The following is a 57671-nucleotide window of genomic DNA, read 5'->3' on the forward strand; positions in this document are numbered from 1 at the left end:
AGTCCGAACTTGTATTCCGGGCTCGCCCGGAATACAAAATCTTATATTCACTTGTCAATGAGCAGCAGAATGAACTGGAAATTGACATCCACTTTGGATTTAAACTTATTATACGAGGAGGATGAACTTGTGATGTCAAGCATTAAAAATCTGGATCCGCAAGAAGCCGACCAAATCCTGCGCCTGCCAAATTCCTTTTACGACAAAGGGTACAAAAAAGGGAAGGAAGAAGGAAAAGAAGAAGGAAAAGAAGAAGGAAAAGAAGAAGGATTGAAAGAGGGGTTGAAAGAAGGGGAAAGGAGAGCGGCATTAAGGATTGCCAAAAGAATGCTGGAAGAGAACCAGGATCTGGCATCAATCGCAAAATACACCGGGATGGCAGAGGAAGAATTGAAAAAGCTGAAACAGAGCGGAGCAACCAGACTTAAGTGTGATCAATAAATACACTGGGTTGCCGGAAGAAGAAATTCAAAATTTTAAAATAGAACCGAGCAATCGGCTGCAATCGCATAAATTGTGAGCATCCGTGGAAAACTAGCCGCATCACTTCAATAAGGATGTGGAGAGAGTGGAAAAAGAGAACGGACGTGTTGAGCCGACACTTGCGACTGGCCTTGACGACCAGGAAGAGCTCGACCAAAAAGCAACGCCGGAAGAAATAGCAAAAGGTGAATATACGAAAGTGGTCAGATTGTCTCTGGATGAAGCAGATCCAAGTAAGGGTGAAGATTAATATGGCATCGAATTTTTTGGCAGGCCTAATTGCCTCCATAACTGCATTTTAAATCGCGATCCCGTATGAAAGTTCGCTATGGCGGCCATTTCTATTGCAAGTGATGCAAACAGAAAAGGCGGAAACTTTGAAAAAATGGTGCAACAAACGGATTGCATTTAAGCAGGGTGAAGGCGGCCTTGTTCCGGGGCCGCCCGTGCCAATCATTTGATATCAGCCTTTTCAGTCGTGAGCTGTTCGATTGTTTCCATTGCTTTTGCAATTTGCGCCTTCGTAAAGCTGCCAAGCAGGCGAAAGGATTCTTCGGGTTTTGCGGCATATGCTGCGACTTTTTCAATGGCCGCGCCATGATTTTCCGTCACATGCAGTGTATCCAGATTATAAGGAAAACCGAGTTTTTGATACAACGGAAGCAGTTTTTTCACTTCATTGATATCGCCTGTTGCCGCTAATTGGACAAGGATGCCGTAAGCCACTTTGGAACCGTGCAGAATGGAATGCGTTTCCGGCAGTAAGGTCAGCCCGTTATGGATGGCGTGGGCCCCAGCCATTCTTCCGTATTCGCCGGCAAAGCCGCCGACTGTCCCAGCCGCGCCAATGATAATTTCAACTATATTGCGGAAAGCGTCGGTTATCTTCCCTTCGTTTCGGTCGTGTAATGCCTGCTCACTGTCGCGCAAGATCCCTTCATAAATCGCTTTTGCGGAGCGGAGGCCGAGTTCGACCATCACCGGCAAATGTTTCATGGAACGGGTGATGCCTTCTGCTTCATACCATTTGGCTAAAGAATCGCCAATTCCGCCCAGCAAATATTCGGCCGGTGCGTTCAGGAGAATACGCAAATCGATCAGGGTTAAAAAGGCGGAACGTTTGTAATAAGCGACATGACTGAATGAGCCGTCTTCATGATAAACAGCGGATAAAGGTGTATAACCGGCACACGTTCCGGCTAGCGTTGGAACGAGCACGACTTCACAGTTGAGCAGTTCTGCTGTTCCCTTTGCCGTATCGAGCACTTTGCCGCCGCCAATCCCGACGATGACATCTGCACGGCCTGCCTGTTCCGCCAGTTTTGCCATGTTTTTCTCACTTGCAGTATGATCGTACCGGAGTACCGGCCAGTTTTGCGGTATTGACGCAAATTTTTGAAATGCTTTGAATGATTTTACCCCGGTAATGACAACCGGATATTTGAATTCTTCCAGCTTTTCTTCCAAATATTTGGCTGCATCCTCTTCACATATGTATTGGTTTGGACCGCTTCTTATGACTTGGCTTAGACGCATTTTACAGGACCTCCGTGATATAAAAATTTGATGTATGTCCAGCTTACGCCTAAATAGGTTTTATTTCAATAATTTTTTCATCATTCAGCTATTAATATATCAATGGTTCGATTACCGGGAGTTGCAAAAGAAAAGTGTGGTTTTAAAGCAAACAGACTCAGGAATCTGCCAAAAAGACAAAAAGGGGTTCCCGCAGTAACCGGGGCCCCTGAGTCCAAGCACGTGCCAATTTGAAACCGGGAATTATTAAAGTTTTAACATCCGCTCTAATGCCAACACCGCATCCCGCGCTGTGTTTTCCTCTACTTTGATCACGTTTGTTTCTTTGCCCTCGACAATATTTTCCAGCGACCATAAAAGATGCGGCAGGTCGATCCGGTTCATGGTCAGGCACGGGCACATGACCGGATTTAACGAAATAATCTTTTTATCCGGATGATTTTTGATCAGGCGCTGCACCAGGTTCATTTCAGTGCCAATTGCCCAGGCGCTCCCGGCGGGCGCGTTTTCAATCGTATCAATGATGTATTTTGTGGAGCCGCTGAAATCTGACAGGGCAACCACTTCATGCGCACATTCCGGATGGACAATGATTTGCATATCCGGATATTTCGCGCGCACGAATTCGATATTTTTGATGGTAAAGTGCTCGTGCACGGAGCAGTGCCCTTTCCATAAAATGACTTTCGCATTTTCCAGCGCACCTTCGTAGATAAGATCGTTCCGGATCGGGTCCCAGACGGCCATATCTGCGAGATCCACGCCCAAATCATATGCGGTATTCCGGCCAAGATGCTGGTCTGGTAAAAAGAAAATCCGTTCTTTCTGGGTGAAGGCCCACTTGACCATTTTTTTCGCATTCGAAGAGGTAACGGTTGCCCCGCCGTTGCGCCCGACAAATGCTTTAATCGCTGCTGTGGAGTTGACATAGGTAAGCGGCAGTATCGTATCGCCAAACAAAGATTGCAACATGTCCCATGCCCGTTCCGTCTGATGGATGTCGGCCATGTCTGCCATTGAGCAGCCTGCACGCATGTCGGGGAGAATGACGGTTTGTTCCGCCGATGTTAACATATCCGCCGTTTCCGCCATAAAATGTACACCGCAAAACACAATGTATTTGGCATTGCGGTTTTTTGCCGAAATTTGCGCGAGCTGCAGCGAATCACCGGCTGCATCGGCAAACTGGTATACTTCTTCACGCTGGTAGTGGTGGCACGGGAGGAAAAGTTGCGCACCCATTTCTTTTTTGATGTCCCAAACCCGGTTTTCCATTTCTTCTTGCGTAAGGGACTGATATTTTTCCGGCAAAGTCGTAAGCTGTAACGTTTCCAGCAGGCTCATAAAGCAACCTCCTTCGTATTTTCCACGATTGCACTGATATCAAGTATTTGATAGGAATGGGTCAAAAATCCGAGCGAGATCCAATCGACGCCGGTTTCAGCATAGCTCCGGATATTTTCCATTGTGATGCCGCCTGATGCTTCCGTCGCAATATGGGGCGGCACGAGCGGCAGCCATTCGCAGATTTCTTCCGGTGTGCGGTTGTCAAACATGATGATGTCGGCACCGGCACGGACAGCCTCAAGCAGATGGTCCTTTGTTTCAATTTCGACTTCAATTTTTACGGTATGCCCGATGGATGCTTTCACTGTTTCCACGGCTTTTGTGATGCTGCCGGCAAATGCGATATGGTTGTCTTTCAGCATGACACAGTCGTACAGCCCGCGCCGGTGGTTGAATCCGCCGCCTGCTTTGACGGCGTATTTTTCAAGCATCCGGAGGCCGGGGGTTGTCTTTCTTGTATCGCAAATCTTTGCGTGGGTGCCTTCCGTCTCGCGGACTGCTGCGTTTGTGGTTGTTGCAATGCCCGACATGCGCTGGATGAGATTCAGGATTACCCGCTCTCCGGAAAGGAGGCTTACAATGGGGCCGCGAATTTCCGCAATAGCTGCCCCTTTTTCAATCCGGGCGCCATCCCTGGGAAAAATACGCGGTCTCACCGTACCGTCCAGAATGCGGAAACCTTCTTCTATCACATCCTTTCCACAGAAAATCCCGTTTTGTTTTGCAATAAACGTTAATTTGCCCGGCTGATCCGGCGAAAAAATATATTCCGTATTGATATCGCCTTCCCCAATGTCTTCCATGAAAAAATGTTTAAGCATGGATTGAAGTTGGAGCTTGTTCATAAAGTCCCCTCCGTGTGATTAAGCCTTTGTTTTTTGCATGAATGAGATGGACACCCTGCCAGCCGCTGCTTTCATCCGGGTAATCGGCGCGGATATGGGCGCCGCGCGATTCTTTCCGGCAAAGCGCCGATTGTGTGATGAGCAAGCTGTTGGTAAACATAAAGACTTTTTCCATTTCTTCCTTTGCAAGATGGCCGAGTGAAAAAGCGGAAAACGTATCAGCCCCACGAGCTTGCAGCCACTGCAAAAGATGCCGCAACCCGGTTTCTGAGCGGATCACGCCGGCATTTTCCATCATTTTTTGCTTCAATGCTACGGTGTCCAGCCTGCGGGCGATTTCCGGATTTAAAGGAGGACGGACGATTTCTGCTGTTTCGCCGCCCGATGCTTCAGGTTTTAATGCATTTAAAAACGCTGCGAGCCGTTTGCCGAATACGAGCCCTTCCAAAAGCGAATTGCTGGCGAGCCGGTTTGCACCGTGTACGCCGCTTGCCGCTGCTTCCCCGATGGCATACAGCCCGTTTACCGTTGTTCTGCCATATGTATCCACTACGATGCCGCCCATAAAGAAATGGCTGCCCGGGACAACAGGCAACAGGCCGGAATGGATATCAATGCCGCTTTCCCGGCAAATCCGGGAAATGGTCGGGAACCTTTTTTCAAAGTGTTTGATTTTACGGATGTTCAGAAAAACTTTCTTTCCGCTATGAATCGTTTGATGAATTTGGTGGGCGACCACATGCCTGGGTGCCAGGTCTTTTAACGGGTGGACACCTGCCATGACAAGTGATCCGTTTTCGTCCACGAGCACTGCACCTTCTCCGCGGACGGCTTCGGACACAAGGCCTTTCGCGCGGCCTTCCGCATACAATAATGTCGGGTGAAACTGGACGAACTCCATATCTGCAAGTTCCGCGCCGGCCCGGTATGCCATTGCAATCCCGTCGCCGATGATTTCCGGGTGGTTGGAGGTGAAAGGATACAAGCTCCCAAGCCCGCCGGTTGCGATCACGGTATGATCGGAAAAATAGTGGCGGATGTTGCCGTCGGCCGTTTTTGTTTTTACACCGGTTACGCGTCCTGTTTCTGCGGATACCATGAGTTCAAACGCCAGCTCATGTTCGATAATCCGGACGCTTTTTCCAAGTTGCCCGAGAAGATGCTGAATGACAAATTTTCCGGTTGCATCGCCGCCGCAGTGGAGAATACGGTGCACTGTATGTGCGCCTTCAAGCCCTAAATCAAGCCCGCCGTCCGGCCGCCTGTCTGCGGGAAGCCCGCTTTTTACGAGTTCTTCTGCTACGGCCGCACCCTCTTTTACCAATTTTTCCACTTCTTTTTCATTATGGTGCCGGCAACCCGCCCGGATTGTGTCTTTCACATGGAATTCAAAACGGTCTTCCGGCGAGAGGACGGCTGCGATCCCGCCTTGTGCTTTGTAGGAATTGCTCGTCTTTGTTTGCGACTTTGTAATGATCGTCACATCGTAGCGGCTGTCCAGGTGCACGGCTAATTGCAGAGCGGCAATCCCGCTTCCCAAGATACATATTTTTTCTTTCATCCGTCTCCCTACTTTACATCTGTCTTGACACATATCTTTGCACAAAATTAAACTGAATACAAGTACTTTTTAGGAGGCCAGCCATGTTTTATTTTGATTATGCGGCAACGACAAAAATGAGCGAACGGGCACGGGAGACATTTATGGAAGCAGCCGAATCTTTTTACGGAAACAGTGAAAGCCTGCATGACATCGGGACGGATGCGCGGGCGGTGCTTGAAAAATCGCGGGGCTTGATCAGTGGTTATCTCGGCGTACCGGCTGAAGGGCTGTATTTTACTTCAGGCGGCACGGAGGGGAATTTATTGGCGATTGTTTCGCTTGCAATGGGAGCTTCCGGAAGGGGAAAACATATCCTTTCGTCGATGGCGGAGCATGCGTCCGTCCATTCAGCGCTCGGATTTTTGGAAAGGCTGGGATTTGAAGTGACAAGGCTCCCGTTTACGGAAAAAGGGACGGTGGATTTAAAGAAGCTTGAAGCAGCGATCCGGCCGGACACGGTGCTTGTTTCGGTTCAGCATATTAACCAGGAAATCGGCACCATCCAGCCCATTGAGGAAATTTCCCTGATGGTAAGAAGGCGGGGGATCCTGTTTCATTCCGATTGTGTGCAGTCATTTGGCAAAGCAGATGTAGCACGCATGATCCCTTATGTCGACAGCATTACCCTCTCTTCACACAAAATCCACGGGCCAAAAGGGGTCGGGGCAGTATACATTCACCCCTCTTGCGTCATCGCCCCCGTTTTTCCGTACCTTTCCCATGAAAAGGGGTTCCGCGGCGGGACAGTGAATGTGCCTGGCATTGCCGGATTTGCTGCGGCTGCCGAGGAGATTTTGATAGAAAGTGAGCGGGACTGGGAGTACCGGACCGCGTTAAAAAAGGCATCCGGTGGGACGGTTGTTTTTATAGAGGGGGAACGGGCGATGCAGCTTCCTTCCATCGTCGGCGGTATGATTCCAGGGGTTCAAGGGCAGCTTGTTTTATTGGAGTGCAACAAAGCGGGATTTGCGATCTCAACCGGGAGCGCCTGCCAGGAACATCATGAAGGCGGGAGCAAAGCAGTTGAAGCAATGGGATACGCGGAGGAAGCAATGGATCAGTTTTTCAGAATTTCCTTTGGGCGCCATACAACAAAAGAGGAGATCCTGTCACTCGGAGAAACATTAAAAAAGATTGCGGCTGCGCACAGTGCCGGAACCGCTATGCAAGACCTGTTTGCCCGTTGAATCCGGCGGGGATTATATATAAAGATGGATTAGGGAGTGGCTTGTGTTTCAAGCAGTTGGCAAGACGGAAAGAGGATGAAACAGCTAAGAAAAATATATAAAATTGCAATGAAAATGATTGACAAAATCAATAGATTGTTATTATAATTTAGAAAACCCGTGGTGCTAGTTGGGCGCTAGCGCTCAACTAGCCCAAGTGTGACAAGTGAATATGCCAACAAGATGCCATCTAGTGCTACTTCAAATCCCGCAATCGAATTCGCACGAATGTCTGTCATACGATACTGGTCAACGAGGACGGAGAACACCGTCTCTATCACTTTACGTTTTTGTTTGAGCCATTTCTCCCATGATTCCGATGGGCGGTGTTTCTGGTTTTTGCGAGATGGAGTCCAAAAAGCGATTTGGTACTCTTCATACAACTTTTTTGCAATTCGCTACTGATGAATCCTTTGTCACCCAAGTTATAGAGGTGAGGAATTTGAGTCATGACGGTTTCAGCTGCAGTTCGATCGTGACAGGACGCCTCCGTTACCACGTATCCCATGGGCAGTCCTTGGTTGGTCACCTGAAGATGGAGCTTAAATCCATAGTACCACTGCTTTTTCGATGCACAGAGCCCGATGTCCGCGATTCCTTGAAATCGTTTGACTCGGTACATTCTTGCGGTATGGCACAATTCGAGTGGCACGCTATCTACTACCGCATAGGCGTGGTGTTGTCCACGTTTGGCTAGCTCATGGCGAATCCATTTGATCGCAAAGCGCAGCGCTCGACAACGGCGATTGTATCGAGAACGTTCGAGAAAATGTCCATCCGTAAACAAGTTCCCAGTCACAAAGCGATGCCATGCACGTTCGGAAGAGAAGCCAAGCAGCTTTCCCAAAAGATGAATGGCAATGATCACTGCGTCTTCTTGTTTCACCAAATGACGATTGCGACGTTGAAGATATATAAGTTTCAATAAAGATTTTCCGATTGTTCGATTCTGTTTTCCTCATAACAAGTCATTTTGATAGAATGCGGTGGGCGCTCTACTGGATGTAAAACAAAGTTTCAACTTATATATTTAATAAAAAATAATATTTACAATAATAAAAAAATAATTTAAAATATCCTGAATCCGTGACGAAATTTCCGCTTAAAGGCAAACAAATCGCATAAAATTTAGTATAATTGGTATATCAGACAAATTAAATTCATTCCACATTCAGGTGATCTCATGAAAAAGTTTGTGATAGAACCCACAAAAGAACGAATTGTTGCCCAAGCTGGCTTAGCGATAGTAGGAAATTTACTAAATCAAACGAATTTAGTTTCCAGGTTGAATGCCTATAAACTCCCTGATATCTCCCGGTATCCGGCTTGTTCCAATGGCGATGTGGCTAAATCTTATATCGGCTTGCTTTGCCAGGGAAAAAGTGATTATGACAATATTGAAACCTTCCGTGATGATGCTTTTTTTGCACTGGCTTTGGATATCCAGAGGGTTCCTTCCAGCCCGACTCTCAGGCAACGATTGGACCAGGCCGCCTTGGTGGAAAAATGGAAAACGATCTTGCACGAAGAATCGCTGGATCTGATTCGCCATACAAATGCGGAAATCAGCCCGGTTTACGCCAAAGACAAGCCGTATATCCCGGTTGATCTGGATGTCTCCCCTTTCGATAACTCCAAGACAAAAAAGGAAGGGGTAGAAAGAACCTATAAAGGCTGTGACGGTTATGCCCCTATGTTCGCTTACATGGGACAGGAAGGTTACTGCCTGCATGTTGAGATGCGAAAGGGAAGTGTCCACTGCCAAAAAGGTACACCAAATTTCATCCAGGAAACCATTCAATCTGCCCGGAAACTAACAGATCAGCCATTGCTTTTCAGGCTTGATTCCGGAAATGACAGCCGGGATAATCTCATTATTCTCCTAGAAAACCATGCAAGCTTTATTATCAAACGCAATCCCCGTAAGGAAAAAGCTGAGGACTGGCTGTACATTGCCCGAAAATATGGGATCTGTTGTGAAGAACGGGAAGGAAAGAAGGTTTACCTTGGATCCATCCCCGAAACCATTCAAATTAAGGACCAGGAGCGAAGCATCCGAAAAGTTTTTAAAGTGACCGAAAGAACCATCTCAAGAGACGGACAAATTTTTTTAATTCCCGAGTATGAATTTGAAACCTACTGGACGGACCTTGAAGTGCCGCCTCATGTGGTGATCTCTCTTTATCATAACCATGGCACTTGCGAACAGTTCCATAGTGAAATTAAATCAGAACTGGATCTCGAACGGCTGCCGTCAGGCAAATATGAAACGAATGGCCTTGTGCTCCATTTCGGTATATTTGCGTATAACCTGCTTCGCTTGATTGGACAAGAAAGCTTGAAAAAACAAGATACGCCATTGAAAAAGAAAACAACAAGAAGAAGCATCCGAACCGTCATCCAGAACAGTTCTGAAGAGTAAATTCATCAATTTTTAGATGTTTTATGATAAAATGACTTATCCACATTTAGAAAATTTTTCCATCTATTTTTTCTGCTTTCAAAGTCAAAAAGAGCCGAATTTGCAAATTTCTTTTTTAAAATTGTGGATAACTTCAAAAAAACCTTTTTTTACATCACATCCTTTGCTATAATATAACCATTAAGTAAACCTTACTTGTATTGGCTTACTTAAATGGGTGAAATCCTCGTCTGTTAAAATACGTGTCCGAAACGATTCCAACAGATTTGAGGATTTTTCTTTTGCCGTTTTTTTGAGTGCTTTTAAGATTGACGAACCTTTTTCAAACAGCTGTCTAATAATATCTGTTATTTGAACTAATAAATAATGATTTTTCATGGCTGTGTAGTTTTGGCTATTGGCATGTTCTATATTGTAACGATTATTTTTTTGTTCGTTAAATCCTTGATTTTCAATCTTCCAGCGGCTTCTTCCTGCAGCGATGAGTCGTTCCACGTTCTTTTTCGTGATTTTAATATCCGTTATAAATACATACTCTTTCGATTTCCCATCCTCTGTTTTCATTGTGGCCTCCATCAGATTGACCGTTCTGTCTTTGTAGGCAATATCATTCACCCAAACTAATGAATTCTGATCCTTACTTTGTTCCAGCTCTTTTATTGCCTTAAACTCCGTCGAGATACTTTTAATTCTCCCTTCCTTAAATCTGCATATATATTTCCATTTGTGCGCCCTGCACAGATTAAATACCGTTTCACATGCATAGAGACTATCTCCCAAGATACAAATCGGTAGTCTTTTAAATATTTTTTTTATTTTCTTTGCCAGCCTGTCGAAGGCTTTTAATTCACAATCTTGCTTAGAAACATTTTCTGATTCATTTTCGATAAATTCGGAGGCAATACTGAAGACCATATCCCCCACGACAAGCTTGGCTTCAAGTACATGGTGCATATAAAGTACGTTCGTTTCTCCTGTTTCTTTATTTGTATATGCCCGTCTCAGGCAGTGTTTACAATGTTTCTCATGAAAGGTGTGTAATCCAGTTCCATCAATGATGACACCCCAGTACTTTCCTTCAATTCGATAAGACTCGAGAGACCTTTTTTTCAATAATTCTTTAATCATATACGTTCTAATTTTTTCTAATTCATTTACATCTAAGCCAGATAAAAAGTCGTTAATTGTATCATAATGTGGAAGTTCTTCAAGAGAATCTAAGCCTAACACCTTCCCTACATTTTTAATACATTCTTCTTTATTAAAACTCTCACTCATGTTTCTCATGGATTTTAGGCCGGTCATATTTTTCAACATCATCGTAAATAAAAGGACCTCTGGACCATAAGTGATATAGCTTTGATGTCGGTGGTCTGCTACCTTTTTTAGGTTATTCATCAGGTCTTTGAAAAAATGCTTCTGAATTTTAAGGAACTCGAAAAAATAATTTGCTTCTTTTTCACGATTTCTTTTTTCTTTTCTAGTAACCAAAATAAAAACCCCCTCAAAACAGCCAAGTTTAATTAGGGCTTGCTGAACGAATCAAATTTTAGCTTGTATTCGACTTGTCACTAAGCCATGCCAAAATATTCGTCCAGCAAGCTCTAATTATTTAAATTATTACATATTTAGCCGCATTTTTGGGGGGGAATAGTTAAATTATCACGAAAAATTTTTACTCCTCAGAGCTGAAAGTCTTATTGAATTTGAAGAACAAGTTAAAATTCTGATCCAGAATGCCTTTACGCAATGGGTTGGGGAAATATTTGAGACGTTAGATAAAACAATTAAGCAGAAAAAGCTGGAGGATGGCTGGGAGTACTGCCGGAGTGATAACAGAAGCATTCAGTTTTTATTTGGAAATGTGACCTTTAAACGTTCACTAATGCATGACCAGAAAGGGAATTCACATTATCCTCTGGATGAATGGTTAGGGCTTTTACCATACCAACGATACAGCCCGTTAGTGGAATTAAAGGTGGCAGAGTTGGCAAGTGAGAACACCTATCGGGAAGTAGCTGATATTTTAAAAGAGTGGACAGCAGTGAGTCTTAGTCACACAACTGTAGGGAACATGGTAAAACACGTAGGGAAAACTCAGGCGGAAGCCGATAAGGCACTTGTAGAAGAGCTAGAAATAGCTGTTTCCCTGCCTGAGGGGAAGAAGGTAGACTACCTGTTTTCTGAAGCAGATGGTGTATTCGTTCGGGGACTAAAAAAGAAACAGAGTATGGAAGTCCACCACGCCATTCTCTATGAGGGATGGCAAACCAATGGTAAAAGGGTCTCCCTGCGTCAGCCCACAGTCATCATGACAACGGAAGCCATCCAGACATTTTGGGATGAAGTCCAAGCCACAGCTGCCAACACCTACTCCCTCGAAAAAACGCATGTCATTACAAACAGTGATGGAGGTGCGGGATACACAGCTGAACGGTTTCAAACAGCTTTCTCACAGTCGGAATTTCCGGTGCTCAACCAGCTGGATACCTACCACGTTGCACAAGCCATCATAAGGACATTTGGGGGCGGAAAGAGCGAGATCAAGGAGCAAATTAGAAAAGCGATTAGAACGCATGACCTGGACCAATTCACGTTATATTTGGATACGCACGAAAGCACCTTGACGGATAAAAAGGCTCTCAAGAAAATCAAGGAATTCCGTTCGTATATCTTGAAAAACTGGGACCGCATTTTTGACTGGAGAGACAGGGTGAAAAACGTGCCGGAAGGTGCGAGAGGCCTAGGAGCGATGGAATCGAATCAAAGGCATATCTCCTTCAGGATGAAAAAAAGGGGCATGCATTGGAGTGAACTTGGCGCAGAAGCCATGGTGAAAATCAAACAAGGCATACTCAATGGGACATTGAGAGAAGTCTATCTGAAACACCGTTCAAGAAGCGAGAGAAAGCAACGGAACTTGAAACAATTAATCAGGATGTCTCAACTACTCAAGCAGCCTGTACGCCCGTCAGTGGGCGTAAAGCACGGATCAGTTGCCCTGCATTCAAGCAGTTCATCGGCAATGGGACATTTAAGCAAAATATTAGAGCTTTCGTTTTAAGCTTGGCTCAGTGGGGACTGATCGTTGAGGCGCGCGAAATTTACGAGACTCCTGCGGGAAAAGCGAGCCAGGAGAGACCCCGCAGCGAGGTACGAGCGAGGAGGCTCGCCGGCCGCCCGCGGAAAGCGAGTGAATTTCGCGCGCCTCAACATCCCCGTTATCCATCTTTATACGGAAATATTACATCTTTTCCGAAAATTACACCGAGCAAGTAAAGCACGGTAGCCGAAAGTGTACAAAAAGAGTGTCTTGGAATACCCGATATTTAAACCTTGTCGAGAAAAACTTGACACATACGAAGAATATTTTGCTGTTGACAGCTTCCCCGGGATGGTGATATATTTACCTCGAAAAGGTTAAGAAGCTCGGGAACTTAACCAAAAAGGGATATAATAAGACCGTCAGTCGGAGGCGGTGTCTTTCAGTGTTGTGAGGTGCTTAGCAATCGGAGCTAAGTACAAGAGAATCAGAAAAGGCGTCAGCATCGAAGCTGGCGCCTTTAGTATGTCAAAGGGGGAAACCAAATGTGAAGAGAGTGATGGTATTTATCGATGGCAATAATTTTGAAGCTGCTCTTACTGCCTTGTACGGATCCCAGCAGAGGGTGGACTATTTAAAGTTGGCAGAATACGTGGCTGCCCGGAGAGATGGGATGCTTCAGCGCATTTATTATTACACGGCAGTCGGAAATTTGGATAAAGCAAAAGCAGCAGCAACGAAATCATTTATTGACCATTTAAATAAAAAGATTCCAAAATGTATAGCGAAACTGGGCTATTTAAGTGTTGTCGGAACGGACGCGTCGGGCAATCCCATTTTTACAGAAAAAGGAACAGATGTAAATATAGCGGTAGATCTGGTCTCACTTGCTTTTCATAACGGTTATGATGAGGCAATATTATTCAGTGCCGATACGGATTACGAAGCAGCCATTAAAATGGCCAGAAGTTTGGGGAAAAATGTTGTTGCCGGCGTAGTCGACCAACAAAAAGCAGGTTATATGAAGGATCTTTGTGATGAGTATATCACTTTAAAAAAAGAAGACTTTAATCAGTGCATGCGTTAATGAAAAAGAAAGCTGCCCGGAGTCCGAGCCTCAAGGCAGCCAATGATGCGCTTGGCTGTATAGTTCGAATCTGTACAGCCTTCTAATCATGAGTATGAACGGACAACACGGGTTCATACCCATTTTCTTTCGACATTTTTATTCCCGGTTGAAAGAATGAAAAAACTGTCTGCCATGCAATCAGTGTGGGAATAGCTTTTATGATTTAGACAAAAATACGCGCGGCTTCCGCCATAAGATGAATGGCTTCCTTAGGGCGCAGCTTTAAATATCCATACTGACTGAATCTTTTTAAAAAGAAATATAAAATTCCCTGCTTGTCTGTTTAAGGATGCGCCGAAGCGGGGAAAGGTATTTTGCCAAATGTCCAGAAACGCCAAAGTGCATTCGACTTCATGGAAAGTTTATATATATTATAAATTAGAAATTTTTCCATCGTGGAAGTTTCAAAAAATATCATGCAAAGAAAACGGGATAAAAAATTTTGCTTATACACACTAAAAGATATAATACCCGCCCGAGAAAAAATACGGCTGGAGCGGGAAGAAACACGCTGGCACTTAAATAAAGCCTCATTTAGAATGATCTATTTTGAAAATTTGCGCTGATCCTGGTGCGGGTGAGAGGCAGCAGGAATGTCTGTATTCTCTATCCTATAAGAAACGAGAGGTGGGTAAGATGGACTTAAGTCCGAAAGAAATTGCGGACGTAGCGATTGAAAAAGGAATAGCGAAAGCGAACAGCTCGTTTTTGTCGATGGTGGTGCTCGGCTTTTTGGGCGGGGCTTTTATTGCCATCGGTTATTTGGCGTATATCCGGGTGACCGGCATGATGCCGGGGAGCTGGGGCAGTTTTGACACATTTATGGGTGCCGCAGTGTTCCCGACCGGCCTGATCTTGATTTTGGTTGGCGGCGGCGAGCTTGTCACCGGCAATATGATGGCCGTCAGCATGGCCTGCTTTGACAAAAAGATTAACATCCTGCAGCTTATTTGGAACTGGTTGTGGATAACCATTTTTAACCTGATTGGTGCGCTATTTGTTGCCTACTTTTTCGGGCATTTTATCGGCTTGACAGAAGGGGATTTTTTGGCGAAAACCGTCCACACGGCAGAAATGAAGACGAGCGCGCCTTTTTGGCAGGCATTTGTCTCCGGGATCGGTTGTAACTGGCTTGTCAGCATGGCGGTCTGGCTTTGCTACGGCGCCAAAACGTTTGCAGGCAAAATCCTCGGCATCTGGTTTCCGATCATGGCTTTTGTGCTGATCGGGTTCCAGCACGTCGTTGCCAATATGTTCATTATTCCGGCCGCTATTTTTGCGGGGCATCTTTCATGGATGTTATTTTTGAAAAATATCATCGCGGTTTTCCTCGGAAATGCGGCAGGCGCAGTTGTGTTTGTCAGCATGCTCTACTTTATCGCATATAAAAAAGAAGGAGTTCAAAAGACAGACACTGCACTTTGAGACGGAGGGCTTCTCACAAAATGGGAAGCCTTTCATTAAAAATAGGGCCGCTTTGGGTCATTAAAACGTAAAATGCAAAGATTTGATAGAAAAAGCAGCAAAAACTTGTACTCCGCCTGTTTCTGCTTTATGGCAAACTAGATGCAGAACTTGGTGAATGAACCGGATAAAGACCATTTACCAAGCCCCGCGTATCAAAATGGATATCCACAGAGCTTCCCGGGCTAACGCCCATTTGCTGTCGCTCCCCATTTTTCTTAAATTTTGCATCATTCTATAAACTTCCGTACGAAAAACAACCTGTTCCCGAAAATTTTTAATGGAAAGAAAATCCAAATCTCTTTTTACAAGCCTTCATCAAGATAAACCGCCGAAGCAAGCCCAAGAAACGGGTTATAAAAGCGGCTGTCATTGTGAAAGGTGATCAGCAGTGAAACAACCAGGATAACCAAAAAGGCGGCCATTGTTGCATAGTCTTTTAACTGAAAAGGGCGCGCACTGTACCAGGTGCGTTTTTTATTTTTTCCAAAGCCGCGCAGTTCCATGGCATTGCTGATGGTTTCAATTTTTTCAAGGCTCGACAAGATGAGCGGAATCAGGATGGAGGCGGCATTTTTTATCCGTTTCGGCAGTTTTTCTTTGCGTGACATATCTAAGCCCCTTGCCTGCTGGGAAAGGGCGATATTATGAAAGTCCCGCTGAATATCGGGAATATAGCGGAGCGCCAGGGCAACCGCAAATGAAATCCGGTAGCTGATCCCGATTTTATTGAGCGATGCGGCAAACTCGCTTGGATTTGTTGTTACGATAAACAGAAGTGCGGCTGGAATGACCGTGAAATATTTGAGTGTGACGTTAAACTGGTAAAAAAGCTGTTCCCACGTGATATTGTACCGACCGGCAATCGAGAACAGCACATGGCTTGTCCCGTAAATTCTCACGCCCTGTTGCGGCGAAAAGATATAAATCGCAATGTTGTTCAAAAGCAGAAAAGCAAGGATAAAAAGCAAAATAAATAATATTTCCCGGATCTTGATGCGTGAAATTTTAAAAATAACAAGGCTCAAAAGAAAAAGAAAAAGGAGCACACGCGTATCGTAAGTAAGCATAGCCGCAAAAGACCACGTCAAAAAGCAGATCAGCTTTGTCGCGCCGGCCAGTTCATGGACGGGGGATTTCCGCTCAATATAAGACAGCATTTCGGTTGCCATTTGGCTGCAGCCCCCTTTCGTACGTGATAAAGCGTTCCGTGAAACGCTCCGGGTTCAGATGCAGCCGGCTTGCAAGCGTATAGAGGGATGTCTCTTTTAAGTTGGCGCGCCGGATCATATCAGAATGGCCTAAAATTCCGGCAGCCGGACCGTCGGCAATTTTTTCTCCGTCTGCAAGCACAATGGCGCGCGGCGTATACTCCAGCATGAGGTGCATGTCATGGGTGATGAAGAGAATTGTGATGCCTTTTTTGTTCAGTTCCACCAAAAACTCCATGATTTCATGGTAATGCATATAATCCTGGCCGGCAGTTGGTTCATCGAGAATCAAAATATCCGGTTCCAGTACGAGAATAGAAGCAATGGTCACCCTTTTTTTCTGTCCGAAGCTGAGCGCGGATACCGGCCAATTCCGAAAAGGGTAAAGACCGCAAAGCCGCATGGCATTTTCTGTGCGTTTTTTGATCTCTTCCGGGGCAATTCCCCGGTTGGCCAGACCAAGCGCAATTTCATCGAAAATCATATGTTTTGAGATCATCTGGTTCGGGTTTTGCATGACCATGCCAATCCGAAGCGACCGTTCTTTAATGGTGTCGTTTGTGATGTCCTTCCCTTTGTAAAAAATTTTTCCGGAAGAAGGTTGTTCAAAGCCGCAGATCAGACGTGACAATGTTGATTTTCCTGCACCATTTTTCCCGACAATGCTTACCATTTCCCCTTTTTGGATGGTGAAAGAAAGGTTTTTGAGCACAGGCAGCCCGGGTTTATACGAAAAAGACAAATGATGGATTTCAAGCACCGGCTCTGTTTCGATGCGGGCAACCGGCTTTTTGGCATGTTTATACCAGTTTAAAAGGGCGTCTTTGCACCGGCTGAGTTGAAATGTATCCAGGTGGGCCGGCTGCATCTCTGGTGTAATGCGGCAGCCGGCATATTTTGCAGCTTTGACATAAAGCGGCTCCCGGATATGGCACGTTTCCAGCACGGAAGAAGAAAGCAGTTCATCCGGCGTGCAGTCGCTGATGATTTTGCCGTCATCTATGACAATGACCCGGTCTATTTTTTCAGCCAGCACATCCTCAAGCCGGTGTTCAATGATCAAGACGGTCACATTTGTTTTTTTCCGGATGTCCGAAATAAGCTCCATGGCTTGCTTTCCGGTTGCCGGGTCGAGATTTGCGAGCGGTTCATCAAACAAAAGAATTCCTGTATGGTCCACCATTACACCAGCAAGAGACACTTTCTGCTTTTGGCCGCCTGATAATTCATGGACACGTGCGGCAAGTTTGTTTCTAATACCGACTGTCCGTGCTGCTTCATCAACAGCATCATGCATGTCACGGAGCGGAAGGCCTTCATTTTCCAGAGCAAAAGCGATATCCTCGCCGACGGTTAAGCCGATGAACTGCCCGTCCGGATCCTGCAGCACCGTCCCGACTGATTTGGATATGGAGAAAATATCCATATCTTTTGTTTCTTTTCCGTTTATCTTTAAACTACCAGACACCTCACCTTTGTAGGAAAAAGGAATGAGGCCGTTGATGCAATGACCGAGTGTGCTTTTCCCCGACCCGGACTGTCCGAGAATCAGCACACTTTCCCCTTCATAAATTGTCAAATTGATATCATGCAGGGTAGGGGTGGCCTGGCTTCTGTATTGAAACGTATAATTCCGGAATTCAATGACAGGTTTTTTCATCTTTTCCTCCCGTTGTTCTCTTATTCTTTTCGGAGACTGCCGCTTTTGCTTCTCGTTTTCGCGTAAGCACCAATCAGCAATGTTCCGATGATGCCGACAGTCACCATGTTGGACACGCCCGCGACAATGCCTTGCAAAAATACTTTGTTGGCAGGTTCCGCGTAGATGAGGATGTCGAGCAAAGGGGCAACAAGAAACCATCCGATTGCCTGGGCAATGACCTGTACGATATTAAACAGAAAAATCTTTTTGCCGTTTAGAATGCCGGAATCGATGTCTATTTTTTTCGAAACAAGGCCGAATAAGAAGCCGACAAGGGTGGAAACGATCACCCAGCTCCACCAGATAGATCCGTAGGAAATGGCATCCTTCAACGCGTGCCCGATCAGGCCGATCAGCGCGCCTGCAACCGGGCCGTATACAATCGACATAAGGGCAAGAAAAGCATAAGACGTTTCAATGGTTGTATTCGGGATGCCGGTTGGGATGGAAACAAACCTGCCCAAAATAATGAAAATGGCAGCGCCAATCCCAATTGCAACAATTGTGACGATCGATCTTCTGTTTGATTGCATGTCGTGATTCCCCCTATTTTTGATAGACAATTTTCGGCGCTTTCCGGATGGTAATGTTCCATTTGATGCCGGTATCGATATGGTAGGCTTTTGCGAAAGAGCCCTGGTTGATGGCGATGCCGAGTTTGTACAGGGAATTGATGTATAAAAGCGGTTCGCCAATATGGCTGTCGGCAAAAGAATGGCCGAATGTCATAATGTTTTTGTAGTGCTGGCGGGATTCGTTAAAAATCGTGACTTCGAACGAATCGCCGTAGTTGACGTCCAATTGTCTGAACAAGGAAGAATCGATATTGGTCCATAAATTGCCGAAGCGGACATCCAGCGTGTCGATCGTGCCTGTAATCACGCCATCCTGAAGCTCCGGTGCTTTTCTCGGCAGTTCAATAATGGAGCCAGCCGGGATTTCCGGCCCGATTTCTTCAAAACGGATCACCCCGGCAGCCAGTTTCGCGCCGGTGTAGGCGTACACATCCCGGCCGTGAAACGTATACGATTCTTCTGAATGCGGGAGCCGGTTGGCGGTTTCATCAATTTCTCTGGCGGCCACAATGGTGTCTTTAATGTGGGTCAGGGTGCCGTTATCCGGTGTGATGATGTACTGGCCGTTTGCCGTTTTGGCGGCAATACTGCGCCGGTCGGATCCGACACCGGGGTCGACCACGCTCACAAACACGGTATCCGCCGGCCAGTAGGAAATGGTCTGGTACAGCCGGTAAGAAGCTTCCCAAATATGATATGGCGGAATTTCATGGGTCAGGTTAAAGATTCGGAGCGCCGGGTCAACCGAGATTGCCACCCCGTTCATCGCGGCTACGGCGCCGTCGCATAATCCGAAATCTGTTTGAAGTACCAATGGTTTTGTCATGTCAGTTCCTCCTTGAATTTTGAAAAATAAAAAACCACGCCCCTACACGATAAGGGCGTGGTTTGAATTCACGCGGTACCACCTTCATTCACTGTTTACTCACATAAACAGCCTTAGCCAGTACGGGAGCCTGCAATCTCCTTATACTGCGGCGCTTTAACGGGCGCTCTTCCCGCCGGAACCTACTTGCAGCTAAGCTTTCAGCACGGAACTCCAAGGCCATTTTTCCGATCCGTCCTTTTGCTTCTTTTCAGCAACCGAAGCTCTCTGTGAAAATTCGTGGACCGTACTTTTCCTTTTCCTCGTTTTTGGAATGAACTTTGAATTCATTATAGGATTAATCATTTGAAATTTCAAGAGAAGATTTTAAATTTCCTGCCTTTTTCATCAAATGCCGTCTTCCAACTCCGGGCCGGGCCGTTTCCGGTTTGTTGCAGATGAAAACGGCACGGTTTCGCTGCTCCGCGTAAAGCGGTTTTGCCATTTCTCATTCCCCTTTTTGAAACGAAAGCTGCCGGAATACCGGTAGCCGTTCTATTTAAATCGTTTTTAAGCATGCAAAGAATAATTTCTTCTTTTCTTGCTGATTTCCTTTTGAAAAGTGCCATTTGTAAAATTTTTTTGCCGGATCAGCATGATTTTTAATGGGAAAAGAGTTGCTGTTTGGAGGAAAAAGGGAAAAGGTTGCATGAGCGAATAGTAAAATGAAAAAAGGGTGGTCCGTGATGAATGAAGAAAAAATGCGTTTTCCATTAAGCCCGCAGGCTGTTATAACAGGGGAGCATTACCGGTTTACCGTGCTGACACCGAAGCTGATCCGCTTGGAATACGTGGAAAACGGTGTATTTGACGACAGGGCGACACAAACCGTGCTGAACCGGCAGTTTTTCGGTCCCGGCATTCCGGAAGCTGGAAAACGATATTTCGCTTGAAATCATCACCGAAGCTTTCCATCTGCACTACCTTAAGAAAGGCCCGTTTTCGCCGAATGCGCTTTTTATCGATGTGAAAAGCAATTTTACAAATTACAAGAACCGCGGAAGGCGGCTTGCAGATTTGGCAAATGAGTTTTGAAAGGAAAGTGCAAGTATAGAAATCGCAATCCAGACAATCCGGAACAAAACCGAGGGGGTTATTGCCATTAAAAAGGAACTTGCAGCGGGGTAATCCCGATTTGGAAAACGGCACGCTTGCTGGTTGCGAGTAAACCGGCAAAAACCGCCCCGCCTTGTCGGAAAAAGACAAAATGAGAAAGGAAATCAGACTGCCTGCTTCGAATATCTTTATAGAAGAAGAGAAATTGAGGGGGAACCAAATGGACCGGATTGAACAGCTTGAACAAAGAGTGGCCGTTTTGGAACAGGAGGTGGCAACATTAAAAACTGGCCTTGCAGCGAAACAAGGAAACCGACCGGCCAAAATGGAAGCCAGTCAAAGTACCGTGCCATCCGCCACCGGCACGCCGGATAAACGGGTTGAAAAAACAGCACCGCGCCCCCAAAATGCTGAAACACCGGTGCAAAATGCTGAAATACCGGTGCAGAAAACGCCGGTTCAGGCGAAACCGGAACCGGTTGATTGGGAATACCGCCTTGGGAGGGTGTGGCTGCCGAGAATCTTTATTTTCGTGCTGCTTCTGGGCCTTATTTTTGCATTTACCATTGTGGCCATTGCGGGCACGGAACTAATCCGGATTTTGCTCGGTTTTGGCGTGGCCGCTGTGCTGTACTTTTTTGGGGAAAGGCAGATTAAGCAACAAATGGAGGCACTTGGAACCGTGCTGCTGTCCGGCGCCGTTTCCGTTGCCATTTTGACGACGTTTGCGATGCGTGTTTTGTACGGCTTCGTGCCGCCTTTCATTGCATTTATCCTGAACCTGATCTGGATCGGGCTTGGGCTGTTTCTTTCTGACCGGCACCGTTCGGAAGCCATTGCGATTTTAACTGCATGTGCCGGGTATCTTGTGCCGTTTTTGGTTGAAGGAAAGGAACATGCCGCCCATTTTGTTATTTGGTATGAAACGGCATTTTATGCGCTTTTGCTCTTGTTTGCCGTCCGGAAATCTTACAAAGCGCTGTTTTATACGGCAAGTGGGCTGTGGCATGCCGCCGTTTTTATCCTTTATATCAATCTTTTGATCAATCAAGTTGGTGCAGGGATCTCGTATTCTGTTGTGCTTGGGGCGATCATTCAGCATGCGTTGCTTTGCTGGGTCGCTTTTTACAAGAAGGGAATAGGAGAGGCAACGGTGCCGGTCTTATTCTCAAGCTTTGTGCTGACAACCGGATGGGCTTATAGTACGCTGGAGGAAGTGCCGGGCATATTGCTGCAAGCATCGCTTCAACATGCGCTGTTTAATCTATACTTATTGGCCGCTGCAGTCGCTTACGGCTGGTTTGCCTACTACGGCCGGGAAAAACAAAACCGGGAGCAGATCTCTGTCTCCATTTCCATTTGTACAGTAAGCGTTGTTTATTTCCTATACCAGATTTTTCCTTACCATGTGCTAAATCTTGCCGTGTATTTTATTGTAGCCACGGTCGCCATTTATCTTGGCTTTCATTTTAAAGCAGTCATTCAGCAGGTTATCGGGTTATTGCTTTATATTTTTACAACTTTTCAATTATTTTCCACCGCATGGATCCGGGATGTGTTCAGTGCGGAGACTTTCGTGTGGCTTGTAGTAATCGGGACGATGCTGTTTTTCTATCGGATGCTGGCTGCAGCTTCGTTGAAACAGGAAGGTCTGAAAAACTTTATGATCGCCGTAAATGCCTTTTTTCATCTTGTTTTTCTTACCCAGCTGACAGGTGCGGTTGCAGAAAGCTGGTCCGTCAGCCTGCGGATGATGCTCCAGTCTTTTGTCTGGATGGTATATGCTGCAGCTGGAGTGGCGCTCGGGGTTTGGAAAGACAATAAGAAGATCCGGCTCGCGGGGATGATCCTGCTTTTGATCACGCTTTGTAAACTGATTTTTGTCGATATGCATACCGTCAACCTTTTCATCCGGACGATTTTGTTTATTGCGCTCGGGACAGTCGGGTTGCTTGTGTCAAGGCTGTTCTATGTGAAAAAATAGTGTTTTATTGCCTTGCACCTATCACCTGAAAGAAGGCAGGTGATAGGTGCAGTTTTTTTAAAAAAATATGGCTGAAGAGGCAGGCAGTTTCATACGAAACCTGCGCAAAAACAGGGCTGTGCCGGGCATTTCCGGTACAGCCCTGTCCTATTTTCCAAGTATATCCGTTTAGACGATGCATATATTGTATTGAAAAACGGTGAAACGAAAGCGCAATCATCCTTAAAAAGGGGCATGACAAGTGAAAGTATAATTGGAAAATGGAAAATTAACACAAATTGCCAACTTTATGTACGGGCTGAAACTGGTACGGAAACAATCGCGTTTCCGTCGTCGGTTTATTGATATGTTACAGGAGCGCGCTATATTGGTCGATCAAGACCGCATTGAGCTATTAAAAGAGCACTCAAAAAAAGATGAAAACGGAGAACCCATCATCCACGACGATACCTACGACGTGAAAGATATGAAGGCATTTAACGAAGATTTGCAAGAATTGTATTCTGAAAAAATGGTTATTGAAGGTGGTGATAATCGTGAAATGTTAAGGACAATTAAGGCGGTGTTAAAAAATTTGAGGATACCGAATATGAGGGACAGCAATCGGAAATCTATGATTATCTATGTGACCAGCTTGGAGTAGATGACGAGGAAGACGAAAATGATGAAAAAGGAGTGGATGAAAAATGAGCGCTAAAATCCAATTTACAAATATTAACCTTGCAAAGGACAATGACGGAAATATTACCGGTGCAACGGTTCCAGTAACGGTGACATCTCAAATTGATTCGGCGTATTTTTCGACATCTGGCACGTATACCCTGACACGTGATGAGTTGACCAGTACCGGATTCGATATGGAAAAATTTGAAAAACTATTGTCACAGAAAACGGCGGAAAATCTATCCGCCATGGTGAACGACATGACGGCAGATAATACAGCAGAACAAGAGACAAATTAAAAACACATTTCTGCCCATCTTATGATAAATTAATAGTATGAAAAGAATATTTTTTATTTCCATAGTCTGCATTTTTGTTTTTAACCTGGTGGGCTGCTCTTCCGCGGTTGCGAAAAAAGAAAAAAAGGAAACACTTATTATTGCTCACAGAGGAGCAGATGACCGGGCACCTGAAGAAACAATGCCCGCATTTAGGCTTGCCGTCAATGAAAAAGCTGATTATATTGAGTTGGATTTAAGGGAAACAAAAGACAACAAACTCATACTGATGCATGATCCAACTTTGGACAGAACTACAAATGGGAAAGGGGATGTAACACGTTACAGTTTGAAGCAAATCAAAAAGTTGGATGCGGGAAGCTGGTTCGGTAAAAAATACAAGGGCCAACGTATTCTTACCCTTGAAGAACTCATCAATCAGTATGGATCGAAAACAAATTATTTTATTGAAACCAGACGAGTCGGCAATGAATTAAAAATGGAGGAGCCATTGATCAGGCTTCTGAATAAAAAAGGCCTAATTAAGAAAAAGAAGGTAATGATTGAATCTTTTTCGGCAAGAAGCCTTGAGAAAATCCATAAATTGGATAGATCAGTTCCTCTCGTGCAACTAACGCTTTTTAAAAACAAAAAAGACTTCACTGATCAGAAAATAAGAGAATGGAGGAAGTACGCTGTTGGCATTGGCTTAGATGCAAAACTGGCTGACAAAAAATTAATCCAAAAAATGCACCAAAACCATTTGAAAGTATATGTATTCTTCTTTGATTCTAAAAAAGAAAAAGCAGAACAAAAAAGAGTCATAGAAGATGGAGCTGATGGCGTTTTTACAAATCATCTTACTTATACAAAGGCATTACTGAAATAAGCATCCGGGTGGGTGCTTTTTTTATTGCATGAAAGAAGGAAGAAGTGCTCGCTTTTATTGTGAAGAAGCCGGGAGACGAAACGTCAGCGCAGGATTTGGCCACATATTGCCTCAAGCATCTCGCGAAAAACAAAGTGCCGAAAAAATTTGTCTTTCTAGATGACCTGCCGCGCAACGGGGTCGGGAAAATTTTAAAAACGCAGCTGAGGAAACAAGCTGCCGATTTGCAACCGTAATGGCGGTTGTTTTTTTGTGCAAGCGCTGTGTCCGGCATAGAAAAAGGCTTTTACAGGAAAAATAGCGGCGAAGCGGGCGCCGCTACCTGTTATTGGAGTTGTGCCGGGACAGAAGATGTGTGATAGAAAATATTTTCCCTTGTTAACTGAAAGTGCTGCAAAAATGCCTCAAAATAAGCTTCAAACGGTTCCCCATTACGCACAAGCCTGTCGAGGTGCTTGGCGATGCCGACAATTTCGGAAATCACAAGTTGCGGGTTCTGTTCTAGATTTTTCCGGAAATAAAAAATTTCTTCGTAGATCATTTCGTCCGGCGCCACACCCCGCTTTACAGCAGACCGCGTTTTTTCTTCGCGCTCGTAAATTTTGTTGATATACCGCTTCAGCAATTCTTCATATGTTTTTCTGTCCACCACCCCTTTATGGTGGGAAGTGATGAAAATTTGCGCATCTGTTTCCAACGTGGTTTTCGCGGATGCGATAAAGGCGTCAATGTCAGAGTCGGCGTTGTTGTACCACGGTCCGAAAGAGGCCAGGTCAAAATCGCCGGCAAACAGGACACCGTGTTCCGGAAAATACGGGCAGCAGTATCCTTCCGTATGGCCGGGCGCATGGATCATCAACATTTTCGTCCCATATACATTGAGCTCTTCCCCGTACGGATACCATTTTTCCGTAAGGTTCAGCACCGGCTGCCAGTGCGGGCGATTCCAGTTTTCAGGCGGTTTCTCAAACAGCTGCTTCATCCACTTTTTGCGGCTCTCCGGGTCGGCCGGGCTCAGCATACCGCTCGCTTTTGCCAGCTCTTCAACATCATTCAGTTTTTTTACATCATATGGATTGATTTGAATTTCGGCGTCTTTAAACAGGTACGCGCCCCAAATATGGTCCAGATGGTAATGGGTCAAATAAACAGACCGAATGGCGTATTCCTTTTTTATTTCATTTAAAATTTGAAAGCCGCTGCCGCAGTCAACCAGCGCCGCCCCCTGCCCACCCTCGACGAGAAGCGAGGTACTGAACGGGACGCGGCTGCCGTTTTCCCCCGGAATGACGGTAAGCGGCCCGAATTTCGTATATGCCATGGGTAAGGCCCCCTTTAAAATGAATGATCATTCATTTTTCTTTATTATAATGAATTTGAACCATTTTGTCTATTGCAAAAATACCTTTAACAATCTTCCCATATACGCCTCATTGCCTTTTCCAAATCATAACCCCCATCATGCAAGCGCCAGTCATACGTGACGCCCCGTGCTGCAATGAAGAGGTACTCCGTGATTTTTTCTGCAGGCATATCACGAACCATCTGATGATTAGCCAAAAACGTACAAGAAGAGCGTCGGGAAATACCCGGTATAGTGCCGAGAAAAACGTGAGATATACGGAACAAAATCATCCTTGAGTTTGCGGGCATTCATTGGTATAGTAAAAATAGCACATTAAATTTTGATAACTTTCAATATTAAAGGGGAGTAGAAATGATTGAGTTTAAGAGCGTTTCTAAAGTTTATCCGAATGGGACACGAGGGTTAAACAATGTGAACCTGACGATACATAAGGGTGAGTTTGTCGTAATTGTCGGTCTTTCCGGCGCGGGAAAGTCTACATTACTGCGCTCAATTAACCGACTGCATGAAATCACGGAAGGTGAAATTCTGATTGATGGCAAGTCGATTACCGCTGCCAAGGGAAAGGAACTTCGTTATATCCGCCGTGATATCGGGATGATTTTCCAAAACTTTAACTTAGTGAAACGTTCTACGGTACTGCGTAATGTGTTATCCGGCCGTGTTGCCTACCATTCAACCCTCCGAACAATCTTGGGTCTGTTCCCGAAAGAAGATATGGATCTTGCCATGGATGCGTTGGAACGTGTAAATATAAAAGAAAAAGCGTATTCGCGTGCAGATGAATTATCTGGTGGGCAGCAGCAGCGCGTTTCGATTGCGCGGGCGCTCGCACAGGGGGCAAAAATCATTCTAGCAGATGAACCGGTAGCGTCGCTCGATCCGCTCACCACAAAGCAGGTAATGAATGACCTCAAACGGATTAACCAGGAGCTGGGGATTACAACGGTCGTAAATCTTCACTTCGTTGATTTGGCGAAGGCCTACGCGACAAGAATTATTGGCATCCGTGCCGGGAACATCGTGTTTGACGGCCCCGTATCTGAAGCGACAGATGATGTTTTCGCTGATATTTACGGCCGTAATCTGAAGGATGATGAGCTATTAGGGGGTGCGTTGTAATGGATGTAATCAGGCGGAAAAGAGTGGCAAGGATAAAGACAAGCCTGACCATCCTTTTCCTGATACTTATCATTTGGGAGAGCGCGCATACTACACAAGTCTCTTTGGCAGCATTGTGAGCAGGCCGCAGAAACATGGGGTCGTTATTGAATGAAATGTTCCCCCCTGACTGGCATTACTTCAGTTCCGTCACCAAGCCGATGCTTGCTACGATCCGCATGGCGATTTTGGGGACAACCTTTGGCGGCATCGCAGCGATTCCTGTTGCCCTGCTTGCATCAAGCAATGTTGTGAAAATACCGGTCATCTACCAAATTGCCCGCGTCATGATGAACTTGATCCGGACGCTGCCTGAGCTGCTGCTTGCCGCATTGTTCGTACCGGTTTTCGGGATCGGTGAAATACCAGGAATATTTGCGTTGGCGGTTTTTTCATTCGGGGTCATCGCCAAGCTTTTCTATGAATCGATTGAAGCGATTGACAGTGGGCCGCTTGAATCCATGACAGCGGTGGGCGCCAATAAAATCCAGTGGATCTTTTTCGGAGTAGTGCCGCAAGTGACGGCAAGCTATATGTCGTATTTCCTTTATAGTTTTGAAATTAATGTTCGTGCGGCAGCTGTTCTGGGGTATGTCGGCGCTGGCGGAATCGGACTGTATTTAAATAATGCCCTCGGTTTTTTCCAATATAACCAAGTGCTCACGATCATTTTATACACGTTTGTTGTCGTTCTGATCATTGATGGCTTAAGTAATCGGATAAGGGAGAAATTAATATGAGGGGTCAATCGGATTTGGTAAAAAAACCGCTGCTGAAGAGGATCAAAACATGGGCGATTGTGCTGATTGTCGTTCTGATCTATGCATGGGCATTCGGCAGTGCACCCCATCTTGAATTAAAAGATACGGCGGCACAGGCATTAAAAGCGATCATTCATGGGTTCATCCACCCCGATTTCGGCTATATTTATGATCCGGACGGGGAAGATTTGTTGCATGCTCTCCTTGAAACATTAGCAATCGCGGTTTTAGGGACATTTATCTCGGCAGTTCTATGCGTGCCGTTTGCGTTTTGGGCAGCGCGGAATATGAGCAAGTATTATGTCGTTTCCACGCTTGGAAAAGTGGTTTTAACCAGTATTCGCGTATTTCCGGAGCTGATTATGGCACTTTTGTTTATTAAATCGGTCGGGCTTGGCGCTTTTGCCGGGATACTGGCACTTGGTTTCCATTCGATCGGGATGCTTGGAAAACTGTTCGGAGAGTCGATTGAAAATATGAATTTTTCTGCCAGAGAGGCGCTGATCGCATCGGGTGCAAACCGGATCCAGGTGCTGTGGTTTGCAATTCTGCCGGAAGTCATGCCAGCTTTTATGTCATACACGCTGTACCGGTTTGAAATTAGCGTACGGTCGGCGGCAATTTTGGGAATTGTCGGTGCCGGCGGAATCGGTGCACCGCTGATTTTTGCTTTAAACGGCCACTCATGGGACCGGGTTGGAATTATTCTTTGGGGTATTATTATAATGGTTACGATAATCGACTATATTTCCGGATCGATCCGCAAGCGTTTGATATAACAAGCGGTTTTTTCGATAAACATGGACTGTTCAATTAGGATAATAGATAAAAGAAAAGGCTGCCTGCAGTGCTTTATTAACGCCCTGCAGGCAGCCTTTTCATGCGTTTTCGTGCTTATTTTCCGATTTTCTGGACTTTTTCGCTGTATTCTCGAACAGTATCGAAGTTCGCATCGGATGATTTTTTATAGCCGACATGTGTGTAAATATCTTTGATGATTTTTTGACCTTTTGGATCATTTCCAATTTTGATAAAAGCGTCAGTGACCTTGTCTTTCCACTTTTTAGACATATCCGGCCGTACACTAATCGTGTCATTTGGAATTTTCTCCGTCAAGAATAAGTAATGCGTTGTTTTATAAATATTCGGGTACTCTTTTTCAACAATATTACGGGCATCGACAAAGACGGCAGCAGCATCAACGTCACCCGACATCAGCGCCTGCACGCCTTTGTCATGGCCCTGCAGCTGGACGCCGGTTACATCTTTTTGCGCATCGACACCGGCTTTTTTCATTTCAACGGCCGGCCATACATACCCCGCAGAAGATGTTGGTGACTGCCAGCCAATCTTTTTACCTTTTAAATCTTTGATGCTTTTAATGTTAGAATCATTTTTAACAAGCATGCCGGAATAATAGTAATCCACTTTTTCCGAAGTGGGTTTTCCGGTTTTCGGATCCACCCCGTAGCGGAGCGCCTGTAATAAGACATCTGCATAGTGTTTTTTATGGGCAAGCACATAATCCGTTGGCGGCAGGAATCCGATATCCAGCTGCTTCGAACCCAATGCTTCCACAATACTGTTGTAATCCGTTGTCACTGTTACGGTGACCGGAATGCCGAGTTCTTTTGACAATAGTTTCCCCAGCGGTTTAGCTTTCGCTTCCAATGTTTCGGCATTCTGGGAAGGCACAAAGCCGATTTTCAGTTCTTTAGGTGTATAGGAACTGCTGCTGGAGTGGCTGCTATTCCCTGATTTTTCCCCGTTACTCCCGCAACCGGCAGCCAAGGAGGAAGTCAGTCCTAAAACGACAAACAGTGCAAGAAACTTTTTCAGCATACATTTACCCCCAATTTTATCATGATGGATTTACCTTCACTTTTAGTTTCTATTATATACTACATGGAAAACAAAATAAACGAAATTTTAATTGTTTATAAATGTTTTAACAACGCAGAAAAAATGGGGGTTTTTGAGTATGTGTAAAATTTTACTCGAAGGGAAGATGAGTGGAAAAAATGGGAAGACGCTCTATCATTTAAATGTACGCTTGTGGGCGAATACATTTAGAAAGAGGTCTTCCTATGGATATTATATCAATAATTGCTAGATTATTAAAGGATACAAAAAGTCTTATTGAATTTGAAGAACAAGTTAAAATTCTGATCCAGAATGCCTTTACGCAATGGGTTGGGGAAATATTTGAGACGTTAGATAAAACAATTAAGCAGAAAAAGCTGGAGGATGGCTGGGTGTACTGCCGGAGTGATAACAGAAACATTCAGTTTCTATTTGGAAGTGTGACCTTTAAACGTTCATTAATGCATGACTAGAGAGGAAATTCCCATTATCCTCTGGATGAATGGTTAGGGCTGGTACCACACCAACGATACAGCCCGTTAGTGGAATTAAAGGTGGCAGAGTTGGCAAGTGAGAACACCTATCGGGAAGTAGCTGATATTTTAAAAGAGTGGACAGCAGTGAGTCTTAGTCACACAACTGTAGGGAACATGGTAAAACACGTAGGGAAAACTCAGGCGGAAGCCGATAAGGCACTTGTAGAAGAGCTAGAAATAGCTGTTTCCCTGCCTGAGGGGAAGAAGGTAGACTACCTGTTTTCTGAAGCAGATGGTGTATTCGTTCGGGGACTAAAAAAGAAACAGAGTATGGAAGTCCACCACGCCATTCTCTATGAGGGATGGCAAACCAATGGTAAAAGGGTCTCCCTGCGTCAGCCCACAGTCATCATGACAACGGAAGCCATCCAGACATTTTGGGATGAAGTGCAAGCCAAAGCTGCCAACACCTACTCTCTTGAAAAAGCGCATGTCATTACAAACAGCGATGGAGGTGCAGGGTATACAGCTGAACGGTTTCAAACAGCATTCTCACAGTCGGAATTTCCGGTGCTCAACCAGCTGGATACCTACCACGTTGCACAAGCCATCATAAGGACATTTGGGGGCGGAAAGAGCGAGATCAAGGAGCAAATTAGAAAAGCGATTAGAACGCATGACCTGGTGTTTTTTGCAAGAAAAAAGTGCAGAGTATTGCAGTATATAAATTCGTTTATACCGCATAAAAATTCAATCTGAATTCTCGCTATTAAGGGCTTGACATGGAGCCTCTGCAGCCATGATTCTTTTGCCAAGCGGCCAGCTGTAACAGATTTGGCAAACCCAAACAGGTTATCATGGCTACCCCTCCATGTAAAGCCCCTCTGCATAACCATTTGCATAGAAATTTTGCACATCTCTGCACTTTAATTTTGCAATAAACAACCTGGACCAATTCACGTTATATTTGGATACGCACGAAAGCACCTTGACGGATAAAAAGGCTCTCAAGAAAATCAAGGAATTCCGTTCGTATATCTTGAAAAACTGGGACCGCATTTTTGACTGGAGAGACAGGGTGAAAAACGTGCCGGAAGGTGCGAGAGGCCTAGGAGCGATGGAATCGAATCAAAGGCATATCTCCTTCAGGATGAAAAAAAGGGGCATGCATTGGAGTGAACTTGGCGCAGAAGCCATGGTGAAAATCAAACAAGGCATACTCAATGGGACATTGAGAGAAGTCTATCTGAAACACCGTTCAAGAAGCGAGAGAAAGCAACGGAACTTGAAACAATTCATCAGGATGTCTCAACTACTCAAGCAGCCTGTACGCCCGTCAGTGGGCGTAAAGCACGGATCAGTTGCCCTGCATTCAAGCAGTTCATCGGCAATGGGACATTTAAGCAAAATATTAGAGCTTTCGTTTTAAGCTTGGCTCAGTGGGGACTGATCGTTGAGGCGCGCGAAATTTACGAGACTCCTGCGGGAAAAGCGAGCCAGGAGAGACCCCGCAGCGAGGTACGAGCGAGGAGGCTCGCCGGCCGCCCGCGGAAAGCGAGTGAATTTCGCGCGCCTCAACATCCCCGTTATCCATCTTTATACGGAAATATTACATCTTTTCCGAAAATTACACCGAGCAAGTAAAGCACGGTAGCCGAAAGTGTACAAAAAGAGTGTCTTGGAATACCCGATATTTAAACCTTGTCGAGAAAAACTTGACACATACGTTTTTGAACATACATGGAAAATGTAAAAGAAAAAAGCTACAATATGGATAATGAGATGTCGAAAAGAAAGGAAATAGGGATGAAAACATTTGAGCTGGTGATACTTGAAACAAGCGATATTCATGGAAATATTCTGCCGATCAATTATGGAACAAATGAGGAAGCGGCTGTTGGGTTGGCGAAAATCTCCACTTTGGTCAAAACAGAACGCGCACGGCAAAAGCACGTGCTGCTTCTTGATAATGGAGACCTTATTCAAGGGACGCCGCTAACCTACTATTATGCAAGGATTGATTCAGAAGGGCCCAACCCGATGGTGCTTGCTGCCAATTCGTTGCAGTACGATGCAGCCGTGCCGGGAAATCATGAGTTTAACTATGGGCAAGCGCTGCTCCTGGGGGCGGTGAAGGAATCCCATTTCCCGTGGCTGTCCGCCAATATTTTAAACGAGCAGACGAAAATGCCTTATTTTGGGCGCCCCTATATCATAAAAAAATTCGCGGAAGGATTGAAAGTGGCCGTACTGGGATTGACTACTCCTTATATCCCAAACTGGGAGCAGCCGCAGCATATCAGCGGGATGTTGTTTGCCGACCCTGTTGAAACGGCAAAACAGTGGGTGAAATTTTTGCGTGAAAAAGAACAGGCAGATATCGTCATCCTCTCTTACCACGGCGGATTTGAACGGGACTTGGACAGCGGCGAACCGACAGAAGACTTGACAGGTGAAAATCAGGGTTACCAGCTGTGCCAGAAAGTATCCGGAATCGATGTGCTTTTGACCGGTCATCAGCACCGGATGATCGCTGGAAAAGCAATCAACGGGGTGACGGTGGTACAGCCAGGCAATAACGGCAGGGCGGTAGGAAAAGTTGTATTGCAATTGGAAAAACAACAGGGACACTGGCGCTGTGTTCAGAAGACATCAGAACTTTTGTCTGTTGAAACAGTAAAAGCCGACCCTGCGATTATTTCTCTTGCCAAACCATATGAAGAGGCGACACAGGCCTGGCTTGACCAGCCAATCGGTAAAATTGAAGGGGATATGCTCGTGCATAACCCGATGGAGGTCCGCTTGAAAGATCATCCCCTGATTGAATTTATGAATCGCGTGCAAATGGAAGCGACTGGGGTAGACATATCATGCACAGCACTATTTGATAACCAGTCGCCAGGCTTTCCTGAAAACGTGACAATGCGGGATGTTGTTTCCAACTACATTTATCCGAATACCTTTAAGGTTATCCGAATTACCGGAGCAGATATAAAAGCGGCACTTGAGCGTTCGGCTAGCTATTTTAAGACTAGTAACGGCGGGACAATCGAAGTCAACCCCGCTTTTTCGAACCCAAAACCACAGCATTATAATTATGATATGTGGGAGGGCATCGACTATGTGATCGATCTGTCAAAACCAGTCGGCAAACGGGTTGTTAAACTCAAATACAAAGGAAAGCCCGTTGATCCGGCCGCCGAATATGATGTCGTGATGAATAACTACCGGGCCGGCGGTGGCGGTGATTATTTGATGTTCAAGGGTAAGCCTGTTGTAAAAGATGTGCAAATCGACGCGGCCGAACTGATCGCCAACTACATTTTAGAACGGAAAGTGATTCGGGCAACGGTGGATCACAATTGGAAAGTGATTTTTTAAAGAAAGTGTATGTCACATGGCCAAAATGGTAAAGCCCAATGCGATGCGGCTGCTTGATGACCATAAATGCCCATACGGCTGTCACTTTCAATTCCACTAATGGACTGTGTCGTGACTTTTCTCAGAAACGCGGTAGCCAAAAGCCCACAAAAAGAGTATCGAGAAATACCCGGCATAGTCCGACGTGATATAAAATAGAAGGCTGAAACTTTTTACACTTTTTGCGATTTTGATTATAATAGGCTTTGTACATATCGGGACGAGGAGGAAATGCCAGTGGCAAAGTTAGATGAGACATTGTCCATGTTGAAAGATTTAACCGATGCAAAAGGGATTGCCGGCAATGAAGCAGAAGTGCGTGCCGTTGTCAAAAAATACATAGAGCCGTATGCCGATGAACTTGACACAGACGGCCTCGGCAGCTTAATTGCAAAGAAAACGGGGCAGGCGGACGGTCCGAAGATTATGATCGCCGGCCATATGGATGAAGTTGGTTTCATGGTGACGCAAATTGATGAGTCAGGCTTTCTGCGCTTCCAAACGATCGGCGGCTGGTGGTCACAGGTGATGCTTGCCCAACGCGTTACGGTTGTAACAGATAAAGGTGATGTGACAGGTGTGATCGGATCGAAGCCACCACATATTTTATCACCGGATGCACGCAAAAAATCGTACGAAATCAAGGATATGTTCATTGATATTGGTGCCACAAGCCGGGAAGAAGCGCTTGAATGGGGCGTAAAACCGGGCGACATGGTGGTACCTTACTTTGAATTTACGGTTATGAAAAATGAAAAAATGCTGCTTGCCAAAGCCTGGGATAACCGGATCGGCTGTGCAGTTGTCATTGATGTGCTAAAAAATCTGCATAAAGAAAACCATCCAAACATCGTTTACGGCGTAACAAATGTCCAGGAAGAAGTGGGCTTGCGCGGTGCGAAAACGGCAGCCAGCAAAGTGAAACCGGATATTGCCTTTGCACTTGATGTCGGGATTGCCGGGGACACACCGGGAATCTCCGAAAAAGAAGCGCTTAGCAAAATGGGCAAAGGTCCGCAAATCGTGATTTACGACGCTTCAATGGTGGCGCATAAAGGCTTGCGCGATACGGTTGTGAAAGTTGCTGAAGAGTTGAATATCCCGTACCAGTTTGAATCGATTCCGGGCGGCGGAACAGACGCCGGCTCCATTCACTTAACGGGCAGCGGCATTCCATCTCTTGCCATCACGATTGCAACACGCTATATCCACTCGCACGCCGGCATCTTGCACCGTGATGATTACGAAAATACTGTTAAACTAATAACAGAAGTGATCAAACGTCTCGACCGCAAAACAGTAAACCATATTATTTTTGACTAAAATCATAAAAATTCCGGGCACTTTTTGATGTCCGGATTTTTTTATGAATAAAGTTTTCCGATAGTCCACCAAAAAGCCCTTTATGCAAAAATTTGCCACCAAGTATTCTCTTCTTTTGTCCGCCTTTCATATCCTCTTATTGGTGTCTCATGGGGAAGATGATGGATGGCCGCCACCATCTGAATATCCTGGTTTTAGTAAGTGAAGAAAGGGAAATAAGTAACCAAGTTAGCCTAAAAGACCTAATTTTTGAAAAAATATTGAAACGAGAAGCTGGTTGATAGAAAATAGTGGAAAAATAAATTTAACCAGGAAATCAAAAATTGGGAGGGCGGCACGATGATCACGTATGAAGATGAACTAAAACAAGAAGCAAGAGAAGAAGGGAGAAAAGAAGGACTACAAGAAGGTAAACGAGAAGGAAGACAAGAAGGGAAAATCGAGATCACCCGAAATCTCATTAAACTTGGGATGCCACTAGATTTTACCAAAAAGGCAACTGGCTTTTCTGAAAAAAAGATCCTTGAAATAAAGGAGAAGCTGGAAAAGGAATAAGGGCTGATGGCTTTGAAATGGGAGGGCGGCATGATAATAACGTATGCGGATGGACTAAGAAAAGAAGGGAAACGAACATGAACCGACTGTGCGTAAAGATGTAAATTTCCAATTTCACTTATATATGAATAAAGAAAAACGCCATCCAATAGGATGACGTTTTTCTCACGCTTTCGTATACTCCGTTTCGTGGCAGTTCGGGCATGGAGGGAGCCTGTCCTTATCTTCATCAAGCGTAATTTGTTCCCCGCAATTTTTGCATTTGTACTCGCTTTTCCCGGTGTTTCACCTGTATGTGGCATCGACCATGCTCCTTTCGTTTCGTATTGCCGTTTGAATACCCGCGCGAAAAAGTTTCTAAACATCGGCGCGCTTACGCGTGCAAAACTGCCCGTTCGCTACAGGCTGAAATCCAACTGCCATGCAGCGGGTTTTCCGCCGGGGCATTTTCCCACAAGCTGCCCGGGATCCCGTAATTGAACATAAAACACCCCGCCGCGAAATTTCCGCAGCGGGGTTCCTGATTAAGGCACCATCCAGGAAAGGATGTTGGATTGCAGGAAGGTGAGCAGGCAAATGATGAAAAGCAAAAACATACTGTGCTTGACTGTGAATCTCAGCAGTTGTGCTTCCCTGCCGATCAGCCCGGTTGCAGCGCAGGCAACGGCAATCGACTGCGGGGAAATCATTTTTCCCGTGACACCCCCGGATGAATTGGCCGCAATGGCAAGCAGCGGATTCATGCCGACCGACTGGGCCGAAACTTGCTGGAGCGTGCCGAACAAAACATTGGATGAAGTGTCCGAGCCGGTAATGAAAACGCCGAGCCAGCCGAGTACCGGTGAGAAAAACGGAAACAATGCGGCTGTTTTGGCGAGCGCCAATGCCAATGTTGTAATCATGCCGGAAGCGTTCATGACATACGCAAAGCCGACAATGAACAAGATGGTAAGAATCGGAAACTTCAATTCTTTTAACGTTTCAAAGAATGCGGCAAACCATGCTTTCCATGAAATTTTTAAAAGAAACTTCGTGACAATGGCTGCGATAAAAATCGCTGTGCCTGCAGTGCCAAGCAGATCCAGCTTATACATGGCCGCGATCGGGGTGTGTGCGCCGTTGATAATATGATTGTTTAAAAATGGCACATTCCCGCTGAACGAAGCCGCCCCGCCGATCGGGTTTAGAGCCTTTAATACCGGGTTCGCCCCGGCATACTGCCCGGTGAGCGCAAGTTTGATCTGCGGGATGCCCCAGATGGTGATCAAAACCGTCAGGACAATAAACGGCGACCATGCTTTTGCAATTTGCCCGCCTGTATTGGAAACATGCGGCGTTTCGAGCGCGGCAGCAGCCTCTTCATGCTCAAAATAGAAAATGTTTTTCGGCTTCCAAAATTTCAGGAAGACGGCAAGGACAACCAAAGATACGAGTGCCGATAAAACGTCCGGCAGTTCCGGCCCCAGGAAATTGGAAGCGAAGAACTGTGTCAAGGCAAAGGACAAGCCTGATACAATAAGCGCCGGCAGCACTTCCATTGCTTTTTTAAAGCCCGCCATGACAATGATGAGATATAGCGGGATGAACATGGAAATAAGCGGCAATTGCCGTCCGATCATTTTTGAAATTTCCAGCGCAGAAACGCCGGTCGGCCCTGCCATCGCAATGACAGGGGATCCGATTGCGCCAAATGCGACCGGTGCAGTGTTGGCCAATAAGCAGATGCCGGCTGCATAAAGCGGGTTGAATCCGAGACCGACAAGCAGCGCAGCGGTAATCGCAACCGGTGCGCCAAACCCGGCACAGCCTTCCAAAAAAGCGCCGAATGAAAACGCAATCAATAAAGCTTGCAATCTTCTGTCTTCCGTGATCGATACGACTGAGTTGCGGATCACATCAAACTGGCCGGTTTTGACCGTCAATTTATATAAGAACACAGAATTGATAATGATCCAGGCAATCGGCAGAATCCCATACACAATCCCCTGGCTGGCCGACATAACCGGCAGTACGGCCGGCATTCTGTAAACGATCACAGAAATCAGCAGCGCAATCACCAGTGTGGCAAGGCTTGCAAGATGTGCCGCCATTTTTTTTATGGCGAGTGCCCAGAAGAAAAACAGAATCGGAAAGGCAGCAATCAGTGCGGATAAAAACAAATGCCCCTTAAGCGGAATAAAATTTTGTACGTACTCCAACAATCTACACTCCTTTTTGAAAAATTTTCTCCAATCCATCCCAATTGCAATTTTTAAGGTCATTAGATGAAATAGTCATCAGATGATAAGGCTTACATGTTAAAAAGTATAAGTATAATGAAAAGAAAAAACAACTCTTTTTTTAAATTTTTGTTTGCTATTTTTCCGGATTGCTGGTATTCATAAAATATAGAAAAGGGATAAGAGGAGAAAACATGAAGTATAAAAAAATTAAACCTGCAAAAATTTATGAACAAGTGGCAAATGAATTGATAGAGATGATCCAAAACGGGGAGCTTAAGCCCGGGGATAAGCTCGATCCGGTGCCGCTTCTGGCGGAAAAGTTTTCAGTGGGGAGATCGGCTATAAGAGAAGCGCTAACATCACTAAGGGCGCTCGGCTATATTGAATTAAAACAGGGCGAGGGGACATTTGTCCGCAACTTTGATGCAAGCGGCATTTCGTATCCCATTTCGCAGGCAGTACTGATGAACCAGGAAGATGTGGCAAACCTGCTTGAAGTCCGGAAGATTCTCGAAGCCGGAGCAGCAGCCGCGGCCGCTGTCAAACGGACTGAAGCTGATCTGGAAAGTATAAGCCAGGCGCTCGCAGATATGAAGCGGGCGACGGGAAACGAAGAACTCGGTGAAAAAGCAGATCTTGCCTTTCATCTTGCCATTGTCCGGGCTGTACAAAATCCGATTCTTACCGGGTTGATGAACCAGGTCGCCGAGACGATGGAGGATGCAATGAAAGAAACGCGCAGAATGCTTCTTTTTTCTGATCCTTCCACAATGGGCGCCTTGTACGAACAACATGAAAGAATCAGGGTAGCCATCGAAGAAAAGGACAGCGAAAAAGCACGCAAGGTCATGATCGGCCATTTGCAGTTTGTGGAAAGCAGCCTGCAGGATTTTCTGCGTTAACCAATCTGTTTTCATGAACGCAATCGTCTGCAGAGTATGTGCTTTGGGACAGTACGGCTCCTTTGAGAAACCTGGGAATGAGAGGAAATTTAAAGCCTGTTCCGCTTTGAAATATTTTTCAAGCGGGACAGGCTTTTGTATTGCGCCGATCCGTACGGCTTCGGGCTTTCGATGACAGGGTAATGCCAAAACAGAACAGCGGGAAGCATTCTCCGCTATTGTTCCGGCATTTGTTGGCTGCTGGGGCATCCGGCCTGGGTGGTCTTGTATTCTTTTCCCGTTTCATTTTTTATGTCACTTTCCTCCGCGCTTTCCCATATACATAGGGTATAGGCAATTTTTCAGAAATGGAAAGCGGGGTGCGGCGGCGATGAAGCAAATGTTTTCAGCGTTGAGCGGCAAGATTAAAGAAAATGCGATTGATGTGTATATGGATAGTATCAATCCGGCTGTCCGGGATCCGGTATTTTTCAGCGTCGGCATGCCAAATGGCAGCATGATCCCGAAAAAAGAACTGCAGCGCATCATGAATGAAATCTTTAAGGCGGATCCGGCACGCCTGTATGAGTATTGCAGTGCAAAAGGGTTTGGTCCGTATGTGGATGCCATCTCCAAAAAGGAAAATATTCCTGAAGCTTATGTCATGGCGACAAACGGCAATACGCAGGGGGTTGACCTTGTCTGCAGAATGCTGCTGGATGAAGGGGACAGTTTTGCAATGGAAATGTACACGTATTCCATTGCCTTTTCGGCGATGCACCAGTACCGGCTCAAGGCGGCCGGCATTCCGCTTGAACAAGATGGTCTGGATGTTGATTTTCTTGAAAAAACATTGCAAACAAGAAGATTGAAAGCGCTTTATATTATTCCGAATGCCCAAAACCCGACCGGCGTCACGACCTCTCTCGAAAAACGGAAAAAACTCATTGAACTCGCTTACCAGTATCATTTTATCATTATAGAAGATGATCCGTACCGTGATCTGCTGTTTCACAGCCGCCCTCCTTCCTTGTTCGAACTCGATCCCTTAAAAGAAAGAACCATATACCTGTACAGTTTTTCAAAAGTCATGGCACCCGCGATGCGGACCGGCTTTATTCTCGCACACCCGGCATTTCTGAAAAAACTCGAACAGTTTAAGCAGGTAACAGACGCCTGCACATCGCCGATAAACCAGATGCTGGCGGGAAAACTCATTTCTTCCGGAAACTGGCCACAGATCCTTGCAAAACAAAAACACTTTTATGAAAAACGGAAAGACTGGACAAAACGGTTTTTACAGCATATGCACGAAACGGAGCAATGGGAAGGGGCTGAACCTGCCGGCGGGCTGTTTTACTGGATCGATGTTAAAAAAGGCGGTGTGGCGGAATGGATGAAAATGGCGGCACAGGACGGCGCCGTGTTTGTGCCGGGTGATGCCTTTACGCTTGAGCGCGGGCCAAACACAAAAATCCGCCTTTGTTTCGCCTACTGCAGTGATGAGGAAATGAAAAAAGGGTTTGCCCGTCTGGAAGAAAGTTTCAAAAAGTGGAAGAAAACAAGCGCTTAGCGGGGAGGATCCGCTAAAGGGATTTCCGGGCGTGTGAAAATTCCAGGCTGCCATGTTCTCCGGGATTACACTGGCTGTTTGTCAATCGTATATTGGAATTTTTTCGCGTTCTTTAAAAAGAGGGGGGCGTCTCCCTTTCACCCGGCATTCCAATCTCCCGTGTATTCCGGAATGCTTCATGGACAGGCGTTTTGGCGCGCTTTACGTCCGGGCGGCGTTCCTTAAAATACCAGTAAAGCTGTTGGTTTTCGCAAGCTCTTTACTGTTCTTCAAAAGGCCGGCGCAACGGGAGGAAGAAACCGGTGATTCGGTTTCTTACCCACTCCGCTGCTATTTGCGGGTGGTAATTCTTTTCAAACCGCCAGCCGCGCACAAACACGGTATAGGAAAGGTCGTTCTGTTTGTAAAAGCGCATCTTTTTTCTGCCGGCTTCCCGTTTAACCTGGGCGAGGCAGGATGAAATTTGCAAAAGCATTTGGTCTGTTGCAAAAAGATAAGGCTCTTTAAATTTTAACAGGCTTGCCCGGATCGCTCTCTGGTCCCGTTCCAGCGTCCTTTTGGCAAGCGGCAGAAGGATAAATGCCTCGATCAGTTTTTCTTCTTCCTCGGTTAAGATTTGCGGCATACGGATCACCTGTTTCCATTATATAAACAAACGCATGTTCCGGTCAATTGTTACTTGGTTTTCGAAAAATGGATTGTTATAATAATGTTCACCATATACGCCAAAATGATAACAAAGCGAATTTCGATCATCTTGATAAAAAAGGGAAATGAAGAAATGAATGACAAAGACGGAGATTTTGCGAAAGGCTGTCTGATTGGCATTGGATTGTCCATTCCGGTGTGGGCATTTGTAATATGGGTTTTGTTCAAGCTGTTTTGAGCGTTTCCGTTTTCCACGGGCCGCTTTTGTAAAAGCACTCCGGACGGGGCAGGTACCGGCGGCTGATGCAAGCTTGTAAGGTTGTTTGCCTTTTAGCACACGTTCCCCGTAAAAGGGACAGGTATCTCTCCAACTGGTGCGGGCGCCAATGTTTTTTGTTTATTCCGTGCACCTGCCGGGTATTTTTACAACAAACAGGCAGTGATGCTTGCTTGAGGAGCATCAATCTAGCCGGGAGGAGGCACCAAATGGATTACAACAAGGACAAAAAAGGCGACTCACCGGAACAACAGGAAAAACAGCATCATCACAAAGACATAGAGCCGGAAAGATCTCCGGTAAAACCGCAGGAAAAGCAAAAATAAAAATTGAAAAGGGCAGGCTCCGGACAACGGGGCCTGCCTGTCTTTATTGTTCCATATTGGTCACCATGTTGTGGACCTTGTCGCGTTCTGCCTGGCTAACATTAAGATAGTAAATGCCGTCAATGGTTGTACTGTTGCCTTTAACTTCATAGTCTGTCGTATTTTGGCGGCAGTCGCGGTAGTTCATCGCAATGTTTTTCATATCATCAAGTGTCAGGTTTGTTTTGACATTGTTCTGGATCGCAGCCAGGATTTCCTGATAACGCGAGAAAGACTGGATGGTCGCCGCTTTGTTAATAACGGCCATAATGACGTCACGCTGGCGCTGGTTACGGCCAAAGTCACCTTGAGGATCAAGGTGGCGCATTCTTACATAACCGAGCGCTTTTTTGCCGGTATCCAATGTAATGTTCCCTTTGGCATAATAGTAGCCTTTTTTATAATACCCTTCGTCATGCCAGCTGATTTTATTGTAGACGGTTACACCGCCGACAGCATCTACAAGGTCAGCCAATCCTTCCATATTCAAGCGTATGTACTGGTCAAGGTTTAAATTAGCAAATTTGTTTACCGTATCCAGTGCCATTTTTGGCCCGCCGTAAGCATAAGCCGCATTTATCTTATTCAATGTTCCCTTGCCCACGATTTCTGTCCTCGTGTCACGCGGAATGGAGATCATCTGCATGGCTTTCTTTTGCGGGTTCAGTGTAAGAATAATGAGCGTATCGGATCTTCCTACATCTCCGGCCCGCTCATCCACGCCGAGTAAAAGAATGGAAATTGGTTTTTCACTTTTGATTTTTTCAGTGTTTTTCTCGGATGGTTTCACGGATTTGCTGTCATACATTTTGTCTGCGGCATTTTGGACTGAATGGTAGACGTAATAGGCGAACCCTCCGCCTCCGATCACGATGATCGCTAAGAGAATCCCGAGTGTGATAAATATCTTCTTCATTTTTTCGACCCTTTTCTTCAAATTTTTTTTCTAATCTAATCGCTATCATATCATGGTTTTTCCAAATTGTTAACGGGAATTTTTCGTTTATGCAACGGCCCGGAAATCAATCTGTATTGCTTAAGGCTTCCGATTCCGGTATAATAATGGCACGATATGAGACAGATTTGGCCAGAGGGGGACGCTTGTGAGAGAGCTTTTGAGAAACCGGTTTGTCCGGATGGTGTTTGTATCCGCGTTGTTTTTGCAGGTGGGCATTTGGGTGCGGAATTTTGCTGTCCTGTTGTTTGTGACAGAAAAAACAAACGGGAACCCGTTTGCCGTTTCCATGATTTCAGTGGCGGAGTTTCTGCCCATTTTCATTTTTAGTTTTATCGGCGGGACATTTGCGGACCGCTGGCAGCCGAAGAAAACAATGGTTTGGTGTGATTTGCTGAGTGCCGTATCCATTTTTGGCGTCATCGGCGCGCTTGTTTTTGGCTCGTGGCAGTCCGTCTTTTTTGCAACACTGATTTCCTCGATTTTATCGCAGTTTTCGCAACCGTCCGGGATGAAACTGTTTAAAATGCATTTGGAGGAACGCCTGATCCAGCAGGCAATGGCCGTTTACCAGACCATTTTTGCTGTTTTCATGATTTTTGGCCCGGTGGTCGGCACGTTTTCCTATGAAAGGTTTGGAATAGATTATTCTATTTTGATAACCGGTCTCGCTTTTCTGTTTTCCGCCGCCAGTTTGTCATTTATCCCGCAAGACCAGGCAATTGAAAAGAAGGAAAAATTGTCGAATATTTTCCAGGAAATGAAGAGCGGTGTTCGCTATGTATTATCTAAAAAGGAATTGCGGCTGTTGGGACTTGGTTTTCTGGCGGCCGGGCTTGGCGTCGGTTTTATCCAGCCAATGAACATTTTCCTCGTAACGGACCGCCTCGGCCTGCCGAAAGAGAACCTGCAATGGCTTGTGATGGTGAATGGCATTGGGATGATTACAGGCGGCGCTTTTTCCATGGCCCTTTCAAAATCCGCTTCACCGCAAAAAATGCTGTTCACCGGTATGCTTGCAAATGCCATCGGGCTTGCGGTAATCGGTGCTTCGACTGCGCTCTGGCTGACGCTTGCCGCCGAACTCGTTTCGGGCTTTTTCATGCCGAGCATCCAGATCGGCATCAACACCCTGATCCTGCAAAATACAGAATCCGATTTTATCGGCAGGGTGAACGGCATTTTGAGCCCCCTTTTCACTGGTTCCATGGTGGTGACCATGAGCCTTGCGGGGGCATTGAAGGAATGGTTTTCGATCACTGCTGTTTTCGAACTTGCTGCGTTGTTTTTCATCATCGGGCTGTTCTTTGTTTTTCCAATGTTGAAAACAGGTGTGCCGGGGAATGCAGAATCGGAGGGAAAATAGCAGCATGTCCCAATTTTCATGTGGGGGAACTGCTCACGAATGTTCGCGTTCTGCTCGAAGTGTACCATCTATAGCGTGGATTTTGCGGAAATGGAGCATGCAGGCGGCAGGTATGCGGGAAAAAGCGGGGAGATTGTGGCTCGCGCTGCTTTGTGGAATATGAACAACGGCAAACCGGAAAATGATCCATCCGGCAAAAGGGAGGGGCTTGCACATAAGCCCCTCCCTTTCAGATTCCCTTCATCCGTTCCGGCAGGTTTTGGATCGATTCAATCACCGCATCAAGCTTGGCCTCAATCCGGTACAGCAAAAAGACGGTGACGGCGACCGGAAATCCGACTTCACTGATGAGCGACACCATTTCATGCATTTCTCCTCTCCCCCTGTAAAATCAAGAGCCCCCGTTCCGGAACGGGAACCGGGGGCAAAAGATTACGCCAGCGTATATTCCGTAATGTTTTGCTCAATAAGGCGTGCGCCTTTCACGCTGGAGAGCGCCATGCCGGATGAACTGACCAGCACGCCCGAGCCGAGCATCTGGGCCATGGCGTTTTTCACTTTCACCGTATCGATGGGTTCTGCCGGCTCATCAACTGCAACCCTCACTGTTTTGTTATCCTGCGTCAAAAACTGAAGTTCCAAAGTTTTCATCTACCCATTCCCCCTTTTTTTTATTTTCACGCACTGATGTCGTTCAAGTCAGTGCGCGTCACACGGACCAGCGCTTTTTGCTGCAGCGAAGCGTATGCCTCTGCAAATTGCCGGATGGCATCGGGTGTTGCCGACACGGCCACATTGGCAAACGACTTCGCTTTGGTCACCGGTTTTCCATTTTCATTCACCCCGTTATCAAAGATTAATGAAATGCGGGAATTTGTTAAATTGACTTGTGCCATTCCCGCTCACCCCCTTTCACTCCTTATATAGCGGCTGAACAGAAAAAGGGGTACTATTCTTTTGTTGAAAAGATAGAAACAGGGATGGCAATGCAGAAGCGGCAGGAAAATCGTTCCGGCAAATTACCGCTTCGGTCAAACAAACGGCATTAATCGTCCAAAACCATGTGGCAGAACTCGTTAAAATTGTAAAAGAAATCGAAACAGCCAGCGCCGGGGTCGCAGCGGAGGCCGAAAAACTCCACAATGCAGCGGGAATATGAAACTTCCCGCTGCTTTTTAGTGGAAATGGTAAGGGTTGTGCAGGCCAGTCCCATACTTTTGTTGCTGCAGAAGAATCCACTCATCGACATTGCAGCCAGGCAAATTTGGGTAAAACTTGTAAAAAAACCTCTCTCATTTTCAGGCAACATTCGGACGGCTGTGCTAGAATGGAAGAAACAACTTTTCAAAAGGGCCGGGTTGCCCGGACAAAGGTACAGGAGGAATTTCATTGAGAATGTTCAGGCGGGCATTATCTTTGCCTATTATTCTATCGCTATTGTTTATACTCCCGGCCGGGGTATTCGGCGCAGGCGGAAGTGCGTCGGCCCAGGACTATTATAAGCTTGTCAGCAACGAGTCTGTCTCGAGCCTTTTGACAGAGCCGACCGGCACTTTCAAGATTGCGAACCTGGCACCGCTCCACCAAAAGTTCAAAAGCAGTGTTTACCGGATTGATTACCAGAAGCCATTTGATCTATTAAAATATTTAAGCCTGCGGAAGTATTCCATCCGCATGGAAATGAAAAAAACCCGCCCTCCCCGGGTAGGTGATACGAAAAAATTCTGGGTGTCCAATCTTGCCAGCAATAAAGATTACCAAATAAGCGCCAAGCTTTTATACAGCGGGTCGCATGCGGATGTCTGGGTATACAACAACAACAACAAGCTGAACGGCGACCAGGCTGCACAGCTTGGAAAAGAATTTGACAACCGTATTTATGCGCTCGATACGAGATATTTCGGCATGCCGTCCGATGTTGATGGTAATGGGAAAGTGAATATTCTTTGTTATGACATCCAGGACGGGTTTGACGGCTCGGGCGGATATGTAGCCGGCTATTTTTACCCGCTTGACCTTTTTGATGCCGACACTTCCAACAAGTCGGAAATCTTTTATATTGACACATACCCGCTTATGGGGACGGGGACATCCAAAAATGTAAATGTAACCGAAGCGTATTCGACGCTCGCCCATGAGTTTCAGCATATGATCTCTTTTAACCAGAAAGTGTTCATCCAGCATCATTGGGATACGTTTGATACATGGATTGACGAAGGGATGTCCATGGCCGCAGAGCAAATCTATACCGGCAAACCGCTTTCCGACCGAATTGATGACTATAACAATGATGCTTCCATTACAAACGGCCACTCGCTTCTCTACTGGGATGACAGCGGGGATGTGCTTGCCAATTATTCCTTGTCCTATTTGTTTATGGAGTATTTGAAAATCCAATGCGGACAAGGTGATGCCATTTTCAAAAAAATCATGGATGATCCGAATACAAATGAAAAAGCTATCCAGGATGTGATCCAAAAATACATTGACCCGAACCTGACTTTCGGGCAGTTTATGACCGATTTCCGGGCCGCACTCGTGTTAAAGCAGACAAACGGATTATACGGATTTAAAGGGAATGCCGCGTTCAAACCGCTCCGAATTAAAACTTACAACGGCAGTTCACTGAAATTAAAAGGCGGCGGGGCGGTGGTGAAAAAGCTGTCTTCGGCAAGCCGCTTCTCCGTTCCGTCCGGAAAAGGGCGGGATGTGACGTACACGCTGCTGTCCGGAAGTATCGGCGGCAAGGCACAGCAGCCGAAAACACCTAAAGTATGGACTGTCGGCGATAATAGCACATCCATTTCCGGCAGCGCTGACCCGGGCATCGAAGTGGCCATTATGAAGAACGGAAAAATACTTGCACGCGGAACGGCAGACGGGAAAGGATATTTTAAAGTTCCGGTTTCAAAGCAAAAAGCCGGAACAGTCCTCTATGTCTACACAGAGGCCGGTTTAAAAAGCAGCAAAGTGAAAGTAACGGTAAAAGACAAAACGGCACCGGGCATGCCGACTGCCGGCAATGTCACAACGAAGTCCACACATGTTGCGGGTAAAGCGGAAAAATCAGCAGTTGTCTATGTATACCGCGGCAGCAAACAGATCGGCAAAGCCACAGCAAATGCCAGGGGCGCATACAGTGTGAGAATCAGCAAACAGAAAAAAGGCACAAAGCTTTCCATTTTTGCGAAAGACAGAGCCGGAAACAAAAGCAAAACAAGAATGGTTACGGTAAGGTGAGGGAAATAAAAGTTTTGCTTGGCCCGAAGAAGTGCACAGCGATTGAAAAACTTGATGCTTGCACAATTGGATGATTGATTGATGAATGGTAAGTTTTTATAGGAATACGAAAAAACGGCAGCTCATCAGCTGCCGTTTTTTCAATCAGTCACCGCCGTATCCGGTATATTCACGGTCAGGCGTGTGATGGAAAAGATGGTGCAAATATTTATGGAAGAACCATTCGCCGGCTGCAATTACGATGCTTGAAGCCAGCGCCGCCCATAACAGATTGTCCATGTCCGGGGCGAGTGATCGTCCCATCAGCCACACAACAAGGTACGCCAGAACAAAGTCCGCGACAGTCGCCATGATATTTCTTTGCGTATCTTCCTCCCGTTCATTTTCCCGCTTGAAAATCATCAAGTCTCCCAGGACATATGCAAGAATGGTCAGCACTACACTGGTGGCGATCATATCGCCAAACGGCATGTTGAAGATGGCGGATAAAATGATGCCCAACACAACTGCGACCATAATAAATTTCACCACTAACGCCTTTGCATGTTCCATAACGGTCCCTCCTCGTATAATAAGTTTAAATCCAGCTTGAGGCCTATAGCCTCGATGAAATTGCCCAAATGCCTCTGGAGGACTTAGCGATGTATCTCCAGACCAAAGGCCATGGCCGCTTTAGCGATCCCGAGGATTTGGCCGCATCCATCCAAAAAGCTGCCCGGTCCTCTTACCGGCTTTCTAAATGTGTGGAGGATTCGATTGACTTGGTCCTGGGCAGTTCTATTGAGATCATCCGGCATCTTAAACGCCAAATCAAGGATTTGGATAAGGCGATTGCCCGCGTTCTTGATGGAATCCCGAATACCCTCCAGACCATTCCGGGAATAGGCCCGGTGAGCTGTGCTGGGATTCTCGCTGAAATCGGCGACATTGAGCGCTTTGACGACCAAGCCGCGATCGCAAAATTTGCCGGATTGTTCTGGCCCCGCCACCAATCGGGTGATTTTGAGGCTGATGACAAAATGCTTGCGCGTACAGGCAATCGTTATCTCCGGTATTACCTGGTTGAGGCTGCCAATCTGGTCCGGCGACACGAACCTGAGTACCGCGCCTTTTACCAAAAGAAATATCGTGAGGTGCATAAGCACTCACACAAACGCGCCCTCGTCTTAACGGCAAGAAAACTGGTGCGCCTGATCGATGCGCTGCTCCGCAACGATCAAATTTATGCGCCGAAAAAGAAGGTGACGCGATGAGGTAACCAGGTAACCATCATCGATAGCCTGAACTTGAAAACTTCCAGATTATTCCAATTATCTGGAGGCTTAGTTCAGTATTGCCATTTTTACGACATAGAGCCAACAAAATTTCCAATTCACTTGTTTTTAACCCTTGACATCACACCGTAGGACTTTTGGTGTTTGTACTATATCATAACCCGCTCTTACAGCCGTTAATCGGGAAAATGGAAACAGAGAGGAAGGAAAATGTTTCCACACTTACACTTTTGTTGGAAGATAACCCTACATAAAAATGAAAAAAGTTTGTGAATATTTTTTACAACTTCCTTGCCCTGTGCAGTTTCCTAAAGGATAATATTTGTAACCTGCAGTAGAAGGAGTAAAGACACGTGAAAACTTAACAATGAGGAGTGAGCAAATGAAAACGGTCCAACTGAACAGCCGGATAGCTTTCGGCCAACGTCTACCGCTTGTATTGATTGCCGGCCCGTGCGTAATTGAAAGTGAAACGATGGCCATGGAAACAGCCGCAACCCTTCAAACCATTGCCGGAAAACTCGGCATTCCTTTCGTTTTTAAAGCTTCTTTCGATAAAGCCAACCGATCATCCATTTTTTCCAAACGGGGCCCGGGACTGGAAAAAGGGCTCGAAATACTTGACCGGATTAAAAATGTATTTGGCGCACCGGTCACGTCCGATATTCATGAGCCGCACCAGGCAAAAGCAGCCGGGGAAGTGCTCGACATACTGCAAATCCCCGCTTTCCTTTGCCGCCAGACCGATTTGCTGCTTGCCGCCGCCGCGACGGGCAAAATCGTGAATGTCAAAAAAGGGCAGTTTTTGGCGCCTTGGGATATGAAAAACGTCATTCAAAAATTGGAAGAATCCGGCACCGAAAAAATTCTCCTTACAGAACGTGGTTCGACATTCGGCTACAATAACCTGGTGGTGGATATGCGTGCACTTCCGGAAATGCGCAGATTAGGGTATCCGGTCGTGTTTGACGCTACCCATAGTGTCCAAATTCCGGGCGGAAACGGCACTTCAACAGGCGGAAAGCGTGCGTTTGTCCCGTATCTGGCAAGGGCAGCGGCGGCTTGCGGGATCGATGCGTTGTTTCTGGAAGCCCATCCTGATCCGGACCAGGCCTGGTCGGATGGCCCGAATATGGTGAAACTGGATGATATTGAAGAAATGTTAAAGCCAATAATTGAAATTGATCGCATGATAAAAGAACAAACGGCAGCAAACATCCATTAACGGAGGTGAATAGGATGTTAAAAGATTTCAAACGAAGCATCAATTATGTCGAAAGCGTCCGTGAAGTACTGGAAAAAGAAGCCAATGAGATCTTAAAGCTGAAAGACCGGATCAATTTTCGTATAAATGAAGGCATTGAAATGATATTGGCGTGCGAAGGCAGAGTCATTTTTACAGGAATGGGGAAATCGGGCATCATTGGCCGGAAACTTGCTTCCACATTTGCAAGCACCGGTACCCCGGCATTTTTCCTTCACCCGGGAGAAGCACTGCACGGCGATCTTGGAAAAATAACAAAAGAAGACATCCTCATTGCCATTTCCAACAGCGGGGAAACTTCGGAAATATTAAATATGATCCCCTCCATCAAAAGGATCGGCGCAAAAATGATTGCCATTTCCGGTTCACGCAAGTCGACACTGGCGCGGCGTTCGAATCTGGTGATGGATATCGGGGAAGTTGAGGAAGCGTGCCCACTCGGCCTTGCGCCGACTTCTACAACCACCGTCACGCTTGCGCTCGGGGATGCGATCGCGGTAGCCCTTTTAAAGGCAAGGGACTTTAAACCGGAAAACTTTGCGCTCTTCCATCCCGGCGGCTCGCTTGGCCGGCGTTTGCTTCTCACGGTTGGCCATGTGGCTAAACGGAAAAGCATGAACCCGGTTGCCGGAATGGACACCGGCATAAAGGAAGCATTATTTATGATGACGGAAGCGGGGGCGGGGGCTGTTTCAGTTATTGATGATCGGGGACGGCTGGCCGGTATTTTAACGGACGGCGATATCCGGCGTGAGCTTTTAAACGGCCATGAAATACTGGACAAAAAAGTAGCAGATTTGTATACAAAATATCCGGTTTGCGTCAGTGAGCATCAGCTGGCAGCGGAAGCATTGCGAATAATGGAAGACCGCGCTTTCAAAGTGCTTCCGGTTGTTGCCGGCCAGAAACCGGTTGCCATGCTCCATATTCAGGATTTGGTCCAGACTATATAAGCAAAATAACAAGAATAAGCAAAATAACAAGAAAAAATTTTTTGACTGGATAGAGCGGATTCATAAAGAATCCCGCTTTTTTTGGTGGTTGCCGCCAATATGTGCAGCAGCAGTTTGTTTTTTCGGTGACACCACGCAAAAATTTCGGTGACAATGGCGCTGCGGCCTATTAAAATAGGTGATAAGATCTTGTGAATTAACGGGGGAGGGATTGTTTTGTTAAGGGTAAACAATGTGTCAGTAGAGATAGAGAAGTCAAAAATTTTGGAAGATATAAGTTTTTCTGCTGAACCAGGGGAGATTATTGGCCTGGTTGCTCCAAATGGATCCGGCAAGACGACGCTTTTAAATGCGATATCCAACCTGATTCCTGCTTCAAAAGGCGAAATTAGTATTTACGGCATGAATTATAAAATGCATCGGGAAAAAATCCTTAAAAAAATATTTTTTTTGCAAGACCATACAGTATTGTATCCAAATTTAACAGGGAGAGAGCATTTAAAACTTGTACAAAGATTATGGGAGAGCAAACAAGAATGTGGCGCTGTTATTGAAAAATTAAGCATGGGTTCCTATATCGACAAAAGGGTTTCAAAATATTCGCTTGGCATGCAGCAAAGGCTGCTATTTGGGATGTGCTTGATCAGTTCTTGTGATTTGCTATTGATGGACGAGCCGATGAATGGGCTGGACCCATCCAATATTAAACTGATAAGCAAATCCATTAAGCAACTTAGAGATGAAAATAAAATTGTATTTTTTTCTTCCCATATTCTGAACAATGTTGATGAATTATGTGATCGTGTCATCTTTTTAAAGCAAGGAAGAATGGTTTACGAAAGCAGAAAAAATAATCCGGACTTTAATAAATACATCATCATTAAGTTAGAGAATGGGAATGATGCGGATAAAGTTCTTTCCCTATTTAAAGATGAAGAAATTAAAAATGCCACAGCCAATGAAGTATGGGCGGAGATAGATTCGAGTAAAAGCTCCTTTGTGGTAAATCAGGCATTCGAACAAGACATGAAATTTAAATCATTTTTCATAGGGCAAAAAGGCAGCCAACTAATTTATGAGGAAATATACGAAGGTGAAGATAAATGGGGCTAATCAAATTAGAGACATTGCGATTCATTAGAAATAAAAAAAATTTGACTGTTTTTATTGCTGCTATTTTGATTGTTTTCATTTTGTTTGCAATTACTTTCGTGGGAGCAAAGAGAATGGACCCGCTCAATGAATATCAGGATAACAAATCCTCACTGGAAAATGCCATTTCACACATGGAATCAAATCCAAATAAGAGTGAAGCAAAGAAGAAAGCACTTGCGGGTTTGCAGGAGGAGTTACGCCTTCGTACAGAACAAATACAAGCTCATGAAGCAGGGGATTGGAAGCAAGAACTGAAATTGCAGATCGCTTTAGATAAAAAATTAATTGCTGGGATTAATGCCGGAACAATTGTTTTTGGTAATAAAAAAATTGTTCCGCAGACAGAAAAAGCAATACAGCTCAATACCATTCTGCTTAAACAAAATATTCATCCGGTAATAGAGTCGTTCGAAACCCCGGGTATTAACTTTACATATCGTATTCTTTTTTACGTATTCCCGTTCTTAATGCCTCTTCTCATTGCAGTTTTAATTGGTGATATTTCAACAAGAGATAAACAAGGCGGTATTAATCATTTTGTAAATGTTTTGCCAGTGAAGCTCAAGAAAATATTGGATGCGAGAATCTTCACTTCATTTGTTTACAGCCTTGCCATCACGATTGTTATCCTGGTTGTTGCGCTCATTATTGGTAGCATCATAAGCCATTTGGGGAGTTGGAAGTACCCTGTGGCGATCAATTTAAACGGGACAGAAGTATTGTGGATTTCAATTGCCCGGTTTTTGGGCAGATCGCTTTTACTAATCCTATGTCTTCTATTATTTATTTCTGTTTTCACGCAGTTTTTAAATACCTTTATTCGAAATCAATTGCTTCTGATGCTCGTTTTGGTGGCTTGTTTTTGTTTTGAGGAAATGATGAGCGGATTTAAGACAAAGTTGTATGCTGTTATGCATATCATCCCTTTTACATTTGTGGATGTGCCGAATATAGTGAATGGAGAAAGTGCAGCAAAATTCAGGAATGAGTATATCAATACTACAGACGGAGTCATTACGCTTCTCCTTTCATCTTTGCTGTTTTATTTTCTCACCATATGGATTATCCATAAGAAAAACAAAATTTAAAAAAAGCTTGACGAATCCGAAAAAAAGGGATAAATTGAACGTAAGCAATTTTTAGGTTCGTTGTGTAATTTCTTTTGCGGCGTTGATGGCAAATTTCATATTGGTGTTTTCTTATCAAGAGAGGTTGAGGGAATGGCCCGATGAAGCCTCAGCAACCTTCAATGCTTTTACGCGTTGAAAAGGTGCTAAGTCCTGCAAGTTATGGGATCATAACTTGAAAGATAAGAAGATGGTTCATGCACGAAAGGAATGGCCTTCTTCTTATTGGAGAAGGCTTTTTGATTTTAAGTGAGGGAGTGTCCATCATGTATCATACAGAAACAAAACTTGCACAAATCGGAAACCGCAGTGACCGCGTGACAGGTGCGGTGAACCCGCCTGTTTATTTTTCTACCGCTTACCGCCACGAAGGCATTGGGCAGTCAACCGGTTTCGATTATTCCCGTACCGGCAACCCGACGCGCCAGTTGCTTGAAGAAGCGATTGCGGATCTGGAGGGCGGGGACCGCGGGTTTGCGTGCAGTTCCGGCATGGCTGCGATTTTCACTGTTTTATCTTTGTTCCAGGCCGGCGATGAGTGGATTGTGAGTGATGATTTATATGGCGGCACCTACCGCCTGCTGGAGCAGGGATATAAAAAATGGGGGCTTTGTTGTAAGTACGTGAATACGTGCAACCCGGAAAATATTGAACAAGAAATCACCCCGAAAACGAAAGCCATTTTCCTCGAAACGCCGACAAACCCCCTCATGCAGCAGACGGATATCGGCGCAGTGGCTGAAATTGCGAAAAGGCACGGAATCCTGCTGATTGTAGACAATACTTTTTACACCCCGCTTTTGCAGCAGCCGATTAAAGAAGGCGCTGATATTGTAGTCCATAGCGCGACGAAATATCTTGGCGGGCATAACGACGTGCTGGCCGGTCTGATCGTGGCAAAGGGTGCTGAACTTTGCGAGCAGCTTTTTCTGTACCATAACGGTGCCGGCGCCACCCTCAGTCCGTTTGATTCGTGGCTTCTGATGCGCGGCATGAAAACGCTGGCGCTTAGGATGGAAAAACACGAAAAAAATGCAAAAGCTGTGGCGGCCTTTTTAAGCGCGCATCCGGATGTAAAAGATGTGCTATATCCGGGCCGCGGCGGGATGCTTTCTTTCCGTGTAAAAGAAGAATCATGGATTGACCCGTTTTTACGCGGCCTGTCTCTGATTACATTTGCCGAAAGTCTCGGCGGGACGGAAAGTTTTATCACTTACCCGGCTACACAGACGCATGCCGACATTCCGGAAGAAAAACGGATTGCCTCGGGCGTGGACAACTGCCTTTTGCGCTTTTCAGTCGGAATTGAAGATGACCGCGATTTGATTGCAGATATTGAAAAAGCTTTTGCCAACATTCACGAAGGGGTGCAAACACGATGACAAATGAAGATTATTCTTTTCAAACGAGGCTTTTACATAACAGCCACAAAATTGACCAGGTGACCGGTGCGGTGAGTGTGCCGATCCAGCATGCTTCGACATACCACCAGGCGGACATTGATCAGTTCGGCAAATACGATTACAGCCGCTCGCTCAATCCGACGAGGGAAGCGCTCGAGGATGTCATAGCCGAACTCGAAGGCGGCGCCAAAGGTTTCGCGTTTGCTTCCGGGATGGCGGCGATTTCAACGGCATTTCTGCTTTTGTCGGCGGGCGACCATGTTGTGATCACCGAGGATGTGTACGGCGGCACGTTCCGGATGGTGACAGAAGTCCTGACCCGGCTTGGTATTGAACATACATTTGTGGATATGACCAACCTTGAAGAAGTGCGGCAGGCCGTCCGCCCGAACACGAAGGCTTTTTATGTGGAAACCCCTTCAAACCCGCTTTTAAAAGTGACGGATATCCGTGCGGTGAGTGAACTGGCAAAGGAAACCGGGGCGCTCACCTTTGTCGACAACACCTTTTTAACGCCTGCCCTGCAGCGCCCGCTTGAACTCGGGGCGGATATCGTGCTGCACAGCGCGACGAAATTTTTAGCAGGGCACAGCGATGTCGTTGCTGGGCTTGCGGTTGTAAAAGATGAAGCATTGGCAGCGCGCCTCGGCTTTTTGCAAAATTCATTCGGGGCGGTGCTCGGCGTCCAGGATGCATGGCTCGTTTTGCGCGGGTTGAAAACGTTGCATGTGCGGTTGCTCCAATCGCAGCAATCAGCGGTGAAAATCGCACGTTTTCTTGATGCGCATCCGCTTGTGCGAAACGTGTATTATCCGGGGCTCGGGCACCATCCGCAGCATGCATTGCAAAAGCTGGAGGCACAAGGGCCGGGCGCGGTATTGTCGTTTGAACTGGAAGATGAAGAGGCGCTACGGGCATTCGTCAGCCATGTAAAAATCCCGGTTTTTGCCGTCAGCCTCGGTGCTGTAGAATCGATTTTGTCTTATCCGGCAAAAATGTCCCACGCCGCAATGCCGCCTGAGGACCGAAGAAAACGCGGCATCTCCGACAGCTTGTTGCGCTTATCGGTTGGCCTCGAAAATCCGGATGATCTGATTGCCGATTTTGAGCAGGCTTTTTCATACACGAAAGCGGGCACAACAGTGAAATAGAAGCCGGATTCCTTCAGCAGGAAACGCCAACTGTTGCCGGTTAAAGCCCGATTCGTTCAGAAGTTCCGAAAAAAGCGGCGGGAAACCACTGTAAAAAGGGTCCCGCCGCTTTTTTCTATTTTTTGTGTAAAGGAACGAACGCTTGCATTTACAAGCCGGAAATCGGCCGGGTAATCGTCCTGCCTGGTTGCAGCGTTTCTGTCCGGCCGCCTATATGGATGTCCAGCGCATCTCCTTCCAGCAATGCCACTTTGAACGCATGGCGCGCCACTTCCACCTGAAGCTTGCGGTTTTGGTAGGTAAGGCGGAATAAATAGCGGTCCCATTGTTCCGGAATGGAAGGATTTAGGAAAAGCCCGTTTTCTTTAATCCGGACGCCGCCGAATCCGTACACGATTGATAGCCATGTCCCGCCCATATTGGCCATATGCAGGCCGTCCTTTGTATTGCCATGTGTGTTATCAAGATCAAGGCGGGCTGTTTCGATAAAATAATGATACGCTTTTTCCGCTTCGCCGAGCCTAGACGCCATTATGCTGAAAATGCATGTGGACAGTGATGAATCGTGTGTCGTGACTTTTTCATAATAATGATACGAGTTTCGGATCGTTTCCGGATTTGCCTCGTCTTCCAGCAAAAAATGCGCGAGCACCGTGTCTGCCTGTTTGCATACTTGGTACCGGTAAATCGTGAGCGGATGGTAATGCAAAAGGAGCGGGTAATGGTCTTTCGGCGTATGTTCAAAGTCCCAGACCGCTTTATCGAGAAAGCTGTCATCCTGTTTGTGGATGCCGCGTTTTTCATCATAAGGGAGATACATCGCATCCGCCGCTTTCAGCCAGCTTGCCGCTTCTTCGTCCGTTAAACCAAGCCGTGCAGCAAATGCCGCAAAATAGGCATCATCTGTTTCTTTCAGCCAGTGATAAAATTTGTGAGCTGATTTCAAATTATATTTTGCCATCACATTTGTATAGTAATTGTTGTTGACGATGGCTGTGTACTCATCCGGCCCGGTCACATCTTCAATCGCAAATTTGCCGTCTTTTTCCCGGTAATGGCCAACCTCAAGCCAAAGCCGCGCCGTTTCCACGAGGATTTCGACGCCGTATTGCTTCATAAAGTCCTGATCTTGCGTGGCATACCAGTACTGCATATAACTGTAAGCAATGTCCGCGCTAATATGATACTGTGCTGTTCCGGCAGGGAAATACGGGGAGCATTCCGTGCCGGAGATCGTCCGCCACGGAAATAGCGCGCCTTTTTGATGGCCCATCTCTTTTGCCCTTGCCCGTGCGTGGTCGAGGATATGGTAACGGTACAGCAGCAAATGCCGCGCGAGTTCCGGATGCGTCAACAGAAACACCGGGAAAATATAAATCTCCGTGTCCCAAAAGTAATGCCCTTCATAACCTTCGCCGGACAGCCCTTTTGCCGCAATATTGCTGGCGGTGTCTTTTCCGACAGACTGCAGGAGCTGGAACAGATTGAAACGGATCCCTTCCTGCAGTTTCGGATCGCCGTCAATTTCAATGTCCGCTGTTTGCCAGTAAGTGGCTAAATATTGCTCCTGCTCCCGTAATAGTGCTGAAAAATCTTTGCCTTGCATGCTTTTTAGGATGTCCGCCGCCTTTTCTGCGGCATGGTCCCCGTGGCGGAGCGTGTCCGTGTAAATCGCAAATTTTGTAAGGGACACCGGCTCGCCGGGCTTGAAATCGATGATTGCGCGCACTTTATTTTCGTCTTGTTCATAACGGCATTCGCAAGGGGCGTTAACAGTATGGGTTACGGCACAGGCCGTTTCAAGCCCGGAAGCAAATGTGCGGGCACGCAGTATAATGGTGCCGCCTTCCTCTATAGCTTTTGTCACAGCCAGCCTTTTTGCATGGGCAGATCCGGTCCGCGGGTCGTTTGCATCGACATAATTTTGCACATCACCGTTGACAGTGGAAATCACCCGCACCGGCCCGGAAAAGTTCACCGGCTTCATTTTCACTTGAATCGCAAACAGTTCCCGTTGTGTAAAAGAAACGAGCCGCGAAAAAGTGAGTCTGATTTCTTTTCCGGAAGGCGATTTCCAGTGGATGGCACGTTCGGAAAACCCGCGTTTCATGTGCAAAGTTTGGGAAAAACCGAGGACTTCCCCTTCAAAAAGCGAGAAGCGTTCTTCCCCAAGAAAAATTTCGACGGTCTGTGCATCGATCACATTCAGCATTTTCTGCCCGGTTTCCGGAAATCCGTACGCTTTTTCCCCGTATTCGATGTCTGTAATGTCATAAAAAGCATTCAAGTATGTGCCGCGGATGGAAGGAATTTCTTCCGGGTAGCCTTCTTCAAAGTTGCCGCGCACGCCAAGATAGCCGTTCCCGAGTGCAAATAAGCTTTCATTGACCAGCAACATTTGTTTGTCCAATTCGTGTTTCGTGATTTCCCATGTCATACGCTGTTCCTCCAAAAATTCCAAATTCGAAGAGGGCATGGTGCCAAGCGCCCTTTTTTTCTTATGTCCCGGCCCGAAAAACCCTTTCCCCGTATCGGATTGCCTGCCGGGCCCGTAAGTTAAACAACGGCAGC

Annotated in this window: 49 protein-coding genes, 5 pseudogenes, 1 riboswitch and 1 other annotated feature (1 of these 56 only partly in view); of the genes and pseudogenes, 32 read left to right on the forward strand and 22 right to left on the reverse strand. The window is 46.0% G+C overall.

The genetic code is table 11. The features are described from left to right. Both NST20_RS02475 and NST20_RS02480 read left to right on the forward strand, forming a co-directional pair. On the forward strand, positions 1-441 hold the 3' portion of the coding sequence (locus tag NST20_RS02475) for a hypothetical protein (protein ID WP_342399996.1). Its footprint begins 51 nt before the window's first position; 441 of the gene's 492 nt are visible here — the last part of the coding sequence; its start codon lies beyond the left edge, outside the window; its stop codon occupies positions 439-441. 127 nt (positions 442-568) lie between these two features. Next, positions 569-733 carry a hypothetical protein gene (locus NST20_RS02480; protein WP_013858399.1) on the forward strand — a complete coding sequence of 55 codons (165 nt, stop codon included), beginning with the start codon at positions 569-571 and terminating at the stop codon, positions 731-733. 203 nt (positions 734-936) lie between these two features. On the opposite strand, the gene NST20_RS02485 is transcribed toward NST20_RS02480, so the two are convergent. The 4 genes from NST20_RS02485 to nadB all read right to left on the reverse strand — a co-directional run bounded on the left by NST20_RS02485 (position 937) and on the right by nadB (position 5772). Then, on the reverse strand, positions 937-2019 hold the full coding sequence (locus NST20_RS02485) for an iron-containing alcohol dehydrogenase family protein (RefSeq protein WP_342399997.1): 1083 nt from the start codon (positions 2017-2019) through the stop codon (positions 937-939). 246 nt (positions 2020-2265) lie between these two features. Continuing rightward, positions 2266-3363 carry a quinolinate synthase NadA gene (nadA, locus tag NST20_RS02490; protein WP_342399998.1) on the reverse strand — a complete coding sequence of 366 codons (1098 nt, stop codon included), beginning with the start codon at positions 3361-3363 and terminating at the stop codon, positions 2266-2268. Next, on the reverse strand, positions 3360-4211 hold the full coding sequence (gene nadC / locus NST20_RS02495) for a carboxylating nicotinate-nucleotide diphosphorylase (protein ID WP_035191137.1): 852 nt from the start codon (positions 4209-4211) through the stop codon (positions 3360-3362). Before nadC ends, nadA begins: the two co-directional genes overlap by 4 nt. Beyond that, positions 4180-5772, reverse strand: a complete 1593-nt coding sequence (nadB, locus tag NST20_RS02500) for an L-aspartate oxidase (protein ID WP_342399999.1) — start codon at positions 5770-5772, stop codon at positions 4180-4182. The genes nadC and nadB overlap by 32 nt, the downstream gene beginning before the upstream one ends. 83 nt (positions 5773-5855) lie before the next feature. On the opposite strand from nadB, the gene NST20_RS02505 reads away from it, so the two are divergent. Continuing rightward, positions 5856-7001 carry an IscS subfamily cysteine desulfurase gene (locus tag NST20_RS02505; protein WP_342400000.1) on the forward strand — a complete coding sequence of 382 codons (1146 nt, stop codon included), beginning with the start codon at positions 5856-5858 and terminating at the stop codon, positions 6999-7001. Positions 7002-7177: 176 nt separating this feature from the next. Here the strand turns inward: NST20_RS02505 and NST20_RS02510 are convergent. Then, positions 7178-7956 (reverse strand): annotated as a pseudogene (locus NST20_RS02510) (IS982 family transposase); the annotation flags it as partial. A 267-nt stretch (positions 7957-8223) separates the two neighbouring features. On the opposite strand from NST20_RS02510, the gene NST20_RS02515 reads away from it, so the two are divergent. Then, the gene (locus NST20_RS02515) at positions 8224-9462 is read left to right on the forward strand and encodes an IS1380 family transposase (RefSeq protein ID WP_342400001.1); all 1239 of its coding nucleotides are present in this window, start codon (positions 8224-8226) and stop codon (positions 9460-9462) included. A 180-nt stretch (positions 9463-9642) separates the two neighbouring features. On the opposite strand, the gene NST20_RS02520 is transcribed toward NST20_RS02515, so the two are convergent. Then, positions 9643-10953: a transposase family protein gene (locus NST20_RS02520; protein ID WP_013858128.1), complete on the reverse strand. Its 1311-nt coding sequence runs from the start codon at positions 10951-10953 to the stop codon at positions 9643-9645. A gap of 208 nt (positions 10954-11161) precedes the next feature. Between NST20_RS02520 and NST20_RS02525 the strand changes: the two genes are divergently transcribed. The 3 genes from NST20_RS02525 (at position 11162) to NST20_RS02535 (ending at position 15059) form a co-directional block, all read left to right on the forward strand. Next, positions 11162-12526 (forward strand): ISLre2 family transposase, encoded by a 1365-nt coding sequence (locus tag NST20_RS02525; protein ID WP_342400401.1) that lies wholly within the window; start codon positions 11162-11164, stop codon positions 12524-12526. 538 nt (positions 12527-13064) lie between these two features. Then, entirely contained in the window at positions 13065-13592 is a 528-nt protein-coding gene (locus tag NST20_RS02530) for an NYN domain-containing protein (RefSeq protein WP_019722134.1), read from the forward strand. Between the two features lie 678 nt (positions 13593-14270). Then, positions 14271-15059, forward strand: a complete 789-nt coding sequence (locus NST20_RS02535; RefSeq protein ID WP_019722135.1) for a formate/nitrite transporter family protein — start codon at positions 14271-14273, stop codon at positions 15057-15059. A gap of 344 nt (positions 15060-15403) precedes the next feature. Here NST20_RS02535 and NST20_RS02540 read toward each other — a convergent pair whose 3' ends face one another. The 5 genes from NST20_RS02540 to NST20_RS02560 all read right to left on the reverse strand — a co-directional run bounded on the left by NST20_RS02540 (position 15404) and on the right by NST20_RS02560 (position 19896). After that, positions 15404-16270 (reverse strand): energy-coupling factor transporter transmembrane component T, encoded by an 867-nt coding sequence (locus tag NST20_RS02540; RefSeq protein WP_017552435.1) that lies wholly within the window; start codon positions 16268-16270, stop codon positions 15404-15406. Then, positions 16242-17969 carry a DUF3744 domain-containing protein gene (locus NST20_RS02545; protein WP_342400002.1) on the reverse strand — a complete coding sequence of 576 codons (1728 nt, stop codon included), beginning with the start codon at positions 17967-17969 and terminating at the stop codon, positions 16242-16244. Before NST20_RS02545 ends, NST20_RS02540 begins: the two co-directional genes overlap by 29 nt. Positions 17970-17989: 20 nt before the next feature. Beyond that, complete coding sequence (locus tag NST20_RS02550; protein WP_013858409.1) at positions 17990-18544, reverse strand: ECF-type riboflavin transporter substrate-binding protein; 555 nt, start codon at positions 18542-18544, stop codon at positions 17990-17992. Between the two features lie 13 nt (positions 18545-18557). After that, on the reverse strand, positions 18558-19412 hold the full coding sequence (locus tag NST20_RS02555) for an S-adenosyl-l-methionine hydroxide adenosyltransferase family protein (RefSeq protein ID WP_013858410.1): 855 nt from the start codon (positions 19410-19412) through the stop codon (positions 18558-18560). Positions 19413-19460: 48 nt separating this feature from the next. Then, positions 19461-19724: a binding site (T-box leader), on the reverse strand. A gap of 25 nt (positions 19725-19749) precedes the next feature. Continuing rightward, positions 19750-19896 (reverse strand): hypothetical protein, encoded by a 147-nt coding sequence (locus tag NST20_RS02560; protein WP_017552432.1) that lies wholly within the window; start codon positions 19894-19896, stop codon positions 19750-19752. A 241-nt stretch (positions 19897-20137) separates the two neighbouring features. On the opposite strand from NST20_RS02560, the gene NST20_RS02565 reads away from it, so the two are divergent. From NST20_RS02565 to NST20_RS02590, 6 genes are all read left to right on the forward strand, one after another. Beyond that, the gene (locus tag NST20_RS02565; RefSeq protein WP_237342375.1) at positions 20138-20344 is read left to right on the forward strand and encodes a hypothetical protein; all 207 of its coding nucleotides are present in this window, start codon (positions 20138-20140) and stop codon (positions 20342-20344) included. A 383-nt stretch (positions 20345-20727) separates the two neighbouring features. Then, positions 20728-22491: a DUF2339 domain-containing protein gene (locus NST20_RS02570; protein WP_342400003.1), complete on the forward strand. Its 1764-nt coding sequence runs from the start codon at positions 20728-20730 to the stop codon at positions 22489-22491. Between the two features lie 253 nt (positions 22492-22744). Further along, positions 22745-23134: a hypothetical protein gene (locus NST20_RS02575; protein ID WP_342400004.1), complete on the forward strand. Its 390-nt coding sequence runs from the start codon at positions 22745-22747 to the stop codon at positions 23132-23134. Positions 23135-23177: 43 nt separating this feature from the next. Next, the gene (locus NST20_RS02580) at positions 23178-23453 is read left to right on the forward strand and encodes a hypothetical protein (RefSeq protein WP_013858419.1); all 276 of its coding nucleotides are present in this window, start codon (positions 23178-23180) and stop codon (positions 23451-23453) included. Between the two features lie 37 nt (positions 23454-23490). Next, complete coding sequence (locus NST20_RS02585) at positions 23491-24321, forward strand: glycerophosphodiester phosphodiesterase family protein (protein WP_061574118.1); 831 nt, start codon at positions 23491-23493, stop codon at positions 24319-24321. A 44-nt stretch (positions 24322-24365) separates the two neighbouring features. Then, a complete protein-coding gene (locus tag NST20_RS02590) occupies positions 24366-24557 on the forward strand; it encodes a hypothetical protein (RefSeq protein WP_342400005.1) in 192 nt (63 codons plus the stop codon). A gap of 89 nt (positions 24558-24646) precedes the next feature. On the opposite strand, the gene NST20_RS02595 is transcribed toward NST20_RS02590, so the two are convergent. After that, on the reverse strand, positions 24647-25642 hold the full coding sequence (locus tag NST20_RS02595; RefSeq protein WP_019722143.1) for an MBL fold metallo-hydrolase: 996 nt from the start codon (positions 25640-25642) through the stop codon (positions 24647-24649). Between the two features lie 396 nt (positions 25643-26038). Here NST20_RS02595 and phnC point away from each other — a divergent pair, with 396 nt between their 5' ends. From phnC to phnE (NST20_RS02610), 3 genes and pseudogenes are all read left to right on the forward strand, one after another. Next, positions 26039-26809 carry a phosphonate ABC transporter ATP-binding protein gene (phnC, locus tag NST20_RS02600; RefSeq protein WP_019722145.1) on the forward strand — a complete coding sequence of 257 codons (771 nt, stop codon included), beginning with the start codon at positions 26039-26041 and terminating at the stop codon, positions 26807-26809. Beyond that, positions 26809-27588 (forward strand): annotated as a pseudogene (gene phnE / locus NST20_RS02605) (phosphonate ABC transporter, permease protein PhnE). The gene phnC and the pseudogene phnE (NST20_RS02605) overlap by 1 nt, the downstream one beginning before the upstream one ends. Continuing rightward, complete coding sequence (gene phnE / locus NST20_RS02610; RefSeq protein ID WP_207369502.1) at positions 27585-28388, forward strand: phosphonate ABC transporter, permease protein PhnE; 804 nt, start codon at positions 27585-27587, stop codon at positions 28386-28388. Before phnE (NST20_RS02605) ends, phnE (NST20_RS02610) begins: the two are co-directional and overlap by 4 nt. 115 nt (positions 28389-28503) lie before the next feature. Here phnE (NST20_RS02610) and NST20_RS02615 read toward each other — a convergent pair whose 3' ends face one another. Then, entirely contained in the window at positions 28504-29451 is a 948-nt protein-coding gene (locus tag NST20_RS02615) for a phosphate/phosphite/phosphonate ABC transporter substrate-binding protein (RefSeq protein ID WP_013858425.1), read from the reverse strand. 245 nt (positions 29452-29696) lie between these two features. Here NST20_RS02615 and NST20_RS02620 point away from each other — a divergent pair. The 5 genes and pseudogenes from NST20_RS02620 to NST20_RS02640 all read left to right on the forward strand — a co-directional run. After that, positions 29697-30632, forward strand: a pseudogene (locus NST20_RS02620) (ISLre2 family transposase); the annotation flags it as partial. A 256-nt stretch (positions 30633-30888) separates the two neighbouring features. Continuing rightward, a pseudogene (locus NST20_RS02625) lies at positions 30889-31377 on the forward strand (UPF0236 family protein); the annotation flags it as partial. A gap of 311 nt (positions 31378-31688) precedes the next feature. After that, positions 31689-33329: a bifunctional UDP-sugar hydrolase/5'-nucleotidase gene (locus NST20_RS02630; protein ID WP_013858426.1), complete on the forward strand. Its 1641-nt coding sequence runs from the start codon at positions 31689-31691 to the stop codon at positions 33327-33329. A 276-nt stretch (positions 33330-33605) separates the two neighbouring features. Beyond that, positions 33606-34691 (forward strand): M42 family metallopeptidase, encoded by a 1086-nt coding sequence (locus tag NST20_RS02635; RefSeq protein ID WP_026104662.1) that lies wholly within the window; start codon positions 33606-33608, stop codon positions 34689-34691. 339 nt (positions 34692-35030) lie between these two features. Continuing rightward, a complete protein-coding gene (locus NST20_RS02640) occupies positions 35031-35246 on the forward strand; it encodes a hypothetical protein (protein WP_019722148.1) in 216 nt (71 codons plus the stop codon). Between the two features lie 524 nt (positions 35247-35770). Here NST20_RS02640 and NST20_RS02645 read toward each other — a convergent pair. Then, positions 35771-37444 (reverse strand): L-lactate permease, encoded by a 1674-nt coding sequence (locus NST20_RS02645; protein ID WP_046721814.1) that lies wholly within the window; start codon positions 37442-37444, stop codon positions 35771-35773. A 215-nt stretch (positions 37445-37659) separates the two neighbouring features. On the opposite strand from NST20_RS02645, the gene NST20_RS02650 reads away from it, so the two are divergent. After that, on the forward strand, positions 37660-38370 hold the full coding sequence (locus tag NST20_RS02650; protein WP_013858431.1) for a FadR/GntR family transcriptional regulator: 711 nt from the start codon (positions 37660-37662) through the stop codon (positions 38368-38370). A 370-nt stretch (positions 38371-38740) separates the two neighbouring features. Further along, positions 38741-39922 (forward strand): PLP-dependent aminotransferase family protein, encoded by a 1182-nt coding sequence (locus NST20_RS02655; protein WP_342400006.1) that lies wholly within the window; start codon positions 38741-38743, stop codon positions 39920-39922. A 259-nt stretch (positions 39923-40181) separates the two neighbouring features. On the opposite strand, the gene NST20_RS02660 is transcribed toward NST20_RS02655, so the two are convergent. Both NST20_RS02660 and NST20_RS02665 read right to left on the reverse strand, forming a co-directional pair. Further along, positions 40182-40547, reverse strand: coding sequence for a hypothetical protein (locus tag NST20_RS02660; protein ID WP_342400007.1), 366 nt, complete (start codon positions 40545-40547; stop codon positions 40182-40184). Positions 40548-41216: 669 nt separating this feature from the next. Next, positions 41217-42128: an LCP family protein gene (locus tag NST20_RS02665; RefSeq protein WP_342400008.1), complete on the reverse strand. Its 912-nt coding sequence runs from the start codon at positions 42126-42128 to the stop codon at positions 41217-41219. Positions 42129-42315: 187 nt separating this feature from the next. Between NST20_RS02665 and NST20_RS02670 the strand changes: the two genes are divergently transcribed. Beyond that, positions 42316-43533, forward strand: coding sequence for an MFS transporter (locus NST20_RS02670; RefSeq protein ID WP_342400009.1), 1218 nt, complete (start codon positions 42316-42318; stop codon positions 43531-43533). Positions 43534-43762: 229 nt separating this feature from the next. Here the strand turns inward: NST20_RS02670 and NST20_RS02675 are convergent, their stop codons facing one another. The 4 genes from NST20_RS02675 to NST20_RS02690 form a co-directional block, all read right to left on the reverse strand. After that, positions 43763-43903, reverse strand: a complete 141-nt coding sequence (locus NST20_RS02675) for a YvrJ family protein (protein WP_013858438.1) — start codon at positions 43901-43903, stop codon at positions 43763-43765. A gap of 62 nt (positions 43904-43965) precedes the next feature. After that, positions 43966-44184: a DUF2922 domain-containing protein gene (locus tag NST20_RS02680; protein ID WP_013858439.1), complete on the reverse strand. Its 219-nt coding sequence runs from the start codon at positions 44182-44184 to the stop codon at positions 43966-43968. Between the two features lie 26 nt (positions 44185-44210). After that, complete coding sequence (locus NST20_RS02685) at positions 44211-44429, reverse strand: DUF1659 domain-containing protein (protein ID WP_013858440.1); 219 nt, start codon at positions 44427-44429, stop codon at positions 44211-44213. 16 nt (positions 44430-44445) lie between these two features. Next, on the reverse strand, positions 44446-44772 hold the full coding sequence (locus NST20_RS02690) for a hypothetical protein (RefSeq protein ID WP_342400010.1): 327 nt from the start codon (positions 44770-44772) through the stop codon (positions 44446-44448). A 156-nt stretch (positions 44773-44928) separates the two neighbouring features. Here NST20_RS02690 and NST20_RS02695 point away from each other — a divergent pair, with 156 nt between their 5' ends. After that, positions 44929-46773, forward strand: coding sequence for an Ig-like domain-containing protein (locus NST20_RS02695; protein WP_342400402.1), 1845 nt, complete (start codon positions 44929-44931; stop codon positions 46771-46773). 144 nt (positions 46774-46917) lie between these two features. Here the strand turns inward: NST20_RS02695 and NST20_RS02700 are convergent, their stop codons facing one another. Continuing rightward, entirely contained in the window at positions 46918-47325 is a 408-nt protein-coding gene (locus NST20_RS02700) for a YndM family protein (protein WP_013858443.1), read from the reverse strand. A 29-nt stretch (positions 47326-47354) separates the two neighbouring features. On the opposite strand from NST20_RS02700, the pseudogene NST20_RS02705 reads away from it, so the two are divergent. The 7 genes and pseudogenes from NST20_RS02705 to metC form a co-directional block, all read left to right on the forward strand. Continuing rightward, a pseudogene (locus NST20_RS02705) lies at positions 47355-48026 on the forward strand (IS110 family transposase); the annotation flags it as partial. 403 nt (positions 48027-48429) lie between these two features. Next, on the forward strand, positions 48430-49272 hold the full coding sequence (gene kdsA, locus NST20_RS02710; protein WP_019722158.1) for a 3-deoxy-8-phosphooctulonate synthase: 843 nt from the start codon (positions 48430-48432) through the stop codon (positions 49270-49272). A 14-nt stretch (positions 49273-49286) separates the two neighbouring features. Next, positions 49287-50264: a KpsF/GutQ family sugar-phosphate isomerase gene (locus NST20_RS02715; protein WP_342400011.1), complete on the forward strand. Its 978-nt coding sequence runs from the start codon at positions 49287-49289 to the stop codon at positions 50262-50264. Positions 50265-50480: 216 nt separating this feature from the next. Continuing rightward, positions 50481-51377, forward strand: coding sequence for an ABC transporter ATP-binding protein (locus NST20_RS02720; RefSeq protein WP_017552250.1), 897 nt, complete (start codon positions 50481-50483; stop codon positions 51375-51377). After that, positions 51368-52507 carry an ABC transporter permease gene (locus NST20_RS02725; RefSeq protein ID WP_017552249.1) on the forward strand — a complete coding sequence of 380 codons (1140 nt, stop codon included), beginning with the start codon at positions 51368-51370 and terminating at the stop codon, positions 52505-52507. Before NST20_RS02720 ends, NST20_RS02725 begins: the two co-directional genes overlap by 10 nt. A gap of 108 nt (positions 52508-52615) precedes the next feature. Continuing rightward, a riboswitch (SAM riboswitch) is annotated at positions 52616-52735 on the forward strand. Positions 52736-52812: 77 nt separating this feature from the next. Then, positions 52813-53928, forward strand: a complete 1116-nt coding sequence (locus tag NST20_RS02730) for a methionine biosynthesis PLP-dependent protein (protein WP_342400012.1) — start codon at positions 52813-52815, stop codon at positions 53926-53928. Beyond that, positions 53925-55100 carry a cystathionine beta-lyase gene (metC, locus tag NST20_RS02735; protein ID WP_342400013.1) on the forward strand — a complete coding sequence of 392 codons (1176 nt, stop codon included), beginning with the start codon at positions 53925-53927 and terminating at the stop codon, positions 55098-55100. Before NST20_RS02730 ends, metC begins: the two co-directional genes overlap by 4 nt. Positions 55101-55248: 148 nt before the next feature. Here metC and NST20_RS02740 read toward each other — a convergent pair whose 3' ends face one another. Beyond that, the gene (locus NST20_RS02740; protein ID WP_342400014.1) at positions 55249-57537 is read right to left on the reverse strand and encodes a glycosyl hydrolase family 65 protein; all 2289 of its coding nucleotides are present in this window, start codon (positions 57535-57537) and stop codon (positions 55249-55251) included. Positions 57538-57671: the final 134 nt, after the last annotated feature.

This window comes from Weizmannia sp. FSL W8-0676, from assembly GCF_038593015.1.
Lineage (GTDB): Bacteria > Bacillota > Bacilli > Bacillales > Bacillaceae_C > Weizmannia > Weizmannia coagulans.

Bases quoted from the DNA above. Each gene is read 5' to 3' on its own strand.
- NST20_RS02485 (WP_342399997.1), bottom strand. From the start codon at position 2,019: ATGCGTCTAAGCCAAGTCATAAGAAGCGGTCCAAACCAATACATATGT.
- nadA (WP_342399998.1), bottom strand. From the start codon at position 3,363: ATGAGCCTGCTGGAAACGTTACAGCTTACGACTTTGCCGGAAAAATAT.
- nadC (WP_035191137.1), bottom strand. From the start codon at position 4,211: ATGAACAAGCTCCAACTTCAATCCATGCTTAAACATTTTTTCATGGAA.
- nadB (WP_342399999.1), bottom strand. From the start codon at position 5,772: ATGAAAGAAAAAATATGTATCTTGGGAAGCGGGATTGCCGCTCTGCAA.
- NST20_RS02505 (WP_342400000.1), top strand. From the start codon at position 5,856: ATGTTTTATTTTGATTATGCGGCAACGACAAAAATGAGCGAACGGGCA.
- NST20_RS02515 (WP_342400001.1), top strand. From the start codon at position 8,224: ATGAAAAAGTTTGTGATAGAACCCACAAAAGAACGAATTGTTGCCCAA.
- NST20_RS02530 (WP_019722134.1), top strand. From the start codon at position 13,065: ATGGTATTTATCGATGGCAATAATTTTGAAGCTGCTCTTACTGCCTTG.
- NST20_RS02535 (WP_019722135.1), top strand. From the start codon at position 14,271: ATGGACTTAAGTCCGAAAGAAATTGCGGACGTAGCGATTGAAAAAGGA.
- NST20_RS02540 (WP_017552435.1), bottom strand. From the start codon at position 16,270: ATGGCAACCGAAATGCTGTCTTATATTGAGCGGAAATCCCCCGTCCAT.
- NST20_RS02545 (WP_342400002.1), bottom strand. From the start codon at position 17,969: ATGAAAAAACCTGTCATTGAATTCCGGAATTATACGTTTCAATACAGA.
- NST20_RS02550 (WP_013858409.1), bottom strand. From the start codon at position 18,544: ATGCAATCAAACAGAAGATCGATCGTCACAATTGTTGCAATTGGGATT.
- NST20_RS02555 (WP_013858410.1), bottom strand. From the start codon at position 19,412: ATGACAAAACCATTGGTACTTCAAACAGATTTCGGATTATGCGACGGC.
- NST20_RS02560 (WP_017552432.1), bottom strand. From the start codon at position 19,896: ATGGCAAAACCGCTTTACGCGGAGCAGCGAAACCGTGCCGTTTTCATC.
- NST20_RS02565 (WP_237342375.1), top strand. From the start codon at position 20,138: ATGAATGAAGAAAAAATGCGTTTTCCATTAAGCCCGCAGGCTGTTATA.
- NST20_RS02570 (WP_342400003.1), top strand. From the start codon at position 20,728: ATGGACCGGATTGAACAGCTTGAACAAAGAGTGGCCGTTTTGGAACAG.
- NST20_RS02580 (WP_013858419.1), top strand. From the start codon at position 23,178: ATGAGCGCTAAAATCCAATTTACAAATATTAACCTTGCAAAGGACAAT.
- NST20_RS02585 (WP_061574118.1), top strand. From the start codon at position 23,491: ATGAAAAGAATATTTTTTATTTCCATAGTCTGCATTTTTGTTTTTAAC.
- NST20_RS02595 (WP_019722143.1), bottom strand. From the start codon at position 25,642: ATGGCATATACGAAATTCGGGCCGCTTACCGTCATTCCGGGGGAAAAC.
- phnC (WP_019722145.1), top strand. From the start codon at position 26,039: ATGATTGAGTTTAAGAGCGTTTCTAAAGTTTATCCGAATGGGACACGA.
- phnE (WP_207369502.1), top strand. From the start codon at position 27,585: ATGAGGGGTCAATCGGATTTGGTAAAAAAACCGCTGCTGAAGAGGATC.
- NST20_RS02615 (WP_013858425.1), bottom strand. From the start codon at position 29,451: ATGCTGAAAAAGTTTCTTGCACTGTTTGTCGTTTTAGGACTGACTTCC.
- NST20_RS02630 (WP_013858426.1), top strand. From the start codon at position 31,689: ATGGAAAATGTAAAAGAAAAAAGCTACAATATGGATAATGAGATGTCG.
- NST20_RS02640 (WP_019722148.1), top strand. From the start codon at position 35,031: ATGATCACGTATGAAGATGAACTAAAACAAGAAGCAAGAGAAGAAGGG.
- NST20_RS02650 (WP_013858431.1), top strand. From the start codon at position 37,660: ATGAAGTATAAAAAAATTAAACCTGCAAAAATTTATGAACAAGTGGCA.
- NST20_RS02655 (WP_342400006.1), top strand. From the start codon at position 38,741: ATGAAGCAAATGTTTTCAGCGTTGAGCGGCAAGATTAAAGAAAATGCG.
- NST20_RS02660 (WP_342400007.1), bottom strand. From the start codon at position 40,547: ATGCCGCAAATCTTAACCGAGGAAGAAGAAAAACTGATCGAGGCATTT.
- NST20_RS02665 (WP_342400008.1), bottom strand. From the start codon at position 42,128: ATGAAGAAGATATTTATCACACTCGGGATTCTCTTAGCGATCATCGTG.
- NST20_RS02675 (WP_013858438.1), bottom strand. From the start codon at position 43,903: ATGCATGAAATGGTGTCGCTCATCAGTGAAGTCGGATTTCCGGTCGCC.
- NST20_RS02680 (WP_013858439.1), bottom strand. From the start codon at position 44,184: ATGAAAACTTTGGAACTTCAGTTTTTGACGCAGGATAACAAAACAGTG.
- NST20_RS02685 (WP_013858440.1), bottom strand. From the start codon at position 44,429: ATGGCACAAGTCAATTTAACAAATTCCCGCATTTCATTAATCTTTGAT.
- NST20_RS02695 (WP_342400402.1), top strand. From the start codon at position 44,929: ATGTTCAGGCGGGCATTATCTTTGCCTATTATTCTATCGCTATTGTTT.
- NST20_RS02700 (WP_013858443.1), bottom strand. From the start codon at position 47,325: ATGGAACATGCAAAGGCGTTAGTGGTGAAATTTATTATGGTCGCAGTT.
- kdsA (WP_019722158.1), top strand. From the start codon at position 48,430: ATGAAAACGGTCCAACTGAACAGCCGGATAGCTTTCGGCCAACGTCTA.
- NST20_RS02715 (WP_342400011.1), top strand. From the start codon at position 49,287: ATGTTAAAAGATTTCAAACGAAGCATCAATTATGTCGAAAGCGTCCGT.
- NST20_RS02725 (WP_017552249.1), top strand. From the start codon at position 51,368: ATGGGGCTAATCAAATTAGAGACATTGCGATTCATTAGAAATAAAAAA.
- NST20_RS02730 (WP_342400012.1), top strand. From the start codon at position 52,813: ATGTATCATACAGAAACAAAACTTGCACAAATCGGAAACCGCAGTGAC.
- metC (WP_342400013.1), top strand. From the start codon at position 53,925: ATGACAAATGAAGATTATTCTTTTCAAACGAGGCTTTTACATAACAGC.
- NST20_RS02740 (WP_342400014.1), bottom strand. From the start codon at position 57,537: ATGACATGGGAAATCACGAAACACGAATTGGACAAACAAATGTTGCTG.